Below are 56,843 nucleotides of genomic sequence, written 5' to 3' on the forward strand. Positions count from 1 at the left end.
ATCCCGCTGCTCGCCGCCGCGTGCGGCGAGCAGCGTCCCGCACAGGCGCCCGAGTCCGATGAAATCGCGGCTGCGCCGCTGCCGGCCGACACGGCGGCGACCGGCATCCCCGATGCGCTCGGCGGCCGCTGGGGCCTCGTCCCCGCCGATTGCACATCGACGCGGGGCGACGCCAAGGGCCTGATCGTCGTCTCGCCCGGGGAGATTCGTTTCTACGAATCGCGCGCGGCGCTCACGGACACGGCGGCGCGGACGCCGCGCAGCGTCTCCGGCACGTTCAGCTTCACCGGCGAGGGCACGACATGGTCGCGCGAGATGACGCTCGACCTGTCGGACGACGGCAAGACGCTCACCCGATCGGAATTCGGCGAGGACGCCGCCGCCCCGCCGCTCCGCTACACGCGCTGCGAGGTGGAAACGCCGCCTACGCCGTGAAGCTGTCCGCGTAGCGTTTGCGCAGTTCCGATTTCATGATCTTGCCCATCGCGTTGCGCGGCAGCTCGGGAAGCACGTGGATCGCCTTCGGCTGCTTGAAGCGCGCGAAGCTCGCCGCGGCGGCGGCCTCCTGCGCCGCGACATCGAAGTCCGCGCGGTCGACCGTGACGGCAGCGACCACCGCCTCGCCGAAATCCGGGTGCGGCACGCCGAACACGGCCACGTCCACCACGCCTTCCACCTCCGCGAGCGGGATTTCCACCTCGGCGGGGTAGACGTTGAACCCGCCCGAGATGATGAGGTCCTTCGAGCGCCCGACGATGCTGACGCGCCCTTCGGCGTCCTTGAAGCCGGTGTCTCCGGTGCGGAAGAATCCGTCCGCATGGAAGCTCTCCGCCGTCGCCTCGGGGCGGCGCCAGTAACCCGCGCAGAGGTTCGGCCCCCTGATCTCGATCTCGCCGACCTCGCCCGGCGGCAGCGGCCGCCGCTCCGCGTCCACGATATTGAGCGACACGCCCGGCAGCGGGAAGCCGACCGTGCCCGCGATCCGCCCCGCCTGCTCGTAGCGGTTCGACGTGATCATCACCGCCTCGGTCATGCCGTAGCGTTCGAGGATGCGGTGCCCGGTGCGCGCCGCGAAGGCGTCGAACACCGAGGGCAGCAGCGGCGCCGAGCCGCTGACGAACAGGCGGATGGACGCGCAGGCCGCGCGGTCGAACGACGCGTCGGCGAGCAGGCGCGCATAATAGGTCGGCACGCCCATGAACACGCTCACCCGCCCCAGCCGCGCGATCACCTCCGCCGCGTTGAATTTCGGCAGCATCACCAGCGTGCAGGCGTTGTAGAGCGCGAGGTGCAGCGCCACGAACAGGCCGTGCGCGTGGAACAGCGGCAGCGCGTGCAGGATCGAATCGTCCGGCGAGAAGCGCCAAGCCTCATGCAGCGCCGCGACGTTGCTCGAAAGATTGCCGTGGCTCAGCATCGCGCCCTTGGGCCGCCCCGTCGTGCCCGAGGTGAACAGGATCGCCGCGAGATCATCTGCCGCAACCGGCTCGATCGTCAGATCCGGTTCCAGCGACAGTGCAAGATCGGGCAGCGACCCCGTGCCGTCCGGCTCCAGCGTCGCGCGCTTCACCGGCGCGGCCGCTTCGTCCGGCACCGGCGTCGCCGCGGCGTGGACGAGGAGCGCCGGCTCCGCGTCCTCGATCAGCAGCGCGACCTCCGCCGCCGTATAGGCCGCGTTCATCGGCACGAAGATCGCGCCCGAGGCAAGCACCGCGAGATAGGTGTAGACGAACGCGGGCGAGTTCTCGGTCTTCACCATCACCCGGTCGCCGCGCCTGACGCCGAGCGCCGCGAGCGCCGCGCGGTATCGCCCCACCGTCGCGGGCAGGCCCGCATGGTCGATGACCGGCGCGTCGTTCCACACGATCGCGGGCTTCGCGCCGAATCCGGCGTGCCGTGCGTAGAAGATCGCGACCAGATTTCCCGGCATGCGTTCCCGTCCCCGACTGTTCCCGGCTCCGCGCCTTAAACCCGATCCGGCCCCCGCGCTGCAATCGCTATTGACGGGGAACCGTCGCGGACGGGAGGATGCGCCCTCCATGATCAACCTGCGCCACATCGAGATCTTCCACGCCGTCTACAGCAACGGCTCCGTCAGCGCGGCGGCGCGCGCGCTCAATGTCTCGCAGCCGTCGGTGACGAAGGTGCTGCGCCACGCCGAGACGCTGCTCGGCTTCCCGCTGTTCGAGCGTGCCAAGGGCGGGCTGGTGCCCACGGAAGACGCGCACACGCTGTTCGCCGAGGTCGCCGAGATCCAGACGCGCGTCTATTCGCTGCGGCAGGCGAGCCAGAACCTGCGGCACGGCCGCGGCGGCACGCTTCGTATCTCCGCCCTGCCCTCGCTCGGCCTCGGCGCGCTGCCGGAAGCCGTCGCCCGCTTCCTCGGCGATCACCGGAGCGTCAGCTTCGATCTCCAGACCGTCCACCACGACGACATGGTCCGCAAGCTCTACGAGCGCGAGACGGACATCGTCGTCAGTTACGAGGTGCCGCCCGCCGCGCCCGTCTCGCACCGCTGGCTCGGCGAGGGCGAGCTCGTCGTCCTCTACCGCGAGGCGGACATGCCGGACGCGCCGCCGCGCATCCCGCTCGACATGCTGCGGGACCGGCCGTTCATCAGCCCGATCCAGAGCGGCCCCATCGGCCGTCTCCTCTCCGCCGAGCTTCAGCGCGTGGACGTCGAGCTCACCGAGATCGTCTCGGCGCGCACCTTCTACATCGCCGCCGCGCTGGTGCAGTCGGGCGTCGGCATGACGATCGTCGACAACTTCACCGCGGAGGCCGCCAAGGCGCCAGGCCTCGCCTTCCGCCCGATCCAGCCCCCGCTGGCGTTCGACATTCATGCGGTGCACCTCCAGAACCGCCCGCCGTCCGGCCTCGCGACGGCGTTCCTCAAGGTTCTGAGCGAGGTCATCGAGGCCCTATAGACCTGCGTTATAGGGGTCGCGGCGCTTGATATGAGCCGGAGGCGCCCGCCGCGTCTATCGCATCCGGGCAACACGCTGCACGGCAAAGGGCGCACGATGATCCCTAGTCCCTATTTCCTCTATCTCGGCCATTCGAACGACGAGATCGGGATCAAGACCTCGCGCGGCCTCGCGGTTTTCCGCCGCGAGGACTGCGTCGGCGAGTTCCGCCACGACGATTGCGGCCTCACCCTCGGCCTTCCGCGCATGAGCTTCGCGGAGGCCATCGCGGCGGGCGCGAGGACGCTCGTGCTCGGCATCGCCAACGCGGGCGGCAGGCTCGGCGAGGACCTCGTGCGCGATGCGCTCGCCGCGCTCGACGCCGGCCTCAACATCGCGTCGGGCCTCCACCAGCGCCTGCGCGACGAGCCGCGCCTCGTCGCCGCCGCGAAGGCGAAGGGGCTCACGCTGTTCGACGTGCGCGATCCGGCGCCGGACCTTCCGGTCGGCGACGGCAAGCGCCGCGCGGGCAAGCGGCTGCTCACCGTCGGCACCGACTGTTCGGTGGGCAAGATGTACACGACGCTGCTTCTCGCCCGCGCGCTTCAGGCGCGCGGCGTTCCCGCCGATTTCCGCGCGACCGGCCAGACCGGCATCCTCATCGCCGGAGACGGCGTGCCGCTCGACGCCGTGGTGGCGGACTTCATCTCCGGCGCCATCGAGCACCTCTCGCCCGCGCGCCACGACGACGGCTGGGACCTCATCGAGGGCCAGGGCTCGCTGTTCCACCCCTCGTTCGCGGGCGTCTCCACCGGGCTCCTGCACGGCGCGCAGCCCGACGCGCTCGTGCTCTGCCACGATCCGGACCGCCCGCACATGCGCGGCCTGCCGCACTATCAATTGCCGGGCCTCACCGAATGCCTAGAGGCGAACCTCCGCACCGCGCGCCTCACCAACCCCGATGTCCGCGCCGTCGGCATCGCGCTCAACACCGCGAAGCTGACGCCGGAGGCGGCCACGCGGCTCTGCGCCGAAACCGCGGACGCTTTCGGCTTGCCTTGCGTCGATCCCGTCCGCATGGGCGTGGAACCGATCATCGACTGGATGCGCACATGCGAACCCTCAGCGCCTGCAGCGACAGCTTCCCGCTAGTCGCACCCTTCCGCATCTCGCGCGGCGTCAAGACCGCCGCCGACGTGGTGACGGTGCAGATCGCCGCGGACGGCCACGTCGGCCGCGGCGAGGGCGTCCCCTATCCCCGCTACGGCGAGACGATCGAAAGCGCGCTTGCCGCCATCGAAGGCGTGCGCGGCGCGCTCGAAGCGGGCGCCGGACGCGCGGAGATCATGGCGCTGATGCCGCCGTCCGCCGCCCGCAACGCCGTCGACTGCGCGCTCTGGGACCTCGAGGCGAAGCAGGCGGGGACCAGCGTCACCGCCCTGCTCGGTCGCCCCCCGGTCGGCCCGACGCCGACCGCGCTCACCGTCAGCCTCGACACGCCCGAAGCCATGGCCGCCGCGGCGCGGAAGCTTGCGGGCGTGCCGCTCGTCAAGGTGAAGGTCGACCGCAACGACCCCGCCGCGCAGATCGCCGCCGTGCGCGCCGCCGCGCCGAAGCCGAAGCTGATCGTCGACCCGAACGAGAGCTGGACGATCGCCGAGGTCAAGGGCCTCCAGTCCCTGCTCGTCGACCTGCGCGTCGACCTGCTGGAGCAGCCCCTTCCCGCCGCCGAGGACGCCGCGCTCGAAGGCTTCCGCTCCGCCGTGCCGATCGCGGCGGACGAATCCGCGCACGTCGCCGCCGATCTCGACGCGCTGATGTCGAAATATCAGGTCGTCAACATCAAGCTGGACAAGACCGGCGGGCTCACCACCGCGCTCGAACTCGCGGACGCCGCGCGCGCGCGCGGCATGGGGCTGATGACGGGCTGCATGGTCTGCTCGTCGCTCGGCATCGCGCCTGCGCTCATCATCGCGGCGGACGCGGCGTTCACCGATCTCGACGGCCCCGTCTGGCTCGCGAGCGACCGCGCGGGCGGCGTCACCTGCACGAACGGAATCCTCGCGCCGCCGTCGCTATGGGGCACGGCATAGCCCGTGGTTATGGGCCGGGAAAGCCAAACAATCGCCCGTCCGCTTTCCTTTCCCGTGCTGCACCTGCACATTAAGGGTCTTGGGCGAGGGGGCGCGGGGATGAGTGTTCGGAACCTGAAGCGAATTCCGCGCGCCGCGCTGGCGGCCGCAGCCCTTGCGGCGACAGCATACCCCGCCGCCGGGGCCGATCTCGTCCTCAGGGGCGGCACCATCTACACCGGCACGGACGCGCCGTTCGTCGGCGACGTCGCGATCACCGGCGACCGCATCTCCCACGTCGGCAGGAAAGCGCCGGGGGGCGCGGGCCGCGTCATCGACGCCAAGGGCCTGATCGTCGCGCCCGGCTTCATCGACCCGCACACGCACGTGGATGCCATACTCGGCGGCAGCGACGCCGCCGAGCGGCTCGTCCTGCCGTTCCTGATGCAGGGCGTGACCACGGCGTTCATCGGCAACGACGGCTACGGCGATCCCGATACGGCGAAGGTTCTGGGCAGCGCCGCGAGCCGCCCTGTGGGTATCAACTACGCCACGTTCGTCGGTTTCGGCGCCGTTCGCACAAAGGTCATCGGGCAGGACGACCGCGCACCGACCCCGGCAGAGCTTTCCGAAATGAAGGCGCTCGTCGCCTCGGCGATGTGCGGCGGCGCGCTCGGCCTTTCGACGGGCCTGTTCTACGCCCCGCAGAGCTTCGCGAAGCGGGACGAGGTGGTCGCGCTGGCGAGCGAAGCGGCGGCGCGCGGCGGCCTCTACGACAGCCACATCCGCGACGAATCGAGCTACACGATCGGCCTTGCCGCCGCGATCGACGAGGCCATCGCGGTGGGTCGCGAGGCGGGAACGCCCGTCCATATCGCGCACATCAAGGCGCTCGGCGTCGACGTGCACGGGGAGGCCCCCGCCATCATCGCGAAGATCGAGGCCGCGCGCGCCGCCGGGCAGGTCGTTCATGCCGACCAGTATCCGTGGTCGGCCTCCGGCACCGGGCTCTCGGCGTCGTTGCTGCCGCGCTGGGCGGAGGACGGCGGGCGCGCGGCGATGCTGAAGCGCTTCGACGAACCCGAAACGCTGGGCCGCATCCGCGACGAGATGCGCGAGAACCTGCGGCGGCGCGGCGGCGCGGCCTCGCTGCTCGTCACCTCCGGGCCGGACGATCTCGTCGGCAGGACGCTTGAGGAGATCGCGAAGGAAAGCGGTGCCGAACCCGTCGACGCCGCCGTCGCCGTCCTGCGCCGCGCGCCGGTGGGCGTCGCCTCGTTCAACCAGAGCGAGGCCGACATCGCCGCCTTCATGAAGCGGCCTTGGGTGATGACGAGCTCGGACGCCTCCACCGGCCATCCGCGCCTCTACGGCTCGTTCGCGCGCAAGTACGATACATATGTGAAGACGGAGAAGGTCATCCCGCTCGGGGATTTCATCGAACGCAGCACCGCGCTTCCCGCCGATGCCTTCTCGCTGGAAGGCCGCGGACACCTGAAGCCCGGCGCGTTCGCGGACGTGATCGCCTTCGATCCCGCGACATTCGCGCCGCGCGCCGATTACACGCAGCCGACGCTGTTCGCGAAGGGCATCCGCGCCGTCGTCGTCAACGGCAAGGTCGCGGTCGAGGACGGCACCCCCACCGGCGTCGCGGCGGGCCGCGCCCTGCCGCGCGTGCCGAAAGCCGGGACCTGCCCGTGACGCCGATCCGCGCGTGGTTCCGCATCGCGCTCTGGAAGCGGGTGCTCGGCGGTCTCGCGCTCGGCCTCGCCTTCGGCCTGCTCTGGCCCTCGGCGACGGATTCGGTCGCGATCCTCGGCGACCTCTTCATCCGCCTGATCCGGATGCTCGTCGTGCCGATCGTGTTCGTCACGATCGCGGCGGGCGTCTCGTCGCTCGGCGATCCGAAGCGGCTCGGCTCGGTCGGCGGCCGCACCATCGGCCTGTTCGCAGTCACGACCGCCATCGCGGTTTCGGTCGGCATCGTCGTCGCGCTCCTCGTGGAGCCGGGGATCGGCGCCAATCTCGGCGGCGCCGAGCCGCGCCCGCTCGGCGAGCCGAAGTCCACCTACGACCAGCTCGTCGGCATCGTCCCCACCAACCTGTTCGAGGCGCTGGCGGCGGGCGACATGCTCGCGATCATCTTCTTCTCGCTGCTGCTCGGCATCGGCACGATCCTCGCGGGCGACGCCGGAAAGCCGCTCGCGGGGCTGCTGCAATCCGCGTCGGGCGTGCTGTTCCAGATGATCCGCGTCGTCATGGAGGCGACGCCGTTCGGCGTGTTCGCGCTCACCGCCGGGGCCATCGCCGCGAACGGCCTTGCGGTCTTCACCAACATCGGCCTGCTCGCGCTCTGCGTCGTGCTCGGCTCGGTGATCCAGATCGCGCTCGTGCACAGCGCCCTCGTGCGGGGTATCGCCGGAATGCCGCTCAAGTTCTTCTTCCGCGGCATCGTCGACGCGCTCGCCGTCGCCTTCTCGACCTCATCGTCGTCGGCGACGCTGCCGGTGGCGCTGCGCGTCGCGCGCGACAATCTCGGCATCGCGCCCGCCATCGCCTCGACCGTGCTGCCGATCGGCGCCAGCATCGGCAAGGACGGCACGGCCATGTACGTCGGCCTGCTCAGCGTGTTCAGCCTTCAGGCGCTCGGCATCACGCCCGATGCGGGGATGCTCGTCATCATCTTCCTCACCGCCGCGCTCGCCGCGTTCGGCACCGCGCCGATCCCGTCCGCCTCGCTGTTCATGCTCGCCGCCGTGCTGAACGCGGTCGGCGTCACCACCGAGCAGGCCGCGCTCATCGTCGGCTTCATCCTGCCGTTCGACCGGCTGCTCGACATGACGCGCACGGTGCCGAGCGCCTGCGCCAACCTCGCCGTCACCACCACCGTCGCGCACTGGGAGAGCGATCTCGACAGGAGCTTCCGCGCGAAGGACGCCGTGTAGGCCTCAGGCGCCCAGCCAGCGGAACGCGAGCGGCGCCTCGCGGAAGGCGAAGCGGTCGAGGTGGCTCGCCACCACGTCCTTCATCCGTTCGAGGACGGCGGGGTCGTCCGCGTCCAGCACGACCGCCAGCGCTTCCGGCTCCGCGGTCAGGATGACCATCGCTTCCGGGAACCGCACCCGCCCCTGCCGCGCGTCGAACGTCACGTCGAACTTGTGGCTCCAGTGCTTGCAGAGCTGCTGCATGTAGCGGCTGCCGTTCGCCGTCGGCACGGCGGCGGTTGCGGTCGCCATGCGTCAGAGCCTTTCGATCTTGTGCGCGGCCTCGTCGATGATGCGCGCGGCTTCCAGCATCGCCTCGCGGTCGGCGCTCCGGTCCCACATGCGGGCCTTGAGCACGGCACCGAGGTTCATCATCGCGCGCCACACCGGGGCGGCGTCGGCGCGGGTGTTGGCCTCGCCCGCGGCGTCGAGCCGTTCGAGCAGGCCGTTCAGCTCCTCGCGGCGCTCGTCGAGGTGCGCCTTGCCCTTCGGCGTGATCGCATAAAGTTTTCGGCTCGCATCCGGCCGCTCCTCGGCCAGTTCCATGTCGGCGAGCAGCGTCAGCGTCGGATAGACGACGCCGGGGCTCGGCGCGTAGGCGCCGCCGGTGCGCGCCTCGATCGCCTCGATCATCGCGTAGCCGTGCAGCGGCTGCTCCTCGATCAGCGACAGCAGCAGCAGTTGCAGCTCGCCCGCGCCGAGTCGGCGGCGGCGATGGCCGCGCCCGCGCTCGCCGCGCCAGTCGTCGCCCTCCATCGCGGCGCCGAGGCCCGCGAGCGCCTCCGCAAACCCGCCCCAGCCGCGGCGGCCGCGCCACCTGTGATGATGGCCATGCCCGTGTTGTCCGTGTTCTCTCATATCTTCGATACCTTTCGACTCATTAGATAGACTCTAAGATATATCTTAATGCATCGAAAGCAAGCCGCTTTTGCGCGCTGCCCGAGACGACTAAAGTCGGCGCTTCATGTCCGATCTCTTCGCCAAGGATTCCCCGCAACCCGACGCGCGGCCCGCCGCCGACGCACCGCTCGCCGAGCGGCTGCGCCCGCGCACGCTCGCCGAGGTCGTCGGGCAGGAGCACCTCACCGGCCCCGAGGGCGCGATCGGCCGCATGGTCGCGGCGGGCAAGCTTTCCAGCATCATCTTCTGGGGGCCGCCCGGCACCGGCAAGACCACGATCGCCCGCCTGCTCGCCGACGCCGTGGGCCTCCGCTTCGTGCAGATCTCGGCGGTGTTCTCCGGCGTCGCCGATTTGAAGAAGGCCTTCGCCGAGGCGCGCGAGTACGCGCGGATCGGCCAGAAGACGCTGCTCTTCGTGGACGAGATCCACCGTTTCAACCGCGCCCAGCAGGACGGCTTCCTGCCCTATGTGGAGGACGGCACGGTGACGCTGGTCGGCGCCACCACCGAGAACCCCAGCTTCGAGCTCAACGCCGCGCTGCTCTCGCGCTGTCAGGTGCTGTTCGTCCACCGGCTGGACGAGGCGGCGCTCGATGAGCTTCTGAAGCGCGCGGAGGCCGACTTCGGCCGCCCCCTGCCCCTCACGCCCGAGGCCCGCGAGGCGCTCGTCCATTCGACCGACGGCGACGGCCGCTTCCTGCTCAATCAGGTCGAGACCTTGATGTCGGTGCACCTCGACGAACCGCTCGATCCCGCGGGCCTGCGCGACCTTCTGCACCGCCGCGTCGCCGTCTACGACAAGGACCGCGAGGGCCACTACAACCTCATCTCCGCGCTCCACAAATCCATGCGCGGCTCCGATCCGCAGGCGGCGCTCTACTACCTCGCGCGGATGCTGACGGCGGGCGAGGAACCGCTCTACGTCCTCCGCCGCATCACCCGCTTCGCCAGCGAGGACATCGGCCTCGCCGATCCGCAGGCGCTCGTCCAGTGCCTTGCCGCGAAGGACGCCTACGATTTCCTCGGCTCCCCCGAAGGCGAGCTCGCCATCGTGCAGGCCTGCCTCTACTGCGCGACCGCGCCCAAGTCGAACGCGGCCTACAAGGCGCAGAAGGCGGCGTGGCGGAGCGCGCGCGAGACCGGCTCGCTGATGCCCCCCGCGAACATCCTGAACGCGCCGACGAAGCTGATGAAGGAGATCGGCTACGGCAAGGACTACGCCTACGACCACGACGTCGAGGGCGGCTTTTCGGGCGACAACTACTGGCCCGAAGAGATGCAGCCGGAGACCTATTACCGCCCCACCGAGCGGGGCTTCGAGAAGCGCGTCAGCGAGCGGCTGGCATGGTGGGAGGAACGCAGGCGTGAACGCCGGAAATAGCCTTGTCGCAGCGCTGATGCTGCTGGGCAGCGCCGCGGCCGTCGCGGCGGATGCCGACCCCTACGCCCGCGCGCTCGCCGCCGGATACAAGGCGCAGTTCACGTGCAGCGGCGTGTTCAGCGCCGGGCGCACGCCCGAGGCCATCGCCCGCCACGAGCTTGCCGGAACGCAGGAGAATGTCGCGCCGCTGCTCGGCGACCTCGAAGCGCGCGTCGACGAGGCGTCGAAAACCGTTTCCGTGAGCTTCGATCCCGCCCTGCCGCCGCGCGTCGCGGTATGGCGCCCGTGGCTCGGCTGCACCGGCCTGCCCATCGGGGCAAGCGCCGTGAACCTGCCGACCCTGTCCGTATCGCCGCCGCAGTTCGTCCGCGCGCCCGACTGGCCCTACGGCGACGTCGGCGCGGAGGCGAAGCCGAAGGGCGACGCGAAGGTGCTCGCCGCCGCGCTCGACGATGCCTTCGCGAAACCGGGCACCACCGGCGTCGTCATCGTGCAGCGCGGCCGCATCGTCGCCGAGCGCTACGCCGAAGGCTTCGGGCGCCACGTCCCGCAGCGCACGTGGTCCGCCGCCAAGAGCATCACCGGCACGCTGATCGGCGTCGCCGCGCACAAGGGCCTGATCGACCCCGCGAAACCCGCACCGGTCCCCGAATGGCAAACGCCCGGCGACCCGCGCGCCGCGATCACCACGGACGACCTGCTGCGCATGGCCTCCGGCCTCCACAGCGATTTCGCGGGCAACCGCACCGACGCCGTCTATTTCGGCGGCACCCATGTCGGCGAGAACGTGCCGGGGCAGGCGCTGGAGGCGAAGCCCGGCACGCGCTTCCGCTACGCCAACAACGACACGCTGCTCGCCGCCTACAGCCTCCGCGCCGCGATAGGGGACGACGCGAAATACACCGCCTTCCCGTTCACCGAGCTGTTCTGGAAGATCGGCATGACGCACACGTTCGCGGAAACCGACTGGCGCGGCAATTTCGTCCTCTCCTCGCAGGTCTGGTCGACGGCGCGGGACTTCGCGCGGCTCGGCCTTCTTTATCTGAACGACGGCGTCTGGAACGGCGAGCGGCTCCTCCCCGAGGGCTGGGTCCGCTACATCAGCACGCCTTCGGGGCCGCAGCCGCAGGAGGACGGCATCGGCTACGGCGCGACCTTCTGGCTGCTGAACGCCGGCGACGGCATCCCGAAGGACACGTTCGGCGCGTTCGGCAACCGGGGCCAGTTCATCGTGATCGTGCCGAGCCGGAACATCGTGATCGTGCGGCGCGGCGAGGATCACGCGGGCACGCGCTTCGACATCGCCGCGTTCACTGCCGCCGTGCTGAAGGCGCTGAAATGAGCCTCGACTGGGACAGCGTCGCCGCCTTCGCGCTGACGCTGCCCGGCGCGGAACTCTCCACGAGCTACGGCCAGCCCGCCGTGAAGGTGAACGGCCGTGCCTTCGTGAACACCGGGCGCGAGGCAGGTTCCTTCTGCCTGCAGATCGACATGGACACGGTCGAGATGCTGAAGACGACCGACCCGGCCACCTATTGGCAGACGCCGCACTACGAGGGCTGGCCCGCCGTTCTGGTGCGCTTCGACACGGACGATCCCGACCGCATGCGCGCCATGATCGAGCGCGCCCACGCGTGGCAGGCGGGCAGGCCCAGACCGCGCGGCAGGAAGAGGACTTGAACCGTTTCGCGCGCTTCGCCGCGATCGACTGGTCCGGCGCGAAGGGCCGCCGCCACAAGGGCATCGCGGTCGCGGTCGCCGAGGCCGGGGATGCGCCGCCCCGGCTGGTGAGGCCGGGCCATGTCTGGTCGCGGACCGAGGTTCTGGACTGGATCGCGGCGCTGGCGGGCGACCCGCCGACGCTCGTCGGCATGGACTTCAGCTTCGCGCCGCCGTTCGTGGCGCGCGGCGCCTACCTGCCGGGCGACGCCACGCCCGATGCGGCGCGGGCCTTCTGGGCGTTCGTGGACGCCGCCTGCGACGACGAGGACCTCGGCGCCGCCTCCTTCCTCGAACGCCGCTTCCGGCGGCATTTCTATTTCGGCAAGGCGGACGGCACGAAGGCGGACTTCATGCACCTGCGCGTCTGCGAAGCCGCGTTCAACGCGGGCGGCGGCGGCAAGCCCTCCACGGTGTTCGACGCCATCGGCGCCGCGCAGGTGGCGAAGGCCAGCTTCGCGGGGATGCGCCTGCTCCATCATCTCGCGGGGCGCGTGCCGGTGTGGCCGTTCGATTTCGTGGATGCCGCGCGTCCCTCGACCTTGGCCTGTCCCGAGCGCCTGCCTCGGCAGGCAGTCGAAGGGTGCGTGATGACGGACGGAGGCGAAAGCACTTTCATCCCGAGCGAAGTCGAGGGGCGCACCACCGTGCTCGTCGAGATCTATTGCCGCGCCTTCATCCGCCTGTCCGGCGGACGCGGCCTCAAGCTGCGCAGCCTTGCCGATCTCGATACGGCGCTTGCCGGGCTGGGCTCCCCGCCGCTCGGCAGCCGCGATCCGCTGAGCGACCACGAAACCGACGTGCTGGTGGCTGCGGCAGGACTGCGCGCCATCGCGGGCGAGGCCGCGTACTGGCGCCCGGACGCCCTCGATGCGGCCATCGCCCGCACCGAGGGCTGGACGTTCGGGGTACTTTAGGCCTGCCGACGCCGCGCCATGCCGAGCGCGACGATGCCGACGCCGAGGAGGCCGAGCATTCCCGGTTCCGGGATCCGGGTCGTCTCGTCTTCCGTCGTGAGACGGAACAGGTCGAAGGTCCACGCCTGGCTCGTGGGATGCAGCGGCTCGTTGCGCAGGCGGATGCCGAGGCTGGTCCAGCCGTCGGTGATCGCCTGGTTGAACCACGTCGTGATGTCGGCGCTGATCACGTCGCCGACCGACAGGCCGGCGGTGGCGAAGCTCGTCACATAGGCGACCGTCGGCGCCTCGAAGTCCGAGAGGTCCTCGGTGTTGTTGCCTTCGTAGATCTCGATGTCGATGGTGCCGTCGAACGGCGTGTCGTTTTCGCCGACGAAAAGGCCGCCCGCCTTGAACACGTTGAACGTCACGAAGGCCGTCGGCGACGCGGCGAGGCCGGTGAGATCATATTCCGAAAGGCCGCGCACCTCCTCCGTCGAATAGCGCCCGACCTCCGCCTTGCCGGCCGGATTGCCGAAGGTGCCGCCGGTGTTGGAATGGAAGTGCGTGCCGGCGCTGAAATCGCCGCCGGCGCTGGCGACTGCGAAGGTGAATCCATCCGTGATCAGCGCTGCATGGACCGGAACTGAAATGAAACACGATGAAACGATAGAAGAAACAGCAATTGCGACCCGATTCATATTTACCTCCCGTAATAACTTCACGAAATCCCCAACGGCGCTTTTTATGCAATCTTTGTACCATATTATTTTTGTAGCATATTTTCGGAATTTGCCGTTTCGTCTTCGTTATATTAAGAAATTTCTGTAATTTATTCCGACACGATACTTGTAACGTCTTCGAAATGTCCGGGACGCCGGGAGGTTTACAACAAGGGTGGACGGACGCTGCCCTATGGCCCAGAAGCGCGGGCCATGATTCAACATTTCGTGATCGTCGGAATCGGGGGAGCCGTCGGCGCGATGCTGCGGCACGGCGTCGGCATGGTCTCGCTGCGCCTGCTGGGGCCGAACTTTCCGTGGGGCACGCTGATCGTCAACGTCGCCGGCGGGCTGCTGATGGGCGTTCTGGTCGGCGTGCTCGCGGCGCGCGGCGGCAGCGAGCCGCTGCGCCTGCTGCTGGGTGTCGGTGTTCTCGGCGGCTTCACGACCTTCTCCGCCTTCTCGCTCGACGTGGTGACGCTGGCCGGACGCGGGGCGATGCCTGCCGCGATCGGCTACGTGTTCGCCTCGGTGCTGGCCTCCGTCGCCGCGCTCTATCTCGGCAAGGCCCTCGTATGAGTGAGGACACCGTCCGCCAGTTCACCGTCGAAGAGGACGACGACGGCATCCGGCTCGACCGCTGGTTCAAGCGGCACCTGCCCGACACCAGCTTCACCACCGTCGCCAAGTGGGCGCGCACCGGCCAGCTCCGGCTCGACGGCAAGCGCGCGCAGCCGGGCGACCGCATCGAGAGCGGCCAGACCATCCGCGTGCCCCCGGCCGAGGCGGCGGCGCCGACGATCATGTCCGTGAAGAAGGCGGCGCGCCCGCCGCTGACCGACGACCAGGTCGAGTTCGCGCAGAGCCTCGTCATCTACCGCGACGAGCACGCCATCGTCATCAACAAGCCCGCGGGCCTCGCGACGCAGGGCGGCACCAAGATGACCGCGCATGTCGACGGCCTTCTCGACGCGCTGATGTTCGACCGCACCGACCGGCCGAAGCTCGTGCACCGGCTCGACAAGGACACGAGCGGCGTGCTGCTCATCGCGCGCTCGGCGCGCGCGGCGGCGCACTTCTCGAAGGCGTTCTCGGGCCGCACAGCGAAGAAGCTCTACTGGGCGATCGTGATGGGCGTGCCCGACATCCGCGACGGCATGATCGACCTGCCCATCGCCAAGCAGCCGGGCACCGGCGGCGAGAAGATGCACGTCGACGAGGCCGCCGGCCAGCGCGCGGTGAGCCGCTACCGCCTGATCGAGCGCGCGGGCAGCCGCGCGGCGTGGCTGGAGATGCAGCCGCTCACCGGCCGCACGCACCAGCTTCGCGTCCACGCCGCCGCGATCGGCCATCCCATCGTCGGCGACGCCAAGTACGGCGGCAAGGAGGCGTTCCTCTCGGGCAGCGTCTCGCGCAAGCTGCACCTCCACGCGCGGCGGCTGGTCATCGAGCTTCCGGGCGGCAGGACGCTCGACGTCAAGGCCGATCCCGCGCCGCATTTCGCCGAAAGCCTCGCCACCATCGGCTTCGACGCCTCGGCGGGCGACCTGCCGCTCGAGGAGGAACTCGTCGATCCCGGCGCCGAGGACCGCCGCGCCCGGCACAAGGCGCGCGACGCCCGCCGCGAGCGCCGCGATTCGCACCGCAGCCGCCGGGGCAGCGGGCGCACCGCGCCGAAGGGCCGGAAATGACGACCCGTCTCGCCATCTTCGATTGCGACGGCACGCTCGTCGACAGCCAGGCCAACATCATCGAATGCATGGCCGAGACCTTCGCGAAGCACCGGCTGGACGCGCCGGACCGGCACGCCGTGCGGCGCGTCGTCGGCCTGTCGCTCGCCGAGGCGATGGCGGCGCTGCTGCCGGGGGCGGAGGCGGACTTCCACGACCGGCTCGCCGAGGACTACAAGCTCGCCTTCCAGGGCCGCCGCACGAACGGCGGGCTTGCCGCCGAGCCGCTCTATCCGGGCGTCCGCGAGGGGCTGCTGCAACTGGAGCGCGGCGGCTGGCTGCTCGGCGTCGCCACCGGCAAGTCGGACCGGGGCCTCGCGCTCACCCTGCTCCATCACGAGATCCACGGCCGCTTCGTCACGCTCCAGACGGCGGACCGGCACCCGTCCAAGCCGCACCCGTCGATGATCCAGACCGCGATGGCGGAAACGGGGACCCGGCCGGAGGACACGGTGATGATCGGCGACACCGTGTTCGACATGGAGATGGCGGTCGCCGCGCGCGCCCACGCGGTCGGCGTCGGCTGGGGCTACCACGATCCGCACGAGCTCGCCGCGGCGGGCGCCCGCCATGTCGCCGCCGATTTCGGCGCGCTCGTCGCCGAGCTGGAGAAACAGGCATGACCGATCCCGCACAGAACCGCTGGATGCTGCTCAACGTGCTGCGGGTCGGCGGCATCATCACCATGGCCGTCGGCTTGCTGATCTGGAAGAAGAACATCGGCGGCTATCAGGACGAGCTCGTCGGCAAGGTCATCTTCCTCGCAGGCTTGTTCGAAACGCTGGTGATCCCGGCGCTGCTGCGCCGCGCGTGGCGCAGCAAGGACGTGGGCGGCAAGTGAGGCGGTTCTACACGGCGGTCGCCGCCGTTCGCGAAGGCACCGGCTGGCGGATCGCGCTCGACGGCCGCCCGGTGAGGACGCCGAAGCGCGCGCTGCTGACGCTGCCGACCGCGGCGCTCGCGGCCGCGGTCGCGGCGGAGTGGGACGCGCAGGGCGACACCGTCGCGCCCGCGACGATGCCGATGACCGGCCTCGCCAACGCCGCGATCGACATCGTGCTGCCGGACCCGCAGGCGTTCGCGGCGGGTCTCGCCGCCTACGCCGAATCCGACCTCGTCTGCTACCGCGCCGAAGCGCCCGCCGACCTCGCGGCGCGTCAGGCGGCGGCGTGGGACCCGTTCGTCGCGTTCGCGCGCACGCGCTACGACGCGGCGCTACGCGTGACGGACGGCATCGCCCATGTCACGCAGGAGGCCGCCGCCGTGGAGCGCCTCGCCGCCGCGATTCGCGGCCTCGACGCCTACCGGCTGGCGGCGATGCAGCCGCTCGTCACCATCGCGGGGTCGCTCGTCGTCGCGCTGGCGCTCGCCGAGGGCGCGGTCGACGCGGAAACGGCGTTCGCCGCCGGGCACCTCGACGAGCTCTATCAGGCCGGGAAATGGGGCGACGACGCCGAGGCGCGCGCCGCGCGCGCCGCGCGCCGCGCGGCGTTCGACGCCGCCGTCCGCTTCCTCTCGCTGTTGTCATGAGCGCCGGGACGCTCTAAGCGCTCGGGCGATACGAGGGTCATAAAAGGGGAACAGTCGCCCATGCAGAAGGTGCTTGCCGAACTCGAACGGCGCCGCGAGGCCGCGAAACTGGGCGGCGGGCAGGCGCGCATCGACGCGCAGCACGCCAAGGGGCGCCTGACGGCCCGCGAACGGCTCGACATCCTGCTCGATCCCGGCAGCTTCGAGGAGCTCGACATGTACGTCGAGCACAACTGCGTCGATTTCGGCATGGCCGACCAGACCATCCCCGGCGACGGCGTCGTCACCGGCTCCGGCACCATCAACGGCCGCCTCGTCTACGTGTTCAGCCAGGACTTCACCGTGTTCGGCGGCTCGCTTTCGGAGCGGCACGCGCAGAAGATCTGCAAGGTGATGGACATGGCGATGAAGGTGGGCGCGCCCGTCATCGGCCTCAACGATTCGGGCGGCGCGCGCATCCAGGAGGGCGTCGCCTCGCTCGGCGGCTATGCCGAGGTGTTCCAGAGGAACGTGCTCGCCTCCGGCGTCGTGCCGCAGATCAGCCTCATCATGGGTCCGTGCGCGGGCGGCGCGGTCTACAGCCCGGCGATGACCGACTTCATCTTCATGGTGAAGGACTCGTCCTACATGTTCGTGACCGGCCCGGACGTGGTGAAGACCGTGACCAACGAGGTGGTGACGCAGGACGAGCTCGGCGGCGCGATCACGCACACGACGAAGTCGGGCGTCGCCGACGTGGCGATGGAGGACGACGTCGACGCGCTGCTCCGCACCCGCGCCTTCTTCGACTTCCTGCCGCTCAGCAACCGCCAGCCCGCGCCGTTCCGCCCCACCGAGGACGACCCCGAGCGCATCGAGCCCAGCCTCGACACGCTGATCCCGGACAGCGCCAACAAGCCCTATGACATGCACGAGCTAATCCGGAAGGTGGCGGACGAGGGCGAGTTCTTCGAGCTTCAGCCGAACCACGCGGGCAACATCATCATCGGCTTCGCGCGCATCGAGGGCTACACGGTCGGCATCGTCGCCAACCAGCCGACGGTGCTGGCGGGCGTGCTCGACATCAACTCGGCGAAGAAGGCCGGGCGCTTCGTGCGCTTCTGCGACGCCTTCAACATCCCGATCATCACCTTCGTCGACGTGCCCGGCTTCCTCCCCGGCACCGCGCAGGAGCACAACGGCATCATCAAGCACGGCGCCAAGCTGCTGTTCGCCTATGCCGAGGCGACCGTGCCGAAGATCACCGTCATCACCCGCAAGGCCTACGGCGGCGCCTACGACGTCATGGCGTCGAAACACCTGCGCGGCGACCTCAACTACGCGTGGCCGACCGCCGAGATCGCGGTGATGGGCGCGAAGGGTGCGGTGGAGATCATCTTCAGGAAGGACATCGGCGACCCCGAGAAGATCGCCGGGCGCACGCGCGAGTACGAGGCGCGCTTCGCCAACCCGTTCGTCGCCGCCTCCAAGGGCTTCATCGACGAGGTGATCATGCCGCACTCGACGCGGCGGCGCATCGCCATCGGGCTCAGGAAGCTCCGCACCAAGAGCCTCGAGAACCCGTGGAAGAAGCACGACAACATCCCGCTCTAGGAGGGAGTCCCGCCCATGAACGTCCACACGCCCGTCACCCGTGAGGTCCGCACCGACTGGACGCGCGACGAGGTCGCCGCGCTGTTCGACCTGCCGTTCGCCGACCTGATGTATCGGGCGCAGACCGTGCACCGGGCGGGCTTCGACGCCAATGAAGTGCAGCTCTCGACGCTGCTCTCGATCAAGACCGGCGGCTGCCCCGAGGATTGCGGCTATTGCAGCCAGTCCGTGCACGCCGAAACCGGCCTCAAGGCCGAGAAGCTGATGGACGTGGACAGCGTGCTCGCCGAGGCGCGCGCCGCGAAGGACGCGGGCTCCGGCCGCTTCTGCATGGGCGCGGCGTGGCGCTCGCCGAAGGACCGCGACATGCCGAAGATTGTCGAGATGGTGAAGGGCGTCCGCGCGATGGGCATGGAAACCTGCATGACGCTCGGGATGCTGACGCCCGAGCAGTCGCGCCAGCTCGCCGAGGCGGGCCTCGACTACTACAACCACAACATCGACACCTCGCCCGAAAACTACGCCAACGTCATCAGCACGCGCACCTTCGAGGACCGCCTCGAAACGCTGGAGAACGTGCGCGCCGCGGGCATCAACGTGTGCTCCGGCGGCATCGTCGGCATGGGCGAGACGCGCAGCGACCGCATCGGCTTCCTCCATGCGCTCGCCACGCTTCCGCACCACCCCGAAAGCGTGCCGATCAACGCGCTGGTGCCGGTGAAGGGCACACCGCTCGGCAACATGCTGGCGGAGACGCCGCTCGCGAAGATCGACGAGATCGAGTTCGTGCGCACCGTCGCCATCGCGCGCATCCTGATGCCCGAAAGCATGGTGCGTCTCTCGGCGGGCCGCGAAAGCATGTCAGACAGCGCGCAGGCGCTGTGCTTCATGGCGGGCGCGAACAGCATCTTCACCGGCGACCGGCTGCTCACCACGCCGAACGCGGGCGACAGCAAGGACGCCGCGCTGTTCGCGCGCCTCGGCGTCCGGCCGATGACGCCCGCGCCCGCATGTGCCGCGCCCGCATGTGCAACGGAAGCCGTGTAGCGTAAGCGCATCGTGCACCGGGCCGGGTGGTCGCCATCACCGTGCAGTTCAGCGCAGGACGCTGGCGCGCGCATTCATACCGATTTAAATTTTCTGTGAAAAAAGTCTTGTACTTGAAGCGCTCTTACGTCCTTTCAACATAGGCAGCCAAAGTCCTGCCCGGAAGGCTGTGACATGAAGGTCTTCGGAATACCGTTCAGCGAAGTCCTGCAATCGGCACGCAAGGCAAAGGCGCAGACTGGCCGCTCCCTTATAGGGCAGTTCACAGACATGCTGCGGTTACGCGCGGGGCCGGGACGCCTCCACGCCGACAATTATTTCAAGTTCCGGCTGTATAGGCCCGATATACCCTTCGAGAAAAAGCTTCGCTTCGTGGACGCGCGCGCACGATCGAGACTCTACATCTTCGACGACCAGCGTTTTTATGCGGTGGGAAGCGATAAACTACTGTTCTATACTATGATGCGGGCATGGAAACTGCCCATACCGCCCGTGCTGGCGATCATCCATCCGTGGCGGGTATTCCCGGGAGCCGACCATTTGCGTTCTCCCGCCGATATACGGACGTTTCTGGAAAACCGCCGCGACAAACCGTTTTTCATCAAGCCGGTGGACGATATTCGAGGGCGCGGCGCAGCGCTGGTCCGCGCCGTGGACATGGATGCGGGGCTCGTTTGCCTCGGCAACGGCGAAACGGTGCCTATCGACACCTTCATCGCCAACCATAGCGGCACGCGCAAATGCGGCTTCATCATTCAGGAGGTGGCGCATCCTCACCCCGACCTTGCGGCCGTTATCGGCGACCGCCTGGCGACGGTACGCGTGATGACCTTCACGCACGAGGGCACGTTCAAGGTGAAACGCACGGTCCTGCGTATCCCCGTGGGCAAGGCCATGACGGATAATTTCGCGGGCGGCGATACGGGCAATGCCTATGCCGCCATTGATTCCGGGACAGGACGCCTGATCAGAGCCTCGCAGGGCACGGGCCTGGAACAGCGTGATCTGGTCGAGCACCCGGACACCGGCGTCCCGTTCGCGCAGCTCATGCTGCCGGACTGGCCGCAGGCGCTTGCCGACATACGCCGGGCCGCGTCCTATCTGCCGGGCCTGAAGCTCGCCGGTTGGGATCTCGCGTTTACAAGGGACGGGCCGATGTTGATCGAGGTGAACGCCGCGCCCGGCATTGTCCTGCCGCAGATCTACCTCGAACCGCTGCGGGATGCGGATATGGACATGCTGCAGGCGAGCGCCGCATGAGACGACAAATCGCGAAGATAACGGAAGCCTTGAGCTATGCCCGCATGGGTGCGGCGGATGGCGGCCCGCCCGTCTTTACGCAATTTGCCGAAATGGTCCGCCTGCGTTCTGGTCCGTTCCGAATAAAACCGAGGGAATATTACGAACAGCGCCTTTACCGGCCGGAAATCTCCGCCGAAGCGAAGTCGGCGTTTGTCGGCTCGGAAGAGGAGGCCAAGGATTTCGTCTATCGAATCGGCAATCACAATTGGAATGGGATCGCTGAGGACAAGCTGATGACGTACCAGTTTCTCGACGGCTTCGGCTTGCGCTATCCGAAGGTGGTGGGTATCGGCCACGCTTACCGTACCTGTCCCGGCGCCCCCACGCTGGCCAGCGCCGAGGCGCTGGCCGACTGGCTGCGCGAGGCTTGCCCCTTTCCCGTCTTTGCAAAGCCTTCGGACGCGTCGCTTGGCGCAGGGTGCGAGCTTATCGAAAGTATCGATCGCGCGGCGGATACGCTGCACAGGGCGGACGGCAGCAAAATTCCGATCGGTGAGTATGTCAGGAAAAAATGGCCGCGCACCGCCGGCCCTCTCATTTTCCAAGAGGTGCTCCGTCCCCACGTCGAAATCGCCCGCGTGATAGGCGAGCGAGCCGCAACGCTCAGAATCATGGTCCTTTTGCTGCCGGAAGGCCCGCATGTGCATCGTATCGCCTTCCGTATCCCGGTCGGCCGCAACATGACGGACAATTACCGCAGCGGCAAAAGCGGCAACATGCTTGGACGGGTCGATGCGGAAACGGGCGATGTCGTCGGCGTGTACTCCGGCATCGGCGCGAACCGCCGCGCCGTCGACCGTCACCCCGACACCGAAACGCCCTTTGCCGGCTGGCGGCTGCCGTTCTGGCCGGAGACGCTGGACGCCGTGCGCTCTGCCGCAACAGGCTTGCGCGGCATCCCCATACAGGGTTGGGATGTCGCCATTACCCCCGACGGGCCGTCGTTCGTGGAAGTGAACCACCGCGGCGACTTCGACCTGCTGCAACAGGCGGAAGGTCGCGGCGTCGCCGATGAGACGTTTCTCTCTCTCCTCAACACTTGACGCCGCCGCGCATCGCCGCTTGAAGGTCCCCGTCATTGGTTTCGTCATAAGGTTTCGGGGGGGCGCCGCCTTTCATGTTCAAGAAAATCCTGATCGCGAACCGCGGCGAGATCGCCTGCCGGGTCATCAAGACGGCGCGGCGCATGGGCATCAAGACGGTCGCGGTCTATTCGGATGCGGACGCGGGCGCGCTCCACGTGGAGATGGCGGACGAGGCCGTGCGGCTCGGCCCGCCGCCCGCCGCCGAATCCTACCTGCTCGGCGACGCCATCATCGCCGCCTGCAAGGCGACGGGCGCGGAGGCCGTGCACCCCGGCTACGGCTTCCTGTCCGAGCGCGAGTGGTTCGCGAAGAAGCTCGCGGAAGAGAACATCGCCTTCATCGGCCCGCCGCCCAGCGCCATCGCCGCGATGGGCGACAAGATCGAATCGAAGAAGCTCGCCAGGGCGGCGGGCGTCAATGTCGTCCCCGGCTTCGTCGGCGAGATCGAGGACACCGAGCACGCCGTCCGCATCGCCGACGAGATCGGCTACCCGGTGATGATGAAGGCGTCGGCCGGCGGCGGCGGCAAGGGGATGCGCCTCGCCTATAGCGAGAAGGACGTGCGCGAGGGCTTCGAGGCGACGAAGCGCGAGGGACTGAACAGCTTCGGCGACGACCGCGTGTTCATCGAGAAGTTCATCGTCGAGCCGCGCCACATCGAGATTCAGGTGCTCGGCGACCAGCACGGCAACGTCGTCTATCTCGGCGAGCGCGAATGCTCGATCCAGCGCCGTCATCAGAAGGTGATCGAGGAGGCGCCCTCGCCCTTCGTGACGCCGGAGATGCGCAAGGCCATGGGCGAGCAGGCCGTCGCGCTCGCGAAGGCCGTCGGCTACTACAGCGCGGGCACGGTGGAGCTGATCGTCAGCGGCGCCGACACCACGGGTCAGGGCTTCTACTTCCTCGAGATGAACACGCGGCTTCAGGTGGAGCACCCGGTGACGGAGTGCATCACCGGGCTCGATCTCGTCGAGCAGATGATCCGCGTCGCGGCGGGCGAACGCCTCGCCTTCACGCAAGGCGACGTGAAGCTCGAAGGCTGGGCCATCGAGAGCCGCGTCTACGCCGAGGACCCCTACCGCAACTTCCTGCCCTCCATCGGCCGCCTGACGCGCTACGCCGCGCCCGAGGAGACCAGCGGCGAGACCACCGTGCGCGTCGACACCGGCGTCGTCGAGGGCAGCGAGATCTCGATGTTCTACGATCCGATGATTGCCAAGCTGATCACCCACGCGCCGACGCGCGAGGGCGCGGCGGACCTTCAGGTCGCGGCGCTCGACCGCTACCGGATCGACGGCATCGGCCACAACATCGACTTCCTCTCCGCCGTGATGCAGCACCAGCGCTTCCGCGACGGCCGCCTCACCACCGGCTTCATCGCCGAGGAGTATCCGGACGGCTTCGAGGGCGCGCCCTTCACCGACGGGAAGCGCGACGACCTCATCATCGCCGCCGCCGTCATCAACGCCATCACCGTGCAGCGCGCACAGTTCATCGAGGGCCAGCTCAACGGCCACGGCGCCCAGTTCGGCGCCGACTGGGTGATCGAGATCGACCGCAAGCCGTTCAGCGTGCACGCCGAGGAGACGAGCAGCGGCTGGACCGTGACGCACACGTTCGAGGGCGGCGCGCACGCGCACAACGTGGCGACGGAATGGGTGCCCGGCGACCCGGTGTTCCTCGCCGACGTCGACGGCCGCAGCGTCGCCGTGAAGCTCGCGCAGAAAGCCGTCGGCTACCGCATGACGGTGAAGGGCTCCGGCCACGACGTCCGCGCGCTGACGCCGCGCGCCAGCGCGCTCGCCGGCCACATGATCGAGAAGATCCCGCCGGACCTCTCGAAGTTCCTGCTCTGCCCGATGCCGGGCCTCGTCGTCTCGGTCGCGGTGGCGGCGGGCGACAAGGTCGAGCCGGGTCAGCCGCTCGCGGTCGTCGAGGCGATGAAGATGGAGAACATCCTGCGCGCCGAGAAGGCGTCGGTGGTGAAGTCGGTGAACGCCAAAGCGGGCGACAGCCTCGCCGTCGACGCCGTCATCATGGAATTCGAATAGGGCTCAGCCCCCCACTTCAGCCCCGGCACTGCAAAGAGGACGGCGCGCGGAAGTAGCATTCGCGCGGGGCTCCGCCGCGGTTCATGCGCAGCGTCATTTCCGCCTCCGCCGCGTTCGCCTGCGCCTGAAGCCCCTTCGCGCTCGCCACGGCGCTGCCGTTCACCGCTTCGATGATGTCGCCGGGCTGCACGAGCCCGAAGCGCAGCGCGGGCGCGCGGGGGTCGGCGCCCGTCACCACCACGCCCTTGTCCGGCAGCCCGCCGCCGAGCTCGGCGGAGAGCGCGGGGGAGAGATTCTCGACCGTGATGCCCGCAAGGATCGAGCGGCCGCCGAGCAGCGTCGTGTCGCGCGCCGGCACTTCCGGCGGCGCGACGAGCTTCAGCGCCACGTTCTCCGCCTTGCCGCCGCGCAGCAGCGTCAGTTTCACGGTCTCGCCGACCGGCTTGCTGGCGACGAGGTAGCGCAGCGTATCGGGATCGGAGGCGTCCTTGCCGTCCACGGCGTAAATGATGTCCCCCACCCGCACCCCGGCGCGGTCGGCGGGCGATCCCTTGCTCACCTCGTTGATGACGACGCCCATCGGCCGGTCGAGGCCGGAGGCGCGCGCGATCTCGCCCGTCACCGGCTGGCCCGCCATGCCGAGCCACGGGCGGGCGATCTTGCCGCTCTTCGCGCCTGCAATGAACTGCCGCACCATGTTCGCGGGGATCGCGAAGCCGACGCCGTTCGAGCCGCCCGAGCGCGAGTAGATGGCGGTGTTGATACCGACGAGGCGCCCGTCCATGCCGATCAGCGCGCCGCCCGAGTTGCCGGGGTTGATGGCCGCGTCGGTCTGCACGAAGAACTGGTAGTCGCTGATGCCGACGCCGGTGCGCGCCAGCGCCGAGACGATGCCGTGCGTCACCGTCTGGCCGACGCCGAACGGGTTGCCGATGGCGATGACGACGTCGCCGACCTCGGCGCGGTCGCTGTCCCCGAGCGGCACCACCGGAAGCGCCGCGCCGCCGGTCTCCACCTTCAGGAGCGCGAGATCGAGCTGCTTGTCGGTGAACATCAGCTTGGCGGGAAACTCGCGGCGGTCGGCGAGCGCGACCTTGATCTCGTCCGCCCCTTCCACGACGTGGTTGTTGGTGACGATGAGCCCCGCCCCGTCGACGATGACGCCCGAGCCGAGCGACTGCTCGACGCGCGGCTGCGGCGTCATGCGCCCGCCGCCGAAGAACAGGTCCCAGAACGGGTCGCGCCGCGCGCGGCTGACCCGCGCGGTGTAGACGTTGACCACGGCGGGCGCGGTCGCCTTCACGAGCGGCGCGTAGGACAGCATCAGCTCGGCGTTGCTGGCCGGCACGCGGCGCGGCGTCTCCGGCGGTGCGGCGGCCGCGGCAAGCTGGGAGGCCTGCTGCGCCGAGGCCTGCGGCTCGATCTGGTCGACGGCCATGGCAAAGCTCGTCCCGGCGATTGCGCCCGCGGCCAGCAGCCAGAGTGATCTGTTCGCTTTCATCGTCCGTCCCGTGATGTTTCCGGCATTCACATAGGTACGCGAGCCGCCGCCGTTAACCCCCTGCCGCCGTGCACGGTCAGCCCTGTTTTCCCACCATCTCGCGGGTGAATTCGGTGAGCCACGCGCCCCGGCGCTGGCGGCGCAGCCGCTCGGCGTGGACGATCGTGTGGATCTGCTCGAAGCAGTCGTGCATGTCCTCGTTGACGAGCACGTAGTCGTATTCGGGCCAGTGGCTGATTTCCGCCGCAGCGCGGGCCATGCGGCCCTCGATCACGTCTTCGCTGTCGGTGCGGCGTGCGCGCAGGCGGCGTTCCAGCTCCGCCATCGTCGGGGGCAGCAGGAAGACGGACACGACATCGTCGCCCATCGACTGCGAGAGCTGCTGCGTGCCCTGCCAGTCCACGTCGAACAGCACGTCGCGGCCCATGCCGAGTGCCGCCTCGACCGCGGCGCGCGGCGTGCCGTAGCGGTTGCCGAACACGTGCGCCCATTCGAGGAACTCCCCGGCCTCGACCATCCGGTCGAACTGCGCCTCGGTGCGGAAGTGATAGTCAATGCCGTCGACCTCGCCGGGGCGCTTGGCGCGCGTCGTCGCCGAGACCGAAACCGCCATCTGCGGCTCCGCCGCCAGCAGCCGCCGCGCCATCGTGGTCTTTCCCGCGCCCGAGGGGGAGGACAGCACGAAAAGGATGCCGCGCCGCTCGATTCTTCCGGCCTTCTCCATGCGCGCCGGACATAAAGCAAGGTGAGCCGTGGTCAAGATCGCTGCTGACGCCTTCGCGCAAAGAAAAACGTAATTAGCGAATCGTTATCAACCCGTGGATTAACCTCGCGATGATGCGTGGTTTTTTCGGCATACCCGCCGTGTTCGCCCGGCGCGGGCTCCTCCTGCTTGCGGGACTGTTTTTCTGCGCGCTGGCGCTGCCGTCGGCGGCGGCGGCGCGGATCGCGCTCGACATCGGCGCCGGGGCGTGCGTTTTCGCCGATCACAAGGACCTCGGCCTTGCCGGGGCGATGGCGAGGGCCGCGCGCGGCGACTGCCCGGGCTCGTTGTCGACGGGGGAGCTGCGCGACAGCTGGCTGGTGAAATCCGGCCTCGATCTCAGGCAGACCCCCGGCGAGCCCCTGTCCGTCCACCTCAAGCAGACGCTTTTCGAAGAGGTCACGCTCTACGTCCGCTATGCGGACGGCCACGTGTGGGCGGCGCGCCACGACGACGCCTCCGCGGGCCGCCACACCGAGCTCGGCGGCATGTTCCGGCTGCGCATCCCGTGGCGGGCGGGCACGATCGAGACCATCGCGCTGCACGCGGAAAAGGTCGTCGACCCGCGCGGCGCCTTCGTCCGTCCCGCGGTCGAGAACGCGCGGACGGAAGCCGTGGAGACCGAGCGCCAGTCGATGCTCTACGGGCTGTTCGGCGGGGTGATCCTCGCCACGCTGTTCTTCAACCTCGTGCTGCTCGTCTGGCTGCGCTACGCCTTCCTCTTCTTCTACTGCGGCATGACCGCCGCGACCTTGCTGTACGGCATCGCCGCGTCCGGCATCCTGATACGGGCGCTTCCGGCGGGAATCCCGCCGATGCTCGGCAACGTGGCCGCCGAAGCCATCCTGCCCGTGATGCTGTGGTTCGCGGTCGTCTTCACGATCACGCTGCTGGAGCGCGGCACCGTGCACCTGCGGCTGGCGATCACCGGCATCACGCTCGCGACGTTGCAGGTCGGCGCCGGCGTCGTCGCGCTCGTCACGCTGTTCCGCGCGCCGGAGCTGCTCCATGTCCCGCTCGCCGCGGTCAATATCCTCGGCGCGCTCACGATGGCGCTGATCTTCCCGATGGCGGTCATCGCGTGGCGCCGGGGCAGCCGCATCATCCTCATCTACACGGTGGCATGGGCGGTTCCGCTCGCCGGGGCCTTCGCCCGCATCCTCGTCGCGCTCGGCTTCATCGAGACGAGCGCCTTCATCGAGGACAGCTATTTCTACGCGATGTGCCTCGAATGCGTGCTGAGCATGATCGGCATCGCCTACCGCATCTCCAACATCCGCGCCGAGCGCGACGAGGCGCGCGCCCGCGAGATCGAGCTGACCTACCTTGCCGAAACCGACGCGCTGACCGGCCTCCTCAACCGCCGCGCCTTCATCGAGTACGGCATCCGGCGCAGCGGCAAGGGCAAGCTGAAGGCCCGGCTGCTGCTGATCGACATCGACCACTTCAAGACCGTCAACGACGGCTTCGGGCACGAGTTCGGCGACCGCGTGCTGCGCGAGGCGGGACGGCTGATCGAGAGCATCTCGCCCGCGAACGCCGTCGTCGGCCGCCTCGGCGGCGAGGAGTTCGCGCTCATCGTGCCCTACGGCGAGCGCGACGACACGGCCGGCACGATCCTCCGCGCCTTCCGCGCGACGCCGATGACGGACGGCATCCGCATCACCGTCAGCATCGGCTCCGCGTCGGGCGTCATCGCCGACGACCGCAGCTGGCGGCATGTCTACCGGCGCGCCGACACGGCGCTCTACGAAGCCAAGAGGACCGGGCGCGACCGGCACGTCGCCGCCGCCGAGCCCGACCCTTCGGTGGCGACGGCGGCCTGACATGCCGGGCCGCTCCACCAAACCGATCCGCGCGGCCGTCGGCACCGATCCCGCCGCCAATCTCCGCGAGCCCCGGAACTGGCTGGCGGGCGTCGCGCTTCCCCGCCTCGCCTCGCGCAGCGAGATCGCCAACACGCATCGGCAGCTCCTCGATCTGCGCCCGACCGTTCCGCTGTTCGCGGCGGTCGGCGCGCTGATCTGGTCGGGCGTCACGCTGTGGCACGTGCCGCTCACCGCCTCGATCCAGGGCGCGTGGCTCGCGGCGGGCGCCGTGCTGACGTCGCTGTTCGCGGTTTTCGGGCTGCGCGAGGCCCAGCCGAAAGCCGGAGAGGTCGTCGACGCGGCGCGCGGTCTCGTCACGCTCAGCGCCGCGGCGGGCCTGCTCTGGAGCACGCTCCCGGTCATCAGCGACGTGCCGTTCGGGCTCGTCCTCTCCATCTCGATGCTCGTGCTCGGCATCGTCGCCTTGTCGCCGATGCCGCTCGCCGCGATGGCCTACATGGTGGCGTTTGCGGTCACGCTCGTCACCCGGCTCGACGGCTTCGCCTCGTCGGCCGCGGCCGTCATCGTGCTGTCGGGCGCGCTCACGCTCTACCTTGCCGGGCGCCGCGCGCTCATCGAGCGCGTCGAGGCGTCGATGCGCGATCTCGGCGAGCAGCGCGTGCGCCGCCTCTGCGCGACGTTCGAGACGTGCGGCAGCGGCTGGTTCTGGGAAACCGACGCCCGCGGCCGGATCACCTACATCTCGCCCTCGTTCGGCGCGGCGCACGGAACCACGAACGACCGGATCATCGGGCGCCCGCTCGGCGATCTCATCTCGCTCGAGGTGGAGGACCCCGACGAGGCCGCCACGTCGCTGCGCACGCTGGAGTTCCACCTGCACGGCAAGCTGCCGTTCCACGACGTGGTGATCCCCGTGCTGTTCCCGCTCGGCATCCAGTGGTGGTCGCTCGCCGGGACGCCGATCTACAGCCAGCACGGCCACTTCGAAGGCTTCACGGGGATCGGCGGCGATCTCACCGACGTGCGCCGCTCCGAGGATCGCGCCACCCGCCTTGCGCGCTTCGATCCGCTCACCGGCCTTGCGAACCGCATCACCATCCGCGAGACGCTGGAAACCGCGCTTCTCAGCCACGGCGGCGTCGTGCCGCAGCGCTGCGCGCTGCTGCTGCTCGATCTCGACCGCTTCAAGTCGGTGAACGACACGCTCGGCCACCCGGTGGGCGACAAGCTGCTCGAACAGGTCGCCGACCGGCTCGGCACGCTCGTCGGTGCGGACGGCCGTGCCGGGCGGCTCGGCGGCGACGAGTTCGCCATCGTCGTGCGCGACGCCGAGACGCTGGGCGGGCTCTCCGCCTTCGCCCAGCGCATCATCGACTATCTCTCCGCGCCCTACATGGTCGAAGGGCACCGCATCGTCATCGGCGCCAGCGTCGGCATCGCCATCGGGCCGGACAACGGCCACAGCGTCGACGCGCTGATGCGCAACGCCGACCTCGCGCTCTACGCGGCAAAGTCGGACGGGCGCGGCAAGCACCGCTTCTACGAGGGCGGGATGCACCGCAACGCCGAGGCGCGGCGGCAGATCGAGAACGACCTGCGCAGCGCGCTCACCGGAAACGGGCTTTCCCTGAGCTTCCAGCCGATCGTCGAGACCGCGAGCGAAACCCTTGTCGGCTTCGAGGCGCTGGTGCGCTGGCACCATCCGCGCCACGGCGAAATCCCGCCGTCGAGCTTCATCCCCATCGCCGAGGAGACCGGCCTCATCGACGGCATCGGCGAATGGGTGCTGCGCAGCGCCTGCATGGTGGCGGCGAAATGGCCGGAGCACATCGGCATCGCCGTCAACCTCTCGCCGATCCAGGTGACGAACCCGGAACTGCCCGCGCTGGTGATGAACGCGCTGGCGCAGGCCGGCCTTGCGCCCGGGCGGCTGGAGCTGGAGATCACCGAAAGCGTCTTCCTCGAGGAGAACCCGGCGACGCGCGCCACGCTCCAGCGCCTCGGCGCGATCGGCGTGCGGCTGACGCTCGACGATTTCGGCACCGGCTATTCGGGCTTCTCCTATCTGACGAAGGCGCCCTTCAAGAAGATCAAGATCGACCGCTCGTTCGTCTCCGGCGCGGCCGAGCGCGGCGGGCAGAAGGCCGCGATCGTGAAGGCCATCGTGGCGCTCGCCGACAGTCTCGGCATGATCACCACGGCCGAAGGCGTCGAGACGCACGACGATCTCGACATCATCCGCCGCATCGGCTGCACGCAGGTGCAGGGCTATATCTTCGGCAAGGCCGTGCCGTGGGCCGAGGCGGGCATCCTTGCGCGCTCGGAAGCGCCGATCGCGCCGAACGGCGTGAAATCGAACCGGCCCCGCCGCATCGCCATGCTGCGCCGCGCCACGATCCTGCACAACGGCCGCAGGCGGAGCGCTCGGCTGCGCAACACCTCGGAAACCGGCGCCATGTTCGAGGCGCGCTGGCTGCCGAAGCCCGACGACCGGGTGACGACCTTCGTGGAAGGCCAGCAGCCGCGTTCCGGCATCGTCAGGTGGGTGGAGGAGGACCGCTTCGGCATCCACTACGATGAGCAGGTCGCCGAAAACGCGGAACGCGCCGCCTAGCGGCCAGGCGTCAACATCGTCTCGGGGCGGACGAGGGCGCGGAATCGCGTCTCGTCGATAAGATCGAGAACTTTGGCCGCCTCCAGCAATGTCAGCCCGTGCTTGTGCGCGTGCTTGGCGATGGCGGCCGCGTTGTCGTAGCCGATCTCCGGCGCGAGCGCCGTCACCAGCATCAGCGAGCGCTCGACGAGGTCGGCGATGCGCTCGCGGTTGGGCTCGATCCCCGCCACGCAGCGGTCGGTGAAGCTCACCGCCGCATCGGCGATGAGGCGGATCGACTGCAGCACGTTGTAGGCGATCACCGGCTTGAAGACGTTCAGCTCCAGATGCCCCTGCGCGCCGCCCACGGTGACGGCGACGTGGTTTCCCATCACCTGCGCGGCGACCATGGTCAGCGCCTCGGCCTGCGTCGGGTTCACCTTGCCCGGCATGATCGAGCTGCCCGGCTCGTTCTCCGGCAGCGCGAGCTCGCCGAGCCCGGAGCGCGGCCCGGAACCGAGCAGGCGGATGTCGTTCGCGATCTTGTTGAGGCTGACCGCGAGCACGTTGAGCGCGCCGGACAGCTCCACCATCGTGTCGTGCGTGGCGAGCGCCTCGAACTTGTTGGGCGCGGTTTCGAACGGCAGGCCGGAAAGCCGCGCCAGTTCCTTGGCGATGCCCTCGGCGAAGCCTTCCGGCGCGTTGAGGCCGGTGCCGACCGCCGTGCCGCCCTGCGCCAGCCGGTAGAGCCGCGGCAGCACCGCCTCGACGCGCGCGATGCCGTCCGCCGCCTGCTGCGCGTAGCCGGAGAACTCCTGCCCCAGCGTCACCGGCGTCGCGTCCTGAAGGTGCGTGCGGCCGATCTTCACGATGTCCGCGAACGCCTCCGTCTTCGCGGCGAGCGCCGCGTGCAGGTGCCGGAGCGCCGGGATCAGCCGCGCGTTCACCTCGCGCGCCGCCGCCACGTGCATGGCGGTCGGGAACGTGTCGTTCGAGCTTTGCGAGGCGTTGACGTGGTCGTTCGGGTGCACCGGCACCTTGCCGCCGCGCGTGCCGGTGAGGATTTCGTTGGCGCGGCCCGCGATCACCTCGTTCGCGTTCATGTTGCTCTGCGTGCCGGAGCCGGTCTGCCAGACGACGAGCGGGAACTGGTCGTCGCGCTTGCCCGCCGCCACCTCGGCGGCGGCCTCGATGATCGCGGGCGCGAGATTGTTGTCGAGCACGCCAAGCTCGGCGTTCACGAAAGCGGCGGCCTGCTTGATGAGGCCGAGCGCCCGCACCAGCGGCACCGGCATCCGTTCGCCGCCGATCGGGAAATTGCCGATGGAGCGCTGCGTCTGCGCGCCCCAATAGGCGGAGGCGGGCACGTCGATGGGCCCGAAACTGTCGGTCTCGACCCGAACCCTGCTCATTTCTTCCGGAAGGCGTCGAGCGTCACCACGTTCGACCCGTCGCCGCTCTCGGACGGCGGCGTCGGCTCGGGTTCAGGCTCGGGCGCGGAAGGCGTGACGCCCTCGGGCGCCGGGAACTGCAGCGCGAACTCCACGGAAGGGTCGTGGAAGCCGGTGATCGCCGTGTAGGGAATCGAAAGCTTGGTGGGCACCTGGTTGAACGAGAGGCCGATCTCGAAGTGCTCGCGGCCGATGTTCAGGTCCCAGTAGCGGTGCTGGATGACGATCGTCATCTCGTCGGGATAGCGCTGGCGCAGGTGCGCGGGCATCTCGACCCCCGGCGCGCCGGTCTTGAAGGCGATGTAGAAATGGTGGTTGCCGGGCAGGCCGCCCTCGGTCTCCACCCGCTTCAGAACGCCGTACACGACGCCGCGCAGCGCATCCTGCACGATCTCGTCATACGGGATCAGGCTTTCCGGTGTCTCGGCGTTCATGCGGCCCTCTTCATCCAAGGGCACTTGGTGGCGTGGAGCCGACGCGCGGTCAAGCCTGTCTCTGGATGAACCGTGAAAGTGGGGGGCTTCTGTTGCCCGGCGCCCCCCGTGCCGCTGGTGTCCGCTTCTGTTGCCCGGTGCGGCCCGAACCGCGCTAAGCTTTGTAACCTATTCCCCGAAGGGCTTCAGTTACGCGGCAAGAGCGAATGCCTCGTTGTCGTTGGCATTTGTCATTTTGAACGGTTTTACGGCGCATTCAGGCCGGGCGAAGAAAACCGTCTTTCAGCACACGTCGATCCTAGTTCGGCCCCATGTCCGGACGGAACGCTGTACGCCCGCCCGGTGAAACTGGTGGAGCCGCCGGGTACCGCCCCCGGGTCCGCTGTACCTATTTCACGGCATCATTTATCGCCATAGCCGCCCGAAGGCGGCAACACCCATATAGGGCTTACCCGCGCGCTTTTGAAGAGTGCCGTGACACGAGGGTGCGATAGCGTTGCAGTAGGGCGCCGTTGATCGCGTCCCAGTCGAAGCGCTTGCTGATCTCGCGGCCCGCCGTTCCGGCCGCCGCGCGCGCTTCGGGATCGGCGATGTAGGCGGCAAGCGCATCCGCCGATTCCTGTATGTCGTCGGGCGTCGTCAGCCGCCCGTTGAGGCCGGGCGTGACGAGGCTGAGGCTTCCCGTCGCGCGCGCCGCGACCACGGGCAGGCCGCTCGCCATCGCCTCCAGCGTGACGTTTCCGAACGTCTCGGTGGACGACGGGTTGAACATCACGTCGGCCGAGGCATAGGCGCGGGCGAGCGCCTCGCCCGACTGGAAGCCGAGGAAGATGCCCTGCGGCGCCTGCGCCTCGATCCACGGCCGCGCCGGGCCGTCTCCGACGAACAGCGCCTTGTAGGGCACGCCGCGCGCATCCAGTTCCGAGAGCGTCGCCGCGAACGTATCGAGGCCTTTCTCCAGCACGAGACGCCCCACGAACAGGATCACCGCCTCCTCATCGGCGATGCCGAGTCCGCGGCGCCACGCCATGTCGCGCCGGTCCGGGCGATAGAGGTCGCCGTCGATGCCGCGGCTCCAGATGTGCACGTTGCGGCTCATGCGCTGGTCGGTGAGCACCGCCGCCATGCTTTCCGAAGGCGCATAGATTTCCACGCAGCGCCGGTAGAGGCGGCGCAGCACCGCCTCGATCACCGTCTGCATCCAGTGCATCCGGTAATAGCGGAAATAGGTTTCGAAGCGCGTGTGGACCGACGCCACCGCCGGCCTCCCCCGCGCCCGTGCCCACGCGACGGCGCGGTGGCCGATGATGTCGGGCGAGGCGATGTGGACGATGTGCGGGTCGAAGGCCTTGAGATCGGCCTTCACGCCGCCGATCCCGAGGCCGAGCCGATATTCGCCGCGCCCCGGAATCGGCACGGACGGAATCGAGACCAGATCGCCGGTCGGCTCGAACGCCGGATTTTCGATGGTCGGCGAATAGATGCGAACCGCGACGCCCTGCCGCAGCAGATAGCCGACAAGCCGGTTCAGCGCCTGATTGGCGCCGTCCTTCACATAATTGTAGTTGCCCGAGAACAGGGCGACCCTGAGATCGCTGCTAGGCAATATGCGGCTCCGCGTCGTGAAAGCGCCGGACGTTAGTCGATCTGCGGAGCAAATTCCAACAGGGGTACATGGACTTCGGCAGGCTCCGGCGGCATTGGCTCCCGCCTTTCGGGCCTCGCCGACCGCGATGCAACCCCGAAACTCACATCGGAACCCGGTCGACGCAGGAACCCCGGCCGGTGAGGGACGCGCGCAACAGCGCGGCGTTCAGCCCTGCCGTTCGCCTTCGTCCTTGTCCGTGGTATCGTCGCCGAAATCCATCCGGCCCAGCGAGCGATGGCCCGGCGCCGGCGGTGCCAGCAGCGCGGCAAAGAGCAATGCACCGACCACGCCTGCGACCCACCAGAGCATCGCTCCGACCTCCTGTCCCCCTGTCCCGCGATGGGACAAGCATGGATCGTGCCATCCTGTCCGCGTGCCGGAAATCCAACGGTTTTTCCGTCTCGCCGAACCGCTTGCCGGCATCGTTGTAAAGAACGCCGACGCACTGCCCTGAAACGAAAAAGGCCCCGCCGGTTTCCCGGCGAGGCCCCTTTCGTCATTAGGCGATGTCAGGCGTCGACAGTCGCACTCTCGTCAGCCGCAGGTTGCCCCGCCTCGAGCGCCCGCTTCTGCCGGGCCCGGAGCTGCGCGTCGCGGCTCGATGCCGCGATGCGGGCGCGGGCGAGGGCTGCGCCGGTGCCGGCCGGGATCAGGCGGCCGACGATGACGTTCTCCTTGAGACCCATCAGCGTGTCCGACTTGCCCTGCACCGACGCCTCGGTGAGCACGCGCGTCGTTTCCTGGAACGAGGCCGCCGAGATGAACGACCGCGTCTGCAGCGACGCCTTGGTGATGCCGAGCAGGATGGGCTTGCCCACCGCCGGATCGCGGCCTTCCTTCGCGGCCTTGATGTTCTCCTCGTTCAGCTCCTCGACGTCGATCTGCTCGCCGACGAGCAGCGTGGTGCCGCCCGATTCGGTGATCTCGACCTTCTGCAGCATCTGGCGGACGATCACCTCGATGTGCTTGTCGTTGATCTTCACGCCTTGCAGCCGGTAGACCTCCTGGATCTCCCAGACGAGGTATTCGGCCAGCGCTTCCACGCCCAGCACGTCGAGGATGTCGTGCGGATCGGGGTTGCCGTCGAGCAGGTAGTCGCCGCGGCGCACGAAGTCGCCTTCCTGCACCGAGATGTGCTTGCCCTTCGGGATCATGTACTCGACCGGGTCCGAACCGTCCTCCGGGTGGATGATGATGCGGCGCTTGGTCTTGTAGTCCTTGCCGAACTCGATGCGGCCGTCGACGCGCGCGATGACGGCGTTGTCCTTCGGCTTGCGCGCCTCGAACAGCTCCGCGACGCGCGGCAGACCGCCGGTGATGTCGCGGGTCTTCGCGGCCTCGCGCGGAATACGCGCGATCACGTCGCCCGCTTCCACCTTCTGGCCCTCGTTCACCGAGAGAATGGCGTCCACCGACAGCATGTAGCGCGCCGCCTCGCCCGAGCCCTCGTCGAGCAGGGTGATGCGCGGCCTGAGGTCGCCGGACTTCGGCTGGCTGCGCCAGTCGATGACCATCTTGTTGGTGATGCCGGTCGCCTCGTCGACGGTCTCGGCCATCGACACGCCCTCGATGAGGTCCTGGTACTTCACCGTACCCGACTTCTCGGTGATGATCGGCAGCGTGTACGGGTCCCACTCGGCGAGACGGTCGCCCTTCGACACGATGTGACCCGCGTTGTTGGCGAGGATCGCGCCGTAGGGGATACGGTTCACCGAACGCTCGCGGCCGTCCATGTCGACGATCGCGAGTTCGCCGTTGCGGCTCATCGCGATGTGACGGCCGCGGCTGTCGGTGATCGTGTCGAGGTTGCGGTGCTCGATCGTGCCGTCGAAGCTGGCTTCCAGCGTCGACTGCTCGGAGACCTGCGCCGCGCCGCCGATGTGGAAGGTGCGCATGGTGAGCTGCGTGCCCGGCTCACCGATCGACTGCGCGGCGATGACGCCCACGGCCTCGCCGATGTTGACCGGCGTACCGCGCGCGAGGTCGCGGCCGTAGCAGGCGCCGCAGACGCCCTGACGCGTCTCGCAGACAAGGGGGCTGCGGATCTGCACCGACTGCGGCGCCGCCGCCTCGATGACGGCGACTTCCGCCTCGGTGAGCAGCGTGCCCGCGGGCATCACCACCTCGTTCGTCTTGTGGTCGACGACGTCGGCGGCCAGCGTGCGGCCGAGGATGCGCTCGCCGAGCGAGACGATGACGGTGCCGCCTTCCACGATGGCCTTGATGGTCAGCGCGTTGTCGGTGTTGCAATCGTCCTCGATCACCACGCAGTCCTGCGACACGTCGACGAGACGGCGGGTGAGGTAGCCCGAGTTCGCCGTCTTGAGCGCGGTGTCGGCGAGGCCCTTGCGGGCGCCGTGCGTCGAGTTGAAGTACTCGAGAACGGTGAGGCCTTCCTTGAAGTTCGAGATGATCGGCGTTTCGATGATCTCTCCGCTCGGCTTCGCCATCAGCCCGCGCATACCGGCGAGCTGCTTCATCTGGGCCTGCGAACCGCGGGCGCCGGAGTGCGCCATCATGTAGATCGAGTTGATCGGCTTCTCGCGGCCGTTCTCGTCGACGGGGCGCGCGGAAATGCGCGCCATCATCGCGTCGGCGACGCGGTCGCCGCAGCGCGCCCACGCGTCGACGACCTTGTTGTACTTCTCGCCCTGCGTGATCAGGCCGTCCTGATACTGCTGCTCGAAGTCCTTCACGAGCGCGCGGGTCTCGTCGACCATCGCCTCCTTCTCGTCCGGGATCACCATGTCGTCCTTGCCGAACGAGATGCCGGCCATGCAGGCGTGGCGGAAGCCGAGGCCCATGATCGCGTCGGCGAACAGCACGGTCTCCTTCTGGCCGCACTCGCGGTAGACGGTGTCGATGACGTCCGCGATCTCCTTCTTGGTGAGGAGACGGTTGACGATCTCGAACGGCGCCTTGTGGTTCTTCGGCAGGCACTCGCCGAGCAGCATCCGGCCCGGCGTCGTCTCGTAGCGCTTCATGTAGGTCTTGCCGGCCTCGTCCGTCTGCGGGACGCGGCTGGTGATCTTCGAGTGCAGCGTCACCGCCTTGGCGTTCAGCGCCTGGTGCACTTCGGTCATGTCCGAAAGCAGCATCCCCTCGCCCGGCTCGCCCTTGCGCTCCATCGAGAGGTAGTAGAGCCCGAGGATCATGTCCTGCGACGGCACGATGATCGGCTTGCCGTTCGCGGGGCTGAGGATGTTGTTGGTGGACATCATCAGCACGCGCGCCTCGAGCTGCGCCTCGAGGCTGAGCGGCACGTGCACGGCCATCTGGTCGCCGTCGAAGTCGGCGTTGAACGCCGAGCAGACGAGCGGGTGCAGCTGGATCGCCTTGCCCTCGATCAGCACCGGCTCGAACGCCTGGATGCCGAGGCGGTGGAGCGTCGGCGCGCGGTTCAGCAGCACGGGATGCTCGCGGATCACCTCGTCGAGGATGTCCCAGACCTCCTTGCGCTCCTTCTCCACCCACTTCTTCGCCTGCTTGAGCGTCATGGAGAGGCCCTTGGCGTCGAGGCGCGAGTAGATGAACGGCTTGAACAGCTCGAGCGCCATCTTCTTCGGCAGGCCGCACTGGTGGAGCTTCAGCTCCGGACCGGTCACGATCACCGAACGGCCGGAGTAGTCGACGCGCTTGCCGAGGAGGTTCTGGCGGAAGCGGCCCTGCTTGCCCTTCAGCATGTCGCTGAGCGACTTCAGCGGACGCTTGTTGGCGCCGGTGATGACGCGGCCGCGGCGGCCGTTGTCGAACAGCGCGTCGACCGCTTCCTGAAGCATGCGCTTCTCGTTGCGGACGATGATGTCCGGCGCGCGCAGCTCGATGAGCCGCTTCAGGCGGTTGTTGCGGTTGATGACGCGGCGGTAGAGGTCGTTGAGGTCGCTGGTTGCGAAACGGCCGCCGTCGAGCGGCACGAGCGGGCGCAGTTCGGGCGGGATCACCGGAACGACGTTCAGGATCATCCATTCCGGGCGGTTGCCGGATTCGAGGAAGCTCTCGATGACCTTGAGGCGCTTGATGATCTTCTTCGGCTTGAGCTCGGACTTGGTGACCGCGAGCTCCTCGAGGAGGATCTTCTTCTCGCCTTCGAGATCGAGGCTTTCGAGCAGCTTCTGGATCGCCTCGGCGCCGATGCCGGCGGTGAAGGCGTCCTCGCCGTGCTCGTCCTGCGCCTCGTAAAGCTCATCCTCGGTGAGCAGCTGATACTTCTCGAGCGGGGTCAGGCCCGGCTCGATGACGATGAACTGCTCGAAGTAGAGGACGCGCTCGAGCTGCTTCAGCTGGATGTCGAGCAACATGCCGATGCGGCTCGGCAGCGACTTCAGGAACCAGATGTGCGCGACCGGCGCGGCCAGCTCGATGTGGCCCATGCGCTCGCGGCGCACCTTGGAGACAGTGACCTCGACGCCGCACTTCTCGCAGACGATGCCCTTGTACTTCATGCGCTTGTACTTGCCGCACAGGCACTCGTAGTCCTTGATCGGACCGAAGATGCGCGCGCAGAACAGGCCGTCGCGCTCGGGCTTGAACGTCCGGTAGTTGATCGTCTCGGGCTTCTTGATCTCGCCGAACGACCACGAGCGAATCCGCTCCGGGCTCGCCAGACCGATGCGGATCTGGTCGAAGGTCTCCGGCTTCGCCGCCGGGTTGTAGAAGTTCATCAGTTCCTGGTTCATACCGCCTCCAGATCAGCCCCCGCGCTTTCGCTGCGAGGGAGGGGCCCAAGCCTTGCTTGGGAGGAAGAGGGGCACGGGCCGCCGAAAATGGCCCCTCTTCCCGTGTTGCTTTACTCGGCCGCGATCGCCTTCGCCTCGGCTTCGTCGTCCTCGCTGTTGCGCAGCTCGACGTTGAGGCCGAGCGAGCGCATTTCCTTGACGAGCACGTTGAAGCTCTCGGGGATGCCGGCCTCGAACGTGTCGTCGCCCTTGACGATCGCCTCGTAGACCTTGGTGCGGCCGGCGACGTCGTCCGACTTCACCGTCAGCATTTCCTGCAACGTGTACGCCGCGCCGTAGGCCTGCAGCGCCCACACCTCCATCTCGCCGAAGCGCTGGCCGCCGAACTGCGCCTTGCCGCCCAGCGGCTGCTGGGTGACGAGGCTGTACGGCCCGATCGAACGCGCGTGGATCTTGTCGTCGACGAGGTGGTGCAGCTTCAGCATGTAGATGTAGCCGACAGTCACCTTGCGGTCGAACATCTCGCCGGTGCGGCCGTCGTACAGCTCCACCTGGCCCGACCGGTCGAGGCCGGCGAGGCTCAGCATGTCCGCAACGTCCGCCTCGCGCGCGCCGTCGAACACCGGCGTTGCCATCGGCACGCCCGAGGCGAGGTTGGAGGCAAGCTCCAGCAGCTCGTCCTCGGACTGGCCGTCGATCTCCGCGTTGTACTGCTGGCCGTAGATGGCCTTCAGCTTGTCGCGCAGCCCCTTGGCGTCGTCCTTGTCGAGCCCATGCGCCTTGGCGTGGATGTCCTCCAGCATGGCGCTGATCTGACGCCCGAGACCGCGCGCGGCCCAGCCGAGGTGCGTCTCGAAGATCTGCCCGACGTTCATGCGCGAAGGCACGCCGAGCGGGTTCAGCACGATGTCGACGTGCGTGCCGTCGTCGAGGAACGGCATGTCCTCGATCGGCAGGATGCGGCTGATGACGCCCTTGTTGCCGTGACGGCCGGCCATCTTGTCGCCCGGCTGCAGCTTGCGCTTCACCGCGACGAAGACCTTCACCATCTTCAGCACGCCCGGCAGCATCTCGTCGCCGCGCTGCAGCTTCTCGACCTTCTCGGCGAAGCGGCGGTCGAGGCTCTTCAGCGCCTCTTCCCACGTCGCCTTCATGGCTTCGAGATCGGCCTGCCGCTTGTCGTCCTCGACGGCGAACTTCCACCATTCGCGGCGCGGCTGCTCGCTGAGCGTCGCCTCGTCGATCACCGCGCCCTTCTTGATGCCCTTCGGCGCCGCCGCCGCGGTCTGGCCGATGAGCACGTCCTTCAGGCGCGCATAGGCCGCGCGGTCGAGAATGGCGCGCTCGTCATCGCGGTCCTTCTCGAGACGCTCGATCTCCTCGCGCTCGATCTGGAGCGCGCGCTCGTCCTTGTCGATGCCGTGGCGGTTGAACACGCGCACCTCGACGACCGTGCCGGCAACGCCCGGCGGCAGGCGCAGCGAGGTGTCGCGCACGTCGCTCGCCTTTTCGCCGAAGATGGCGCGGAGCAGCTTCTCTTCCGGCGTCATCGGGCTTTCGCCCTTGGGCGTGATCTTGCCGACGAGGATGTCGCCCGGCTCGACCTCGGCGCCGATGTAGACGATGCCCGCCTCGTCGAGGTTGCGCAGCGCCTCCTCGCCGACGTTCGGGATGTCGCGGGTGATGTCCTCCGGCCCGAGCTTGGTGTCGCGGGCCATCACCTCGAACTCCTCGATGTGGATCGAGGTGAAGACGTCGTCCTTCACGATCCGCTCGGAGATGAGGATGGAGTCCTCGTAGTTGTAGCCGTTCCACGGCATGAACGCGACGAGCACGTTCCGCCCCAAAGCCAGTTCGCCGAGCTGCGTCGAGGGGCCGTCGGCGATGATGTCGCCGCGGCGGACCACGTCGCCCACCTTCACCAGCGGACGCTGGTTGATGCAGGTGTTCTGGTTCGAACGCTGGAACTTCTGGAGCGTGTAGATGTCGACGCCCGACTTGCCGGCGTCTTCCTCTTCCGTCGCGCGGATGACGATACGGGTCGCATCGACCTGGTCGATGATGCCCGTGCGCCGCGCGGCGATCGCCGCACCGGAGTCGCGCGCCACCGTGCCTTCCATGCCGGTGCCGACGAACGGCGCCTCGGCGCGGAGCAGCGGCACCGCCTGACGCTGCATGTTCGATCCCATCAGCGCGCGGTTGGCGTCGTCGTTCTCGAGGAACGGGATCAGCGACGCGGCGACCGAGACGAGCTGCTTGGGGCTGACGTCCATCAGCGTGATGTGGTCGCGCGGCGCCATCAGGAACTCGCCGGCCTCGCGGGCCGAAACGAGGTCCTCGACGAAACGGCGCTCGGCGTCCAACTCGGCGTTCGCCTGCGCGATCGTGTGCTTCGCCTCTTCCATCGCCGACAGGTAGATGACGTCGTTCGTCACCTTGCCGTCCACGACCTTGCGGTACGGCGTCTCGATGAAGCCGTACTTGTTGACGCGGCTGAACGTCGCGAGGCTGTTGATGAGGCCGATGTTCGGGCCTTCCGGCGTCTCGATCGGGCAGATGCGGCCGTAGTGCGTCGGGTGGACGTCGCGGACCTCGAAGCCCGCGCGCTCGCGGGTGAGACCGCCCGGCCCGAGCGCCGAGACGCGGCGCTTGTGCGTCACTTCGGAGAGCGGGTTGGTCTGGTCCATGAACTGCGAGAGCTGCGAGGAGCCGAAGAACTCGCGCACCGCGGCCACGGCCGGCTTCGCGTTGATGAGGTCGTTCGGCATCGTCGTCTCGATGTCGACCGACGACATGCGCTCCTTCACAGCGCGCTCCATGCGGAGCAGGCCGACGCGGTACTGGTTCTCCAGAAGCTCGCCGACCGACCGCACGCGGCGGTTGCCGAGGTTGTCGATGTCGTCGATCTCGCCCTTGCCGTCCTTCAGCTCGACGAGCGTCTTCACCACCGCGAGGATGTCGTCCTTGCGCAGCGTCGTCACCGTGTCCTCGGCGTCGAGGTCGAGGCGCATGTTCATCTTCACGCGGCCCACGGCCGAAAGGTCGTAGCGCTCCGGATCGAAGAACAGGCCGGCGAACATGCCTTCCGCCGTCTCGCGCGTCGGCGGCTCGCCGGGGCGCATGACGCGGTAGATCTCGGCGAGCGCGTGGTCGCGCTCTTCCACCTTGTCCGCCATCAGCGTGTTGCGCATCCACGCGCCGATGTTGACGTGGTCGATGTCGAGCAGGTCGATGTCCGAAACGCCCGCCGCGTCGAGCTTGGCGAGGTTCGCTTCCGTCACCTCGTCGCCCGCCTCGATGTAGATCTCGCCGGTCTTCTCGTTGACGAGGTCGAACGCCGAGTAGCGGCCGTAGATTTCCTCGGTCGGGATCAGCAGCTCGGAAAGGCCGTCGTTCTCGGCCTTCTTGGCGGCGCGCGGCGTGATCTTCTTGCCCTGCTCGAACACGATCTCGCCCGACTTCGCGTCGACGATGTCGAACGCGGGCTTGTTGCCGCGCCACTGGTCGGCGAGGAACGGCACCTTCCAGCCGCCCTCGGCGCGCTTGTAGGTGACGCGGCCGTAGAACTGGTTGAGAATCTCCTCGCTGTTCATGCCGAGCGCATAGAGCAGCGTCGTCACCGGCAGCTTGCGCTTGCGGTCGATACGGACGTTGACGATGTCCTTGGCGTCGAACTCGAAGTCGAGCCACGAGCCGCGGTACGGAATGACGCGCGCGGCGAACAGGAACTTGCCCGAGCTGTGCGTCTTGCCGCGGTCGTGATCGAAGAACACGCCGGGCGAACGGTGCATCTGCGAGACGATGACGCGCTCGGTGCCGTTGATGATGAACGTGCCGTTCTCGGTCATGAGCGGCATGTCGCCCATGTAGACGTCCTGCTCCTTGATATCGAGGACGGAGCGGCTCTCGGTGTCGGGGTCGATCTCGAAGACGATCAGGCGCAGCGTCACGCGCATCGGCGCCGCGTAGGTCATGCCGCGCTGGCGGCACTCGTCGGTGTCGTACTTCGGCTCTTCCAGCTCGTAGTTGACGAAATCCAGCTCGGCGGTGCCGGCGAAGTCGCGGATCGGGAACACCGACCGCAGCGTCTTCTCGAGGCCCGAGACATAGCCGCGCGACGGGTCGGAGCGCAGGAACTGCTCATACGATTCGCGCTGCACCTCGATGAGGTTCGGCATCTGCACGACCTCGGCGATGTGCCCGAAGACCTTGCGGATACGCTTTTTACCGGTGAAGGATTTCGCCTGGGTGGCCATGTTGTTTGTCGCCCTTGCTCTTCAAATATCGTCAGGCGCTGACGCGAAAAAAGCCGCAGGCTCTCCCGCATCCGGGAGAACCGCAGCTTTCCGCATCAAGCCGCAGCCGATCCATTCGTGCGATGCGCTGCGCGAAGGCGCATCATTTCCCGAAAGGCTGTGGAAGGAAGCGGGATATAGGAGCCGTGAGCCGCGCTGTCAAACCCCCGCGCGCAATCCCTTTCCGTCAGCGCGCGGGTCCCCTAACAGGGACGCCACGGAAAACGGGGGGAGGATGCGGCCGCATGACCGGAAAGACGGCAGCAGACAGTCGTAAACGCCTGAAATCCATCATCGGCGGCGCCACCGGCAACCTCGTCGAATGGTACGACTGGTACGTCTACGCCGCCTTCGCCCTTTATTTCGCGCCGCACTTCTTCCCCGAAGGCGACCGCACCGCGCAGCTCATGAACAGCGCTGCCGTGTTCGCCGTCGGCTTCCTGATGCGCCCGATCGGCGCGTGGATCATGGGCATCTATGCCGACCGGCACGGGCGCAAGGCCGGCCTCACCCTCTCCGTCACGCTGATGTGCGCAGGCTCGCTGCTCATCGCCCTCACCCCCGACTACCAGGCGATCGGCGTGTTCGCGCCCGCCCTTCTCGTCCTCGCCCGCATGATGCAGGGGCTTTCGGTCGGCGGCGAGTACGGCGCGAGCGCCACCTATCTTTCCGAGATGGCGGGCCGCGACCGGCGCGGTTTCTTCTCCAGCTTCCAGTACGTGACGCTGATCTCCGGGCAACTGCTGGCCATCTGCGTGCTGCTGGTGCTCCAGAACGTGATGCCGGAGGCCGCGCTCGACGCATGGGGCTGGCGCATCCCCTTCGCGATCGGCGGCGTGCTGGCGATCGTGGTGTTCTACATCCGCCGCGGCCTCGCCGAGACCGAGAGCTTCACGAACGCCAAGAAGGAAGGCATCGCCGTTTCGGGCCTCGCCGAGCTGTTCCTGCGCCACCCGCGCGAGGCGGCGGTGGTGATGCTGCTCACGGCGGGCGGCACGCTCGCCTTCTACGCCTACTCGATCTACATGCAGAAGTTCCTCGTCAACACCTCGGGCTTCAGCCGCGAGGTCGCCTCGCAGATCAACGCGGGGACGCTGTTCGTCTTCATGCTCCTGCAACCGCTGGCGGGCGGGCTGTCGGACCGGATCGGCCGCAAGCCGCTGATGGTCGGTTTCGGCATCGCGGGCGTGCTGCTCACGTATCCGATCTTCTCGACGCTCGAGACGACGCGCGACCCGTTCGTGGCCTTCGCGCTCGTGCTCGGCGCGCTTGTCATCGTCACCGGCTACACCTCGATCAACGCCGTGGTGAAGGCGGAGCTGTTCCCGGCGCACGTCCGCGCGCTCGGCGTCGCCCTGCCCTACGCGCTCGCCAACACGATCTTCGGCGGCACCGCCGAATACGTGGCGCTATGGTTCAAGGCGCGGGGCATGGAGCAGGGCTTCTACTGGTACGTCACCGTGATGATCGGCATCTCGCTCGTCGTCTACCTCAGGATGCGCGACACGCGCACGCACAGCCGCATCCTCGAGGACTGACGGGTCAGGCGGTCGTCCAGCCGGACCGGCGCCCCGCCGCCACGATCTCCCACACCGCCATGAACAGCGCCGCGATCACCGGGCCGATGACGATGCCGTTCAGCCCGAACAGCTCGATGCCGCCGAGCGTCGAGACGAGCACGATATAGTCGGGCATCCGCGCGTCGCGGCCGACGAGGATCGGGCGCAGTAGGTTGTCGATGAGGCCGATGACGAAGAAACCGCAGAACACCAGCACGACCCCCTGCCAGATCGCGCCCGTGACGAGCAGGTAGATGGCGACCGGCACCCAGACGAGCCCCGTGCCGACCGCCGGGAGCAGCGACAGGAATCCCATCAGCACGCCCCACAGCAGCGCGCCGTGGATGCCGAGGCTCCAGAACACGACGCCGCCGACCGCGCCCTGCAGGACGGCGACGACGATGCTGCCCTTCACCGTCGCGCGGATCACGGTGACGAACTTGGCGATGAGCGCGTTGCGCTGCGCCGGGTGCAGCGGGATCGAGCCGCGCAGCTTCTCGACGAGCGCGTCCCCGTCGCGCAGGAAGAAGAAGATCAGGTACAGCATCACGCCGAGCCCGACGAGGAAGCCGAACGTCCGCTGCCCGATCACCACGGTCTGCGCCGCGAGCACCTGGAAGCTGTCGGCGATGCCGTCGGCGATCTTCTCGCGGATGGCGCTGATGTTGCCGAGCCCGACGCGGCGCAGCAGGGAGATCGCCCAGTCCGGCAGCAGCGCCTGCACCTGCCGGAAATAGCCGCCCACGTCGATCTGGCCCGCCTCGATGCGGGCGTAGATCGCGGTCGCCTCCTGCAGCAGGAAGATGCCGAGCGTGATCGCGGGCAGGATCACCATGGCGACGATCACCAGCAGCGTCACGAGCGCGGCGAGGTTCGGATGGCCCCGAAACTTCGCCAGCAACCGCCGGTTGAGCGGCTCGAACAGGATGGCGGCGATCAGCGCCCAGAGGATCGCGCCGAAGAACGGCAGCAGCACCCACGCGAACGCCAGCGAGACGACGACGATGAGGGCGAGAAAGGTTCTGTCTTCGATCTTCCGCATGGCTGCCGCCCGGTCCCTGGCCCCGTACCATACATCAAACGCGCGGCTTTGGAATCAGCCGCTTATGCCGCATGAAAAAAGGGCGGCCCCTTGCGGCGCCGCCCTTCCATTCGAAAAGCCGTGAAGCTTACTTGATCTCGACGGTCGCGCCGGCTTCCTCGAGCTGCTTCTTGATCTTCTCGGCCTCTTCCTTGTTCACGCCTTCCTTCACCGGCTTCGGGGCGCCCTCGACGAGCGCCTTGGCTTCGCCGAGGCCGAGGTTGGTGATGGCGCGGACTTCCTTGATGACGTTGATCTTCTTGCCGCCGTCGCCGGTGAGGATCACGTCGAACTCGGTCTTCTCTTCCGCGGCCGGGCCGGCGTCGCCGCCGCCGGCACCCGGAGCCGCCGCAACCGCGACGGCAGCGGCGGCCGAAACGCCCCACTTCTCTTCGAGGAGCTTCGAAAGCTCGGCCGCTTCGAGAACGGTGAGCGCGGAAAGGTCGTCAACAATCTTCTGAAGGTCTGCCATTTTAAGTCTCCATGCGGGCCACGCGGCCCAATGTTTGGTGTTGGTCGTAAGAGCCTGTCCGGACTGGCTTACGCGGCGTCCTTGGCCGCATAGGCACCCATGACACGCGCCAGCTGGCCTGCGGGCGCCTGGACGATCTGAACGAGCTTGGTCGCCGGCGCATTGATGAGGCCGACGATCTTGGCGCGCAGTTCGTCAAGCGACGGCAGCGATGCCAGTTGCTTGATGCCATCCGCATCGAGGACGGTGTCCCCCATGGCGCCGCCGACGATTTCCAACTTCTCGTTGGTCTTCGCGAAATCGATGGCTGCCTTGGCGGCGGCAACGGGATCACTCGACGTTGCCAGCGCCGTCGGGCCGACCAGCATGTCGCTGATCCCCGTGTACGGCGTCCCTTCCAGTGCGATCCGGGCGAGCTTGTTCTTCGCGACTTTATAGCCCGCGCCCGCCTCGCGCATCTTGCCGCGGAGAGCCGTCACCTGGGCGACGGTAAGGCCGTGGTTGCGCGTGATGACGACAACCCCGGTCTCCGAGAAGACGCGGTTGAGCGATGCGACGAGCGCCTTTTTTTCAGCGCGATCCATGCTTCACTCCTGGTTTGTCCGTCCGGCGATCGCTCGCCTTCGGGACGGTTGAGCCGAAATCCCGGACCATTCCGGGGGTCTCGGCCCGTCCGCGGGGTCGTCGTCTGCATGGGGGCGAAAGGAGCCCTTCGGCAGACCCGGTTCGCCATCGCACGGCTGGAACCGGAAAACTTGTCCCCGTCTCATGCAGGCTGGCGTTTTGAGTTTCCTCCCGGAAACGCCTGCAATCTCGGACGGTATCTCGGGGCGGCCCGTCTCCGGCCCGCCCCGCGATTCTGTGTCAGGCGGCCGCGCCTGCGGTCGCCGTGTCGATGCGCACGCCCGGCCCCATCGTGGAGCTGATGGCGATCTTGCGCACGTACTTGCCCTTGGCGCCCGACGGCTTCGCCTTGACGATGGCGTCGACGAAGGCTTCGAAGTTCGCCCTCAAGGCCGCGTCGTCGAAGCTCACCTTGCCGATGCCGCTGTGGATGATGCCGGCCTTCTCGACGCGGAACTCCACCTGGCCGCCCTTGGCCGCTTCCACGGCCTCGACGACGTTCGGCGTGACGGTGCCGAGCTTCGGGTTCGGCATCAGGCCCTTGGGGCCCAGCACCTTGCCGAGGCGGCCGACGATGCCCATCATGTCGGGCGTCGCGATCACGCGGTCGAAGTCGCTGCGGCCGTTCTGGATCTCTTCCATCAGGTCCTCGGCGCCGACGACCTCCGCGCCCGCCTTCTTCGCGTCCTCGGCCTTGTCGCCGCGCGCGAACACCGCGACGCGGACGTCCTTGCCCGTGCCGCTCGGCAGGCGGACGACGCCGCGGACCATCTGGTCGGCGTGGCGCGGATCGACGCCGAGATTCAGCGCGACCTCGACGGTCTCGTCGAACTTCGAGCTCGCGAGGCTCTTCACGAGCGCAATGGCTTCGTCGACACCGTAGAGCTTCTCACGGTCGACCTTGCCGGCCAGCGCCTTGGCCTTCTTCGTCAGCTTGGCCATGTTCAGCCCTCCACCACTTCGAGGCCCATCGAGCGCGCGGAGCCCTCGATGATCTTCATTGCCGCGTCGATGTCGTTGGCCGACAGGTCGACCATCTTCGTCTGCGCGATCTCGCGGACGGCGGAGCGCTTGATCGTCCCGGCGCTCGCCTTGCCCGGCGTCTTGGAGCCGGACTTGAGGTTGGCCGCCTTCTTCAGAAGGAACGTCGCGGGGGGCGTCTTGGTGACGAACGAGAAGCTGCGGTCGGCGTAGACGGTGATCACCGTCGGCACGGGCGCGCCCTTCTCCATCTCCTGCGTCTGGGCGTTGAACGCCTTGCAGAATTCCATGATGTTGACGCCGCGCTGACCGAGCGCCGGCCCGAGGGGCGGCGACGGGGTCGCGTTTGCAGCCGGCACCTGCAGCTTGATATAGCCGGTGATCTTCTTGGCCATTTCTCACTCTCTTTCAAGTTTAGCGGTCCAGACGGACGCCCGAAGGCGGCCTCCCGCAAGCAACGCCCCTTCCCATAAACGGCGCCGCAAACGGCCCCGTAACCGGCAAGGGGTAAAAAACTACTTCGTCCGCTCGACCTGCTCGAAGTCGAGCTCCACGGGCGTCGCGCGCCCGAAGATCGACACGGACACCTTCACGCGGGCGCGGTCGAAGTCGATTTCCTCGACGAGGCCGTTGAAGCTCGCGAACGGACCGTCGAGCACGCGCACCTCGTCGCCGATCTCGAAGTTCACCTTCATCTTCGCCTTCGGCGCCTCGATGTGGTGGCCCTTCGTCGACAGGATGCGCGCCGCCTCGGCCTCGCTGATCGGCGAGGGCTTGCCGCTCGCGCCGAGGAAACCCGTCACCTTCGGCGTGTTCTTCACGAGGTGGAACACGTCGTCGGTCATATGCAGCTTCGCCAGCACGTAGCCGGGGAAGTACTTGCGCTCCGCCTGCACCTTCTTGCCGCGGCGGACTTCCGTCACGGTCTCGGTCGGCACCTCGACCTGCTCGACAAGCGCTTCAAGGCCGAGCCGCTTCGCCTCGTCGAGGATCGAATCGCGGACCTTGTTCTCGAAGTTCGAGTAGGCGTGAATGATGTACCAGCGCGCGGCCATTCCCGTGTCCGACCCTTCCCCGTTTACTTCGCGATATCGAGCAGGAACTGGACGATTCGGCCCAGCACCTGGTCGACGCCCAGGAAGAACAGCGACAGGATGGTGGTCATGATGAGCACCATGATCGTCGTCACGATCGTCTCGCGGCGCGTCGGCCAGGTGACCTTCGCGGTCTCCTGACGCACCTGCCGCACGAACGTGCCCGGATTGGTCATCTTAGCCATCTAACGCGCTCATTTCCCAAACAAAAACAGCCGACCGGCCGCGCCCTTCTCTTCCGGGCGGCGCCGGTTGACTGGTGAACCTCTACTCGCTCCCGAGCCCCAAATCCGCTCGCCTATCGGAGACTGGCAGGAGTGGAGGGACTCGAACCCACGGCCCTCGGTTTTGGAGACCGATGCTCTACCAACTGAGCTACACTCCTAGAGCCCGGGAGCCGCGTCTATAATCGGGGGCCTTCCCGCGCGCAAGTCCCGTCGTTCGGGCAACAGGAGGGGTTGATCCCGCAGCGCGCCTCCGCCCACAATAGGGGAACCCGAGGCAACCGAAGGACGTTCTTCATCCCGCATCGCATGGGCATCGATTCCTCAGAAGAGACATTCGGCGCAGAGACGTTCAGGGTCGGGACGTGCAGGGCCGAGACGCTCAGGGCCGGCACGACGACGCTGCCGATGCCGCCCCTGCCCGGCACCATCGCGCGCCTTTCGGTCTTCCTCGATTTCGACGGCACGCTCGTCGAGCTTGCGCCCACGCCCGATGCCATTCACGTCGCCCCCGGCCTTTCCGCGATGCTGGAGCGTCTCGCGGCGCATCTGGAGGGGCGGCTCGCCGTCATCAGCGGGCGGGCGCTCGCGGACCTCGACCGGCATCTCGGCACGCGCCGCATCACGCTTTCCGGCTCGCACGGCGGCGAACTCCGCCTCGCGGCGGCGGATGCGGACGCCCCGCCCGGCTCGGCCTTCCCTGAGCAGGCGCATCTGGAAGCGAGCGCTTTCGCCGCCGCGCACGGCCTTCTCCTCGAAACCAAGCCGCTCGGCTTCGCCTTCCACTACCGGCAGGCGCCCGGCGCGGGCGCGGCCGTGGAGGCGTTCGCGCGGCAGCTCGGCACGCGCTACGGGCTCCAGATGAAGTCCGGCAAGATGGTCGCCGAGCTGATGCCGCCGGGGATCGACAAGGGCGGCATCGTCGCGGCGCTGATGGCGACGCCCGGCTTCCGGGGCAGCACCCCCGTCTTCATCGGGGACGACGTGACGGACGAGGACGGCTTCCGGGCCGCCGCCGCGCACGGCGGCTTCGGCGTCCTCGTCGGCGAACTCGGCGGCGCGCGCGCGGAGACCGTCGCAACGGCACGCCTCGCCGATGTGAACGACGTTCACAACTGGCTGGCCGGCCTATGAGCAGCCTCGAACTCTGGCCCGTGGGCAACTGTCAGGTCAGCGGCCTCGTCGACACCGCCGGGCGGCTCGTCTGGGGCTGCGTGCCGCGCGTCGACGGTGATCCCGCCTTCTGCGCACTGCTCAATGACGACCCCGGCGGCGACGCGGACGGCGCCTGGGCGATCTCGCTCGAAGGGCAGGTCTCGGCCCGGCAGGCGTACCGGCGCAACACGCCGATCCTCGTCACGCGGCTCGAGGACGTGCACGGCGGCGCGATCGAGATCATCGACTTCTGCCCGCGCTTCGAACGCACCGGGCGCATGTACCGCCCGGTCGCCTGGGTGCGCGTCGTGAAGCCGGTCGCGGGATCGCCGCGCCTCCGCATCCACCTCGCGCCGATGCGCAGCTACGGCCGCGAGCGGGCGCCGCGCACCAACGGCACCAACCATGTCCGCTACCTGCTCGGCGACCAGACGCTGCGCCTGACGACCGACGCGCCGGTCGGCTACGTGCTCGACAGCCGCCCGTTCCGGCTGGAGCGGGCGCTGCACTTCTTCCTCGGGCCGGACGAGCCCTTCGCGGGGAATGTCGCCGACGAGGTGCGGGCGATGCTCGACCGCACCGAGACCTACTGGATGCACTGGGTGCGCGGCCTCGCGACGCCGCTCGAATGGCAGGACCACGTGATCCGCGCCGCGATCACGCTGAAGCTCTGCCAGCACGAGGAGACGGGCGCCATCGTCGCCGCGCTCACCACCTCGATCCCCGAGGCGGCGGGCTCGGGGCGGAACTGGGACTACCGCTACTGCTGGATTCGCGACGCCTACTACACCGTGCAGGCGCTGAACCGCCTCGGCGCGCTCGACGTGCTCGAAAAATACCTCGCCTACCTCCGCAACATCGTCGATGCCGCCGACGGCCACATCCAGCCGCTCTATGGCGTCTCCGGCGAGCGGACGCTGGACGAGACGGTCGCCGAGGGCCTCGCGGGCTATCGCGGCATGGGGCCGGTGCGCGTCGGCAACGCCGCCTACACGCAGGTCCAGCACGACGTCTACGGCCAGATCGTGCTGCCCAACATCCAGGCGTTCGTGGACCGCCGCCTGCTCCGGACGGCGAACCTCGACGACTTCCACAGCCTCGAGCACGTCGGCGAGATGGCGTGGGCACGGCACGACACGCCCGATGCCGGGCTCTGGGAGTACCGCACGCGCACCGCCGTCCACACCTACAGCGCGGTGATGAGCTGGGCGGCGTGCGACCGGCTGGAGAACGCGGCCCGCATCCTCGGGCTCATCGAGCGCGAGCGGCACTGGCGCGGCCGCGCCGCGGCCATCCGCGAGGCCATCGAGACGCGCGCATGGTCGGAAGGCGCCGGGCACTTCGGCGCGTCGTTCGGCGGGCAGGAGCTCGACGCCAGCCTGCTCCAGCTCGTCGACCTGCGCTTCCTGCCCGCCGACGACCCGCGCATGGCGGCGACCTTCGCCGCCGCCGAGAAGGCGCTGCGGCGCGGCGAGCACATGCTGCGCTACGACAGCGAGGACGATTTCGGAAAGCCCGAGACCGCCTTCAACATCTGCACGTTCTGGCTGATCGAGGCGCTTTGCCTGCACGGGCGATGCGACGAGGCCCGCGCGCTTTTCGAACGGATGCTCGGCCACGCCACCGACGCGGGCCTGCTTTCGGAGGACATGGACTTCGAGACCGGCGAGCTGTGGGGGAACTATCCGCAGACCTATTCGCTGGTCGGCATCATCAACTGTGCGGGACTGCTTTCGAAACCCTGGAGTACCATCCGATGAAACGCCTCATCGTCATCTCGAACCGCGTGTCCGTGCCGAAGGACCCCGATTCGAACGGCGCCCAGGGCGGCCTCGCCGTGGCGCTCGGCGCCGCGCTTCGCGAGCACCGGGGCATCTGGTTCGGCTGGTCGGGCAACGAGACGGAGACGTTCACCGGCCATCTCGACATGCAGCGCCAGCACGGCGTGACGACCGCCACCATCGACCTCGAGCCGCAGGACATCGACGAATATTACAACGGCTACGCCAACCGCACGCTGTGGCCGCTGTTCCACCACCGCGTCGACCTCACCGAGTACGAGCGCAGCTTCGGCGAGGGCTACGAGCGGGTGAACCGCCGCTTCGCGGACAGCGTGGCGCCGCTCATCGAGCCGGACGACCTCGTGTGGGTGCACGACTACCACCTGCTGCCGCTCGGCAAGTTCCTGCAGGATCTCGGCATCCGCAACCGCATCGGGCTGTTCCTGCACATCCCCTGGCCGCCGACGCGCCTGTTCGTGTCGCTGCCGTTCCACGAGCGGCTCGTCGAGCACATGCTCCACTACGACGTGATCGGCTTCCAGTCGCAGGAGTGGCTCGAATCCTTCAACCACTATGTCGAGAAGGAGCTCGGCGGCACGATCTCCGACGACGGCACCATAGAATGGCAGGGCCGCCGCGTGGTCACGCGCGCCTTCCCCATCGGCATCGACTATGCGGAGTTCATGGCCGCGGCGAAAAGCGACGTCGCCAAGCGCGCGTTCGAGCGGCTGAAATCGAGCGCCGACGGCAAGAAGGTGATCATCGGCGTCGACCGGCTCGACTATTCGAAGGGCCTCGTCGAGCGCTTCGATTCGTACCACCGCTTCCTCACGGAGCACCCGGAGGCGGCGAAGGACGTGGTGCTGCTCCAGATCGCGCCGCCCTCGCGCGAGGACGTGTACACCTATCAGGACATCCGCAACACGCTGGAGCGCTCGGCCGGGCACATCAACGGCGCCCACGCCGACATCGACTGGGTGCCGATCCGCTATGTGAACCAGGGCTATTCGCGCACGGAGCTGGCGGGCTTCTACCGCGCCTCCCGCGTCGGGCTGGTCACGCCGCTGCGCGACGGCATGAACCTCGTCGCCAAGGAGTATGTCGCCGCGCAGGACCCGGAGGACCCCGGCGTCCTCATCCTGTCGCGCTTCGCGGGCGCGGCGCTCCAGCTCACCGACGCCCTTCTCGTCAACCCGCACAGCAGCGAGGAGGTCGGCGACGCCATCAACACGGCGCTCGCCATGCCGCGCGAGGAGCGCATCCGCCGCTGGCGGAGCATGGTGCGGAGCGTGCGCGACGAGGACGTGATCGCCTGGCGCGACGACTTCGTCGCGGCCTTGAAAGGCCCGCCCGCCAACGCCAACCCGCGCAAGGCGGCCGCGTAAAAGAAAAGGCCGGAGACGTTCGTCCCCGGCCTTTCTCGTTCGGATTCAGGGATTTCAGGCGGCTTCGCGCTTGCCCTCGATCACCTGCGGGCCCGTCTGGCCGCCGATGACGACCTTGCGGGGCTTCTTCTCCTCGGGGATCTCGCGGACGAGATCAATGTTGAGAAGGCCGTGCTCGTAGGTCGCGCCCGTCACCTTGATGACGTCGGCGAGCTGGAAGCGGCGCTCGAAGGCGCGCTTCGCGATGCCGCGGTGGAGGAACTGGCGATCGCCGTTCTCCGTCTCGGCGGTCTTGCCGGTCACGGTCAGCGTGTTTTCCTGAACGGTGATGTCGAGTTCGCTCTCCGCGAAGCCCGCCACCGCCATCTGGATGCGGTAGGCGTTCTCGCCGGTCTTCTCGATGTTGTACGGGGGGTATCCGCCGCCTTCGTCGCCGCGTGCGGCGAACTCCGCGAGCCGGCTGAGGTTCTCGAAGCCGATCGACGAGCGAAGCAGCGGGGAAAGATCAAATGTACGCATGTCCATATCCTTTCGATTCAAAGCAATATGCGGTCTTTCGGCCCACCGTGCGGCTGGGCCTTGCCGGTCGGTCGGACCCCGAAAAGGGCATCCCTTCGCCGGCGATGGTGAGGTGGTTGTTAACCCCTTTTGTTTCAAGATGCCCGTTGACCCGGGAACGACAAGGCGCGATTCACTCGCGGCAACGATGATGAACGAACACACGCCGATCACGCCCAAGCTGGTGGCCGCGCTCTATACGGAGGCGATGCTGCTTGCCGACGAGGCACGCGGCTACTTCGATTCCGAGGGCCAGATGGAGCGCGCCGCGCTCGATCCGGTGCTGCGCGTCGCCTATTCGTGCGAGTCGCTGCGCGTGACGACGCGGCTGATGCACGTCGTCTCGTGGCTGCTGGTCCGCAAGGCGGTCGCCGCGGGCGAGATGAGCGAGGCCGAGGGCGAGGCGCCCGAACGCCGCCTCGGCCGCGCCGGCGACACCGAGCTCGACTCGACCCGCCTCGGCCAGCTTCCCCCGCGCGCCCGCGAGATCATCGAGGCGAGCCGCGACCTCTACGAGCGCGTCAAGCGCCTCGACGACCAGTTCGCGACCGAAGTGCCGCTGTCCCCGGCCCGCGCGCTGCTCGGACGGCTGGAGCGGTCTTTCTAAAGAAGTTCCGGCAAGGTCGAGGGACGCACCAAATCCTTGCGCGCGGCGCAGGCGGTTGCCACTGTCGCGCCCATGAGCCTTCAGCCGTTCCATCTGGCCTTTCCCGTCGATGACCTTGCCGCCGCCCGCCGCTTCTACGGCGGCCTGATCGGCTGCCCCGAGGGGCGCTCGTCGGAGAGCTGGGTCGATTTCGACTTCTTCGGCCACCAGATCGTCGCGCACCTCGCCCCGGCGGGCCGCATCCACCGCAACCCCGTGGACGGCGATCAGGTGCCGGTGCCGCATTTCGGCGTCGTGCTCGACTGGGACGCCTTTCACGCGCTCGCCGAAAGGCTCGGCAACGCCGGCGTGCGCTTCGAGATCGCCCCGCACGTCCGCTTCGCGGGCGAAGTGGGCGAGCAGGCGACGATGTTCCTGTTCGACCCCGCCGGCAACGCGCTCGAATTCAAGGCGATGCGCCATCCCGGCAACCTCTTCGCGAAGGACTGAGCATGGCGACGAACGGCAACGAGCGCAGCCCCAACATCGCGCTCCTCATCGACGCCGATCAGGGCGGGCAGAAGTATCTCGATGCCGTGCTCACCGTGCTCGCCGAGCTCGGCACGGTGAACATCCGCCGCGCCTACGGCAACTGGTCGAAGCCCGAGCTCGGCACGTGGGAGCCGGTGTTCCACGCCTATGCGATCATGCCGATGCAGCAGTTCGACATCGCCAAGCGCAAGAACGCGACCGACATGGCGATGGCGATCGACGCGATGGACCTGCTCTATTCCGGCCGCGTCGACGGCTTCGGCCTGATGTCGTCGGACAGCGATTTCATGCCGCTCGCCATGCGTATCCGGCAGAACGGGCTTCCCGTCTACGGCTTCGGCCGCGCCAGCACGCCCGAATCCTTCCGGCAGGCGTGCACGCGCTTCATCGACGTCGACGCGCTGATGCCGGTCCCCGACAAGGCCCCGAAGGGCGAGATCGACGACCAGCTCGTGGCGCTGCTCATCGACGCCTACGACGCCGTGAAGCGCGACGAGCAGGGCTACGCGCGCCTCGCCGAGGTCGGCAAGATCGCGGGCAACCGCTCCTCCTTCGACGTGCGCAACTACGGCTTCAAGCGGCTGTCCGAGCTTGTCGAGGCCGTGCCCAACTTCGTCACGGAACGCCGCGACGGCGGCAATGTCTACATCAGGCGCGTGCGCTGAGGCGTTCGGCGTTTCTTAGGCGTTTTCTATATATAGCGGCATCATGACCGCGCACGATCCGAAGCTGCAACGGCGCATCGCCGTCATCGTGGACGCCGAAAATATGCCGGCCGAACGTGTTCGTCATGCGCTCCAGTCCGCTGCCGCAAAGGGACAGATCGTCGCCCGAACTGCGGTAGCCGACTGGCGCAAGCCAGCGCGCAAAAACTGGGACGCTACGGCAACCGACCTCGGCCTGAAGCTCGTTCACAGCTTTCCCAAGAACTCGGGAGACAGCCGGAGCGACCTAGCCATCTTTGCCGAAGCACTCGATGCCGTCCACTGGCTGGCGGCAAACGTCATTTACCTAGTCTCCGAAGACAGTGACTTCGATATTCTGATTCGTATGCTTCGGGCACGCGATGTCGAAGTGCACCGCGTCACCAAAGACAAGATCGCATAGGGCAATCGGATAGCTATCTCTGCGTCCCTCGACTTCGCTCGGGATGAACAGCCTTTATACTCTACGATCCTCATCCCGAGCGAAGTCGAGGGACACACCTACCGGCGCGAAGTCACCGCGTAGAGCGCCACCGCCGCCGCGTTCGAGACGTTGAGGCTCTCGACGCGCCGGGAGATCGGCAGCTTCGCCAGCACGTCGCAGTGCGCGCCGACGTTCTGGCGCATCCCCGGCCCTTCGGCGCCCAGCACGAGCACCGTCGGCATGTCGGCGAGCACGTCGGCAAGCACCTTGTCGGCGTCGCCGGTGAGGCCGATGCGCCAGTAGCCCGCCTTCGCCAGCTCCTCGAGCGCGCGGGACAGGTTCGTCACCCGCACCCACGGCACCACTTCGAGCGCGCCGGACGCCGCCTTCGCGAGCGCGCCCGATTCGGGCGGCGCATGGCGGTCCTGCGTCACCACCGCCGCCACGCCGAATGCCGCCGCCGAGCGCAGGATGGCGCCGACATTGTGCGGGTCCGTCACCTGATCGAGCACGAGGATCGGTCCCTCGAGCCCGATCACGTCCTCGAGGTGGATG

At 68.2% G+C, this 56,843-nt stretch carries 51 protein-coding genes, 1 tRNA gene and 1 other RNA gene (2 of these 53 only partly in view); 30 read left to right on the forward strand and 23 right to left on the reverse strand.

The annotated features are described in order from the left end of the window. On the forward strand, window positions 1-435 hold the 3' portion of the coding sequence (locus PE061_RS01545) for a hypothetical protein (protein WP_271257475.1). Its footprint begins 24 nt before the window's first position; 435 of the gene's 459 nt are visible here — the last part of the coding sequence; its start codon lies off the left edge, out of view; its stop codon occupies window positions 433-435. Here PE061_RS01545 and PE061_RS01550 read toward each other — a convergent pair. Beyond that, on the reverse strand, window positions 425-1,930 hold the full coding sequence (locus PE061_RS01550; RefSeq protein WP_271257476.1) for an AMP-binding protein: 1,506 nt from the start codon (window positions 1,928-1,930) through the stop codon (window positions 425-427). The two genes, PE061_RS01545 and PE061_RS01550, sit on opposite strands and share 11 nt — an antisense overlap. Window positions 1,931-2,042: 112 nt before the next feature. Here PE061_RS01550 and PE061_RS01555 point away from each other — a divergent pair, with 112 nt between their 5' ends. The 5 genes from PE061_RS01555 (at window position 2,043) to PE061_RS01575 (ending at window position 7,923) form a co-directional block, all read left to right on the forward strand. After that, on the forward strand, window positions 2,043-2,927 hold the full coding sequence (locus tag PE061_RS01555; protein ID WP_271259105.1) for a LysR family transcriptional regulator: 885 nt from the start codon (window positions 2,043-2,045) through the stop codon (window positions 2,925-2,927). A 96-nt stretch (window positions 2,928-3,023) separates the two neighbouring features. Next, window positions 3,024-4,058, forward strand: a complete 1,035-nt coding sequence (gene dgcN, locus PE061_RS01560; RefSeq protein ID WP_271259106.1) for an N-acetyltransferase DgcN — start codon at window positions 3,024-3,026, stop codon at window positions 4,056-4,058. Further along, the gene (dgcA, locus tag PE061_RS01565; RefSeq protein WP_271257477.1) at window positions 4,019-4,999 is read left to right on the forward strand and encodes an N-acetyl-D-Glu racemase DgcA; all 981 of its coding nucleotides are present in this window, start codon (window positions 4,019-4,021) and stop codon (window positions 4,997-4,999) included. The genes dgcN and dgcA overlap by 40 nt, the downstream gene beginning before the upstream one ends. A gap of 99 nt (window positions 5,000-5,098) precedes the next feature. Further along, window positions 5,099-6,679: an N-acyl-D-amino-acid deacylase family protein gene (locus PE061_RS01570; protein ID WP_271257478.1), complete on the forward strand. Its 1,581-nt coding sequence runs from the start codon at window positions 5,099-5,101 to the stop codon at window positions 6,677-6,679. Further along, window positions 6,676-7,923: a dicarboxylate/amino acid:cation symporter gene (locus PE061_RS01575; protein ID WP_271257479.1), complete on the forward strand. Its 1,248-nt coding sequence runs from the start codon at window positions 6,676-6,678 to the stop codon at window positions 7,921-7,923. The genes PE061_RS01570 and PE061_RS01575 overlap by 4 nt, the downstream gene beginning before the upstream one ends. Before the next feature lie 3 nt (window positions 7,924-7,926). Here PE061_RS01575 and PE061_RS01580 read toward each other — a convergent pair whose 3' ends face one another. After that, window positions 7,927-8,214 carry a DUF2218 domain-containing protein gene (locus PE061_RS01580; RefSeq protein WP_271257480.1) on the reverse strand — a complete coding sequence of 96 codons (288 nt, stop codon included), beginning with the start codon at window positions 8,212-8,214 and terminating at the stop codon, window positions 7,927-7,929. A gap of 3 nt (window positions 8,215-8,217) precedes the next feature. Beyond that, window positions 8,218-8,820, reverse strand: coding sequence for a PadR family transcriptional regulator (locus PE061_RS01585; protein ID WP_271257481.1), 603 nt, complete (start codon window positions 8,818-8,820; stop codon window positions 8,218-8,220). 106 nt (window positions 8,821-8,926) lie between these two features. On the opposite strand from PE061_RS01585, the gene PE061_RS01590 reads away from it, so the two are divergent. From PE061_RS01590 to PE061_RS01605, 4 genes are read left to right on the forward strand one after another with little or no spacing between them, the layout of a single operon-like run. Continuing rightward, window positions 8,927-10,243 carry a replication-associated recombination protein A gene (locus PE061_RS01590; RefSeq protein WP_271257482.1) on the forward strand — a complete coding sequence of 439 codons (1,317 nt, stop codon included), beginning with the start codon at window positions 8,927-8,929 and terminating at the stop codon, window positions 10,241-10,243. Then, on the forward strand, window positions 10,227-11,585 hold the full coding sequence (locus tag PE061_RS01595; protein ID WP_271257483.1) for a serine hydrolase domain-containing protein: 1,359 nt from the start codon (window positions 10,227-10,229) through the stop codon (window positions 11,583-11,585). Before PE061_RS01590 ends, PE061_RS01595 begins: the two co-directional genes overlap by 17 nt. Continuing rightward, window positions 11,582-11,923: an MmcQ/YjbR family DNA-binding protein gene (locus PE061_RS01600; protein ID WP_271257484.1), complete on the forward strand. Its 342-nt coding sequence runs from the start codon at window positions 11,582-11,584 to the stop codon at window positions 11,921-11,923. Before PE061_RS01595 ends, PE061_RS01600 begins: the two co-directional genes overlap by 4 nt. Then, window positions 11,920-12,879, forward strand: a complete 960-nt coding sequence (locus PE061_RS01605; protein ID WP_271257485.1) for a hypothetical protein — start codon at window positions 11,920-11,922, stop codon at window positions 12,877-12,879. The genes PE061_RS01600 and PE061_RS01605 overlap by 4 nt, the downstream gene beginning before the upstream one ends. Here PE061_RS01605 and PE061_RS01610 read toward each other — a convergent pair. Further along, window positions 12,876-13,559 (reverse strand): PEP-CTERM sorting domain-containing protein, encoded by a 684-nt coding sequence (locus PE061_RS01610; protein WP_271257486.1) that lies wholly within the window; start codon window positions 13,557-13,559, stop codon window positions 12,876-12,878. The genes PE061_RS01605 and PE061_RS01610 overlap by 4 nt on opposite strands. Window positions 13,560-13,793: 234 nt before the next feature. Between PE061_RS01610 and crcB the strand changes: the two genes are divergently transcribed. From crcB to PE061_RS01660, 10 genes are all read left to right on the forward strand, one after another. After that, entirely contained in the window at window positions 13,794-14,159 is a 366-nt protein-coding gene (gene crcB / locus PE061_RS01615; RefSeq protein ID WP_271257487.1) for a fluoride efflux transporter CrcB, read from the forward strand. After that, entirely contained in the window at window positions 14,156-15,271 is a 1,116-nt protein-coding gene (locus tag PE061_RS01620) for an RluA family pseudouridine synthase (protein ID WP_271257488.1), read from the forward strand. Before crcB ends, PE061_RS01620 begins: the two co-directional genes overlap by 4 nt. Next, window positions 15,268-15,933, forward strand: coding sequence for an HAD-IA family hydrolase (locus tag PE061_RS01625; RefSeq protein ID WP_271257489.1), 666 nt, complete (start codon window positions 15,268-15,270; stop codon window positions 15,931-15,933). The genes PE061_RS01620 and PE061_RS01625 overlap by 4 nt, the downstream gene beginning before the upstream one ends. Further along, a complete protein-coding gene (locus PE061_RS01630) occupies window positions 15,930-16,151 on the forward strand; it encodes a hypothetical protein (RefSeq protein ID WP_271257490.1) in 222 nt (73 codons plus the stop codon). The genes PE061_RS01625 and PE061_RS01630 overlap by 4 nt, the downstream gene beginning before the upstream one ends. Further along, window positions 16,148-16,840, forward strand: coding sequence for an ATP12 family protein (locus PE061_RS01635; protein ID WP_271257491.1), 693 nt, complete (start codon window positions 16,148-16,150; stop codon window positions 16,838-16,840). The genes PE061_RS01630 and PE061_RS01635 overlap by 4 nt, the downstream gene beginning before the upstream one ends. A 60-nt stretch (window positions 16,841-16,900) precedes the next feature. Then, window positions 16,901-18,433 carry an acyl-CoA carboxylase subunit beta gene (locus PE061_RS01640; RefSeq protein ID WP_271257492.1) on the forward strand — a complete coding sequence of 511 codons (1,533 nt, stop codon included), beginning with the start codon at window positions 16,901-16,903 and terminating at the stop codon, window positions 18,431-18,433. 15 nt (window positions 18,434-18,448) lie between these two features. Beyond that, the gene (bioB, locus tag PE061_RS01645) at window positions 18,449-19,480 is read left to right on the forward strand and encodes a biotin synthase BioB (RefSeq protein WP_271257493.1); all 1,032 of its coding nucleotides are present in this window, start codon (window positions 18,449-18,451) and stop codon (window positions 19,478-19,480) included. A gap of 174 nt (window positions 19,481-19,654) precedes the next feature. Continuing rightward, a complete protein-coding gene (locus PE061_RS01650) occupies window positions 19,655-20,740 on the forward strand; it encodes a sugar-transfer associated ATP-grasp domain-containing protein (RefSeq protein WP_271257494.1) in 1,086 nt (361 codons plus the stop codon). Continuing rightward, window positions 20,737-21,825, forward strand: a complete 1,089-nt coding sequence (locus PE061_RS01655; protein ID WP_271257495.1) for a sugar-transfer associated ATP-grasp domain-containing protein — start codon at window positions 20,737-20,739, stop codon at window positions 21,823-21,825. The genes PE061_RS01650 and PE061_RS01655 overlap by 4 nt, the downstream gene beginning before the upstream one ends. Window positions 21,826-21,899: 74 nt before the next feature. Continuing rightward, window positions 21,900-23,918, forward strand: coding sequence for an acetyl-CoA carboxylase biotin carboxylase subunit (locus tag PE061_RS01660; protein WP_271257496.1), 2,019 nt, complete (start codon window positions 21,900-21,902; stop codon window positions 23,916-23,918). Window positions 23,919-23,934: 16 nt separating this feature from the next. Here the strand turns inward: PE061_RS01660 and PE061_RS01665 are convergent, their stop codons facing one another. Then, window positions 23,935-25,419 carry a Do family serine endopeptidase gene (locus PE061_RS01665; protein WP_271257497.1) on the reverse strand — a complete coding sequence of 495 codons (1,485 nt, stop codon included), beginning with the start codon at window positions 25,417-25,419 and terminating at the stop codon, window positions 23,935-23,937. Between the two features lie 76 nt (window positions 25,420-25,495). Beyond that, window positions 25,496-26,143, reverse strand: a complete 648-nt coding sequence (gmk, locus tag PE061_RS01670) for a guanylate kinase (RefSeq protein WP_271259107.1) — start codon at window positions 26,141-26,143, stop codon at window positions 25,496-25,498. 110 nt (window positions 26,144-26,253) lie between these two features. Between gmk and PE061_RS01675 the strand changes: the two genes are divergently transcribed. Beyond that, the gene (locus PE061_RS01675) at window positions 26,254-28,008 is read left to right on the forward strand and encodes a sensor domain-containing diguanylate cyclase (protein ID WP_271257498.1); all 1,755 of its coding nucleotides are present in this window, start codon (window positions 26,254-26,256) and stop codon (window positions 28,006-28,008) included. A gap of 1 nt (window position 28,009) precedes the next feature. After that, complete coding sequence (locus PE061_RS01680) at window positions 28,010-30,625, forward strand: EAL domain-containing protein (protein WP_271257499.1); 2,616 nt, start codon at window positions 28,010-28,012, stop codon at window positions 30,623-30,625. On the opposite strand, the gene fumC is transcribed toward PE061_RS01680, so the two are convergent. The 7 genes from fumC to rpoB form a co-directional block, all read right to left on the reverse strand. After that, window positions 30,622-32,016, reverse strand: coding sequence for a class II fumarate hydratase (gene fumC / locus PE061_RS01685; protein WP_271257500.1), 1,395 nt, complete (start codon window positions 32,014-32,016; stop codon window positions 30,622-30,624). The genes PE061_RS01680 and fumC overlap by 4 nt on opposite strands. Then, window positions 32,013-32,489, reverse strand: coding sequence for an SspB family protein (locus PE061_RS01690; RefSeq protein ID WP_271257501.1), 477 nt, complete (start codon window positions 32,487-32,489; stop codon window positions 32,013-32,015). The genes fumC and PE061_RS01690 overlap by 4 nt, the downstream gene beginning before the upstream one ends. Window positions 32,490-32,605: 116 nt before the next feature. Beyond that, window positions 32,606-32,960, reverse strand: a transfer-messenger RNA (tmRNA) gene (gene ssrA, locus PE061_RS01695). Further along, complete coding sequence (locus tag PE061_RS01700) at window positions 32,938-34,095, reverse strand: glycosyltransferase family 4 protein (protein WP_271257502.1); 1,158 nt, start codon at window positions 34,093-34,095, stop codon at window positions 32,938-32,940. The genes ssrA and PE061_RS01700 overlap by 23 nt, the downstream gene beginning before the upstream one ends. A gap of 207 nt (window positions 34,096-34,302) precedes the next feature. After that, a complete protein-coding gene (locus tag PE061_RS01705) occupies window positions 34,303-34,446 on the reverse strand; it encodes a hypothetical protein (RefSeq protein ID WP_271257503.1) in 144 nt (47 codons plus the stop codon). A 200-nt stretch (window positions 34,447-34,646) separates the two neighbouring features. Next, a complete protein-coding gene (rpoC, locus tag PE061_RS01710) occupies window positions 34,647-38,813 on the reverse strand; it encodes a DNA-directed RNA polymerase subunit beta' (RefSeq protein ID WP_271257504.1) in 4,167 nt (1,388 codons plus the stop codon). A gap of 110 nt (window positions 38,814-38,923) precedes the next feature. After that, window positions 38,924-43,069 (reverse strand): DNA-directed RNA polymerase subunit beta, encoded by a 4,146-nt coding sequence (rpoB, locus tag PE061_RS01715; protein WP_271257505.1) that lies wholly within the window; start codon window positions 43,067-43,069, stop codon window positions 38,924-38,926. Window positions 43,070-43,353: 284 nt separating this feature from the next. Between rpoB and PE061_RS01720 the strand changes: the two genes are divergently transcribed. Next, complete coding sequence (locus PE061_RS01720; RefSeq protein WP_271257506.1) at window positions 43,354-44,646, forward strand: MFS transporter; 1,293 nt, start codon at window positions 43,354-43,356, stop codon at window positions 44,644-44,646. Window positions 44,647-44,650: 4 nt separating this feature from the next. Here the strand turns inward: PE061_RS01720 and PE061_RS01725 are convergent, their stop codons facing one another. The 8 genes from PE061_RS01725 to PE061_RS01760 all read right to left on the reverse strand — a co-directional run bounded on the left by PE061_RS01725 (window position 44,651) and on the right by PE061_RS01760 (window position 49,304). Next, window positions 44,651-45,709 (reverse strand): AI-2E family transporter, encoded by a 1,059-nt coding sequence (locus tag PE061_RS01725; protein WP_271257507.1) that lies wholly within the window; start codon window positions 45,707-45,709, stop codon window positions 44,651-44,653. Between the two features lie 127 nt (window positions 45,710-45,836). Continuing rightward, on the reverse strand, window positions 45,837-46,220 hold the full coding sequence (rplL, locus tag PE061_RS01730) for a 50S ribosomal protein L7/L12 (protein ID WP_271257508.1): 384 nt from the start codon (window positions 46,218-46,220) through the stop codon (window positions 45,837-45,839). Between the two features lie 68 nt (window positions 46,221-46,288). Further along, complete coding sequence (gene rplJ, locus PE061_RS01735) at window positions 46,289-46,804, reverse strand: 50S ribosomal protein L10 (protein WP_271257509.1); 516 nt, start codon at window positions 46,802-46,804, stop codon at window positions 46,289-46,291. 280 nt (window positions 46,805-47,084) lie between these two features. Further along, window positions 47,085-47,786 carry a 50S ribosomal protein L1 gene (gene rplA / locus PE061_RS01740; RefSeq protein ID WP_271257510.1) on the reverse strand — a complete coding sequence of 234 codons (702 nt, stop codon included), beginning with the start codon at window positions 47,784-47,786 and terminating at the stop codon, window positions 47,085-47,087. A gap of 2 nt (window positions 47,787-47,788) precedes the next feature. Beyond that, a complete protein-coding gene (rplK, locus tag PE061_RS01745; RefSeq protein ID WP_271257511.1) occupies window positions 47,789-48,220 on the reverse strand; it encodes a 50S ribosomal protein L11 in 432 nt (143 codons plus the stop codon). Window positions 48,221-48,340: 120 nt separating this feature from the next. Next, complete coding sequence (gene nusG, locus PE061_RS01750) at window positions 48,341-48,880, reverse strand: transcription termination/antitermination protein NusG (protein WP_121047502.1); 540 nt, start codon at window positions 48,878-48,880, stop codon at window positions 48,341-48,343. 23 nt (window positions 48,881-48,903) lie between these two features. Next, window positions 48,904-49,104, reverse strand: coding sequence for a preprotein translocase subunit SecE (gene secE / locus PE061_RS01755; protein ID WP_271257512.1), 201 nt, complete (start codon window positions 49,102-49,104; stop codon window positions 48,904-48,906). A 124-nt stretch (window positions 49,105-49,228) separates the two neighbouring features. Then, window positions 49,229-49,304 (reverse strand) — tRNA-Trp (locus tag PE061_RS01760). 148 nt (window positions 49,305-49,452) lie between these two features. Between PE061_RS01760 and otsB the strand changes: the two genes are divergently transcribed. Genes otsB through otsA form a run of 3 tightly spaced genes read left to right on the forward strand, consistent with a single transcriptional unit; the run spans window position 49,453 to window position 53,464 of the window. Continuing rightward, window positions 49,453-50,277 (forward strand): trehalose-phosphatase, encoded by an 825-nt coding sequence (otsB, locus tag PE061_RS01765; RefSeq protein WP_271257513.1) that lies wholly within the window; start codon window positions 49,453-49,455, stop codon window positions 50,275-50,277. Beyond that, a complete protein-coding gene (locus PE061_RS01770) occupies window positions 50,274-52,058 on the forward strand; it encodes a glycoside hydrolase family 15 protein (protein WP_271257514.1) in 1,785 nt (594 codons plus the stop codon). Before otsB ends, PE061_RS01770 begins: the two co-directional genes overlap by 4 nt. Further along, window positions 52,055-53,464: an alpha,alpha-trehalose-phosphate synthase (UDP-forming) gene (gene otsA, locus PE061_RS01775; protein ID WP_271257515.1), complete on the forward strand. Its 1,410-nt coding sequence runs from the start codon at window positions 52,055-52,057 to the stop codon at window positions 53,462-53,464. The genes PE061_RS01770 and otsA overlap by 4 nt, the downstream gene beginning before the upstream one ends. Window positions 53,465-53,518: 54 nt before the next feature. Here otsA and PE061_RS01780 read toward each other — a convergent pair whose 3' ends face one another. Then, the gene (locus PE061_RS01780) at window positions 53,519-53,983 is read right to left on the reverse strand and encodes an Hsp20 family protein (RefSeq protein ID WP_271257516.1); all 465 of its coding nucleotides are present in this window, start codon (window positions 53,981-53,983) and stop codon (window positions 53,519-53,521) included. A 187-nt stretch (window positions 53,984-54,170) separates the two neighbouring features. Between PE061_RS01780 and PE061_RS01785 the strand changes: the two genes are divergently transcribed. The 4 genes from PE061_RS01785 to PE061_RS01800 all read left to right on the forward strand — a co-directional run bounded on the left by PE061_RS01785 (window position 54,171) and on the right by PE061_RS01800 (window position 56,267). Continuing rightward, window positions 54,171-54,629, forward strand: a complete 459-nt coding sequence (locus PE061_RS01785) for a DUF1465 family protein (protein WP_271257517.1) — start codon at window positions 54,171-54,173, stop codon at window positions 54,627-54,629. A gap of 72 nt (window positions 54,630-54,701) precedes the next feature. Then, window positions 54,702-55,118 (forward strand): VOC family protein, encoded by a 417-nt coding sequence (locus PE061_RS01790; RefSeq protein ID WP_271257518.1) that lies wholly within the window; start codon window positions 54,702-54,704, stop codon window positions 55,116-55,118. A 2-nt stretch (window positions 55,119-55,120) separates the two neighbouring features. After that, complete coding sequence (locus tag PE061_RS01795; protein WP_271257519.1) at window positions 55,121-55,825, forward strand: NYN domain-containing protein; 705 nt, start codon at window positions 55,121-55,123, stop codon at window positions 55,823-55,825. Between the two features lie 43 nt (window positions 55,826-55,868). Continuing rightward, a complete protein-coding gene (locus PE061_RS01800; protein WP_271257520.1) occupies window positions 55,869-56,267 on the forward strand; it encodes an NYN domain-containing protein in 399 nt (132 codons plus the stop codon). Window positions 56,268-56,365: 98 nt separating this feature from the next. On the opposite strand, the gene rlmB is transcribed toward PE061_RS01800, so the two are convergent. Continuing rightward, window positions 56,366-56,843, reverse strand: partial view of a 23S rRNA (guanosine(2251)-2'-O)-methyltransferase RlmB gene (rlmB, locus tag PE061_RS01805; RefSeq protein ID WP_271257521.1) — the 3' portion only. 266 nt of this gene lie beyond the right edge of the window; only the last 478 of its 744 coding nucleotides appear in the window; its start codon lies off the right edge, out of view; it ends in the stop codon at window positions 56,366-56,368.

This window comes from Sphingosinicella microcystinivorans (genome assembly GCF_027941835.1).
Taxonomy (GTDB): Bacteria; Pseudomonadota; Alphaproteobacteria; order Sphingomonadales; family Sphingomonadaceae; genus Sphingosinicella.

Coding starts and splice junctions, on each gene's coding strand:
- PE061_RS01550 (WP_271257476.1), bottom strand. CDS start 1,930: ATGCCGGGAAATCTGGTCGCGATCTTCTACGCACGGCACGCCGGATTC.
- dgcN (WP_271259106.1), top strand. CDS start 3,024: ATGATCCCTAGTCCCTATTTCCTCTATCTCGGCCATTCGAACGACGAG.
- dgcA (WP_271257477.1), top strand. CDS start 4,019: ATGCGAACCCTCAGCGCCTGCAGCGACAGCTTCCCGCTAGTCGCACCC.
- PE061_RS01570 (WP_271257478.1), top strand. CDS start 5,099: ATGAGTGTTCGGAACCTGAAGCGAATTCCGCGCGCCGCGCTGGCGGCC.
- PE061_RS01580 (WP_271257480.1), bottom strand. CDS start 8,214: ATGGCGACCGCAACCGCCGCCGTGCCGACGGCGAACGGCAGCCGCTAC.
- PE061_RS01585 (WP_271257481.1), bottom strand. CDS start 8,820: ATGAGAGAACACGGACAACACGGGCATGGCCATCATCACAGGTGGCGC.
- PE061_RS01590 (WP_271257482.1), top strand. CDS start 8,927: ATGTCCGATCTCTTCGCCAAGGATTCCCCGCAACCCGACGCGCGGCCC.
- PE061_RS01600 (WP_271257484.1), top strand. CDS start 11,582: ATGAGCCTCGACTGGGACAGCGTCGCCGCCTTCGCGCTGACGCTGCCC.
- PE061_RS01610 (WP_271257486.1), bottom strand. CDS start 13,559: ATGAATCGGGTCGCAATTGCTGTTTCTTCTATCGTTTCATCGTGTTTC.
- crcB (WP_271257487.1), top strand. CDS start 13,794: ATGATTCAACATTTCGTGATCGTCGGAATCGGGGGAGCCGTCGGCGCG.
- PE061_RS01620 (WP_271257488.1), top strand. CDS start 14,156: ATGAGTGAGGACACCGTCCGCCAGTTCACCGTCGAAGAGGACGACGAC.
- PE061_RS01625 (WP_271257489.1), top strand. CDS start 15,268: ATGACGACCCGTCTCGCCATCTTCGATTGCGACGGCACGCTCGTCGAC.
- PE061_RS01630 (WP_271257490.1), top strand. CDS start 15,930: ATGACCGATCCCGCACAGAACCGCTGGATGCTGCTCAACGTGCTGCGG.
- PE061_RS01640 (WP_271257492.1), top strand. CDS start 16,901: ATGCAGAAGGTGCTTGCCGAACTCGAACGGCGCCGCGAGGCCGCGAAA.
- bioB (WP_271257493.1), top strand. CDS start 18,449: ATGAACGTCCACACGCCCGTCACCCGTGAGGTCCGCACCGACTGGACG.
- PE061_RS01650 (WP_271257494.1), top strand. CDS start 19,655: ATGAAGGTCTTCGGAATACCGTTCAGCGAAGTCCTGCAATCGGCACGC.
- PE061_RS01655 (WP_271257495.1), top strand. CDS start 20,737: ATGAGACGACAAATCGCGAAGATAACGGAAGCCTTGAGCTATGCCCGC.
- PE061_RS01660 (WP_271257496.1), top strand. CDS start 21,900: ATGTTCAAGAAAATCCTGATCGCGAACCGCGGCGAGATCGCCTGCCGG.
- PE061_RS01665 (WP_271257497.1), bottom strand. CDS start 25,419: ATGAAAGCGAACAGATCACTCTGGCTGCTGGCCGCGGGCGCAATCGCC.
- gmk (WP_271259107.1), bottom strand. CDS start 26,143: ATGGAGAAGGCCGGAAGAATCGAGCGGCGCGGCATCCTTTTCGTGCTG.
- PE061_RS01675 (WP_271257498.1), top strand. CDS start 26,254: ATGATGCGTGGTTTTTTCGGCATACCCGCCGTGTTCGCCCGGCGCGGG.
- PE061_RS01680 (WP_271257499.1), top strand. CDS start 28,010: ATGCCGGGCCGCTCCACCAAACCGATCCGCGCGGCCGTCGGCACCGAT.
- fumC (WP_271257500.1), bottom strand. CDS start 32,016: ATGAGCAGGGTTCGGGTCGAGACCGACAGTTTCGGGCCCATCGACGTG.
- PE061_RS01690 (WP_271257501.1), bottom strand. CDS start 32,489: ATGAACGCCGAGACACCGGAAAGCCTGATCCCGTATGACGAGATCGTG.
- PE061_RS01705 (WP_271257503.1), bottom strand. CDS start 34,446: ATGCTCTGGTGGGTCGCAGGCGTGGTCGGTGCATTGCTCTTTGCCGCG.
- rpoC (WP_271257504.1), bottom strand. CDS start 38,813: ATGAACCAGGAACTGATGAACTTCTACAACCCGGCGGCGAAGCCGGAG.
- rpoB (WP_271257505.1), bottom strand. CDS start 43,069: ATGGCCACCCAGGCGAAATCCTTCACCGGTAAAAAGCGTATCCGCAAG.
- PE061_RS01720 (WP_271257506.1), top strand. CDS start 43,354: ATGACCGGAAAGACGGCAGCAGACAGTCGTAAACGCCTGAAATCCATC.
- PE061_RS01725 (WP_271257507.1), bottom strand. CDS start 45,709: ATGCGGAAGATCGAAGACAGAACCTTTCTCGCCCTCATCGTCGTCGTC.
- rplL (WP_271257508.1), bottom strand. CDS start 46,220: ATGGCAGACCTTCAGAAGATTGTTGACGACCTTTCCGCGCTCACCGTT.
- rplJ (WP_271257509.1), bottom strand. CDS start 46,804: ATGGATCGCGCTGAAAAAAAGGCGCTCGTCGCATCGCTCAACCGCGTC.
- rplA (WP_271257510.1), bottom strand. CDS start 47,786: ATGGCCAAGCTGACGAAGAAGGCCAAGGCGCTGGCCGGCAAGGTCGAC.
- rplK (WP_271257511.1), bottom strand. CDS start 48,220: ATGGCCAAGAAGATCACCGGCTATATCAAGCTGCAGGTGCCGGCTGCA.
- nusG (WP_121047502.1), bottom strand. CDS start 48,880: ATGGCCGCGCGCTGGTACATCATTCACGCCTACTCGAACTTCGAGAAC.
- secE (WP_271257512.1), bottom strand. CDS start 49,104: ATGGCTAAGATGACCAATCCGGGCACGTTCGTGCGGCAGGTGCGTCAG.
- otsB (WP_271257513.1), top strand. CDS start 49,453: ATGGGCATCGATTCCTCAGAAGAGACATTCGGCGCAGAGACGTTCAGG.
- PE061_RS01770 (WP_271257514.1), top strand. CDS start 50,274: ATGAGCAGCCTCGAACTCTGGCCCGTGGGCAACTGTCAGGTCAGCGGC.
- otsA (WP_271257515.1), top strand. CDS start 52,055: ATGAAACGCCTCATCGTCATCTCGAACCGCGTGTCCGTGCCGAAGGAC.
- PE061_RS01780 (WP_271257516.1), bottom strand. CDS start 53,983: ATGCGTACATTTGATCTTTCCCCGCTGCTTCGCTCGTCGATCGGCTTC.
- PE061_RS01785 (WP_271257517.1), top strand. CDS start 54,171: ATGATGAACGAACACACGCCGATCACGCCCAAGCTGGTGGCCGCGCTC.
- PE061_RS01790 (WP_271257518.1), top strand. CDS start 54,702: ATGAGCCTTCAGCCGTTCCATCTGGCCTTTCCCGTCGATGACCTTGCC.
- PE061_RS01795 (WP_271257519.1), top strand. CDS start 55,121: ATGGCGACGAACGGCAACGAGCGCAGCCCCAACATCGCGCTCCTCATC.
- PE061_RS01800 (WP_271257520.1), top strand. CDS start 55,869: ATGACCGCGCACGATCCGAAGCTGCAACGGCGCATCGCCGTCATCGTG.